The sequence below is a fragment of the Modestobacter sp. SYSU DS0290 genome (genome assembly GCF_054050955.1).
Genome location: NZ_JBJHAI010000007.1, coordinates 110209 through 166159 on the forward strand (window position 1 = coordinate 110209; position 55951 = coordinate 166159).

Genomic DNA, 55951 nt, shown 5'->3' on the forward strand with positions numbered 1-55951 from the left:
CGCGTAGAGCTGCTGCACGAACCGCACCCGGCCGACGGCGTCCTCGGGGTACCGGCGCTGCCCGCTCGGGCTGCGCTCGGCGGTCAGGAGCCCCTGCTCCTCGTAGTAGCGCAACGCCCGCACGCTCACGCCGGCCGCTGCGGCGACCTCACCGATCCGCACCCTGCCTCCCGTGGCTCAGGTCACTCTTGCCTCTGACGTCAACGTCAGGTCCTACCGTCCTCGGCAGCCCACCAGAACGCAAGGAGATCCACCATGGACATCACCGGATCGGTCGCCCTCGTCACCGGCGCGAACCGCGGCCTCGGCCGCCAGTTCGCCCAGCAGCTCGTCGAGCGCGGCGCCGCCAAGGTCTACGCCACCTCCCGCCGTCCCGAGCTGGTCGACGTCCCGGGCGTCGAGGTGCTCCGGGTCGACATCACCGACCCGGAGTCGGTCGCGGCGGCAGCTGCGGCTGCCGGCGACGTGACCCTGCTGGTCAACAACGCCGGCATCACCACCCGCTCGAACCTGGTCACCGGCGACCTGGCCGAGGTCCGGCGGGAGATGGACACGCACTTCTTCGGCACGCTCGGCGTCGTCCGGGCGTTCGCTCCGGTGCTGGCCCGCAACGGCGGCGGCGGGATCGTCAACGTGCTCTCGGCGCTGTCCTGGTTCTCCACCGACGGCGCGAACGCCTACGCCGCGGCCAAGGCGGCGGCGTGGAGCCTGACCAACGGCGTCCGGATCGAGCTCACCGGCCAGGGCACGCAGGTGACCGGCGTGGTGCTAGGCGCGGCCGACACCGACATGATGGCCGGCTACACCGGCCCGATGAGCGACCCGGCCGACGTCGTCCGGACCGCGCTCGACGGCGTCCAGGCCGGCGACTGGGAGGTGCTGGTCGACGACTGGAGCCGGGGCGTCAAGGCCTCGCTGGCGCGCGACCCGCGCGAGTTCTACGGCCAGCCCGTGGCCTGACGAAGGACCCCACTGCCCCCACCGCCCACGTCCGGGCGGCCCCGTTGCAGGGGCCCGCCGCGAGCTTGCGAGCGGTGGGGGGCAACGGGGCCCTCGTTCAGCGGACGCCGACGAGGTCGACGACGAAGACCAGGGTGGCGCCGGGCTTGATGACGCCCCCGGCGCCCCGCTCGCCGTAGGCCTTGTGCGGCGGGATGGTCAGCCGGCGCCGACCGCCGACCTTCATCCCCTGGATGCCCTCGTCCCAGCCCTGGATCACCATGCCGACGCCCAGCCGGAACTCCAGCGGGTCGCCGCGGTCCCAGGAGGCGTCGAACTGCTCGCCGCCGTCGTGGGTGACGCCGACGTAGTGGGCGCTCACCAGGCTGCCGGCGGTGGCCTCCGGGCCGTCGCCGACGACGAGGTCCTCCATCACCAGGTCGTCGGGGGCCGGACCGGTGGGCGGCTCGACGTCGGGGCGGGTCAGCTCTGCCACGGGGTCTCCTCGGGGTTCGGCGCCGGGACCTCCCGGCGCGGGCACTGCCCCCATCCAACCCGCCACCCACCCGGTCCCGCAGGCCGGGCCGCCCGCCTGGATGGCACATCACCGCCCGGCGGGAGGTAGGTTGCCCACGGTGGCCGGGTGTGCACAGCCGGCTGCGGTCCTGGGGCGCGCGTCACCCCCGTCGTCGTGCCGGCATCGGTCGGGAGGTGTGCAGGTGGCCCCTGGTCCCTCGTCGGACGCCGCGGGCGACCTGTTCTCCGGCGGCGGTGAGACGGGCCGGCTGATGGCCGCCCTGGACTGGTCGGCCACCCCGGTCGGCGCCGTCGCCTCCTGGTCGGCGGGCCTGCGCTACGCGGTGCGCACCGTCCTCGCCTCCCGCTACCCCATGGTGCTGACCTGGGGGCCGGAGTACACGCAGTTCTACAACGACGCGTACGCACCGTTCATCGGCGCCAAGCACCCGGCGATCGGCGAGGACATCCGGGTCACCCTCGCCGAGGGCTGGGCCGCGCTCGCCGGTCCGGTCGACCACGCGATCGCCACCCGGGAGGCGTCCTGGCTGCCCCGGCTGCCACTGCTGCTCGAGCGCGCCGGCTACCGCGAGGAGACCTACTTCACGGTCTCGCACGCTCCGGCGTTCGAGGACGACGGATCGGTCGGCGGCATGCTCGGGGTCTGCACCGAGGTCACCGGCGAGGTGCTCGGGGAACGCCGGCAGCGCCTGCTGCACGACCTGTCCAGCGCCGGCGCCTCCCTCGCCGACGAGGAGCAGCTCCTCGCCGCGCTGGGCACCGTCCTGGGCAGCGACCCGCTGGACCTGCCGTTCGCCGCGGTCTACCGGTACGGCGACGGGACCCTGCGGCGCGCCACGGTGACCGGCTGCCCGCCGGAGCAGCTGCCCGCGGAGGTGCCCGACCCGGGCGCGCTCCCCGGGCCGGTCGCCGGGCTCGGCCTGCGCGGCGGCGCCTGGTCCGACCCGGTCACCACCGCGGTGGTGCTGCCGCTGACCGCGCCGGGCGGTGAGCTCGTCGGCGAGCTGGTCGCCGGGGTGAGCCCCAACCTCGCCCTGGACGGGGAGTACCGCACCTTCCTGGAGCTGACCGCCGGCCAGGTCGCCACCGCGCTGGGCAACGCCCGGGCCTTCGAGGCCGAGCGGCAGCGGGCCGCGGCGCTGGCCGAGCTGGACCGGGCCAAGACCGCCTTCTTCTCCGACGTCAGCCACGAGTTCCGCACCCCGCTGACCCTGCTGCTGGGCCCGATCAGCGACGTCCTGGCCGACCCGGACGCAGCGCTGCCGGAGACCGCCCGCGAGCAGCTGACCCTGGCGCTGCGCAACGGGCAGCGGCTCCAGCGCCTGGTCAACGACCTGATGGACGTCGCGGCCATCGAGGCCGGCCGCGCCGCCGCCGTCCGGGTGGAGACCGACGTCGCCGCGTTCACCGCCGAGCTCGCCGGGGTGCTGCGCGCCGCCGCGGAACGGGCCGGCCTGGAGCTCACCGTCGACTGCCCGCCGCTGCCGCGCCCGGCCTTCGTCGACCCGCGGATGTGGGAGAAGGTGGTGCTCAACCTGCTGTCCAACGCGGTGAAGTACACCTTCGTCGGCAGCATCGCGCTCACCCTGCGCGCGGAGGGGGAGCAGCTGGTGCTCACCGTCCGCGACACCGGCATCGGCATCCCTGCCGCGGAGCTGCCGCTGGTCTTCGACCGCTTCCACCGGGTGCGGGGCTCCGCGGCCCGCACCCGGGAGGGCACCGGCATCGGGCTGGCGCTGGTCCGCGAGCTGGTCGCGCTGCACGACGGCACCGTCACGGTGGCCAGCGAGCCGGGGGTCGGGAGCACCTTCACCGTCTCCGTGCCGTTCGGCTCCCCCGACGCCGTCGCCGACGACGCCCCGCCGGCGCCCTCCGTGGCCGCGCACGGCACCGCGGCCAGCTGGGAGCAGGACGTCGCGGTGCTGCCGGACCCGGTCGCGCCGGCGGGCGCGACGGCGACGGTGCTGGTCGTCGACGACAACGCCGACATGCGCAGCTACCTGGTCCGCCTGCTCTCCCCGATCTGGGCGGTGCGCACCAGCCCCGACGGCGAGGACGCGCTGCGCAGCATCGCCGAGCACCGCCCCGACGTGGTGCTCACCGACGTGATGATGCCGCGGATCGACGGGTTCGAGCTGCTGCGCCGGCTGAAGGCCGACCCCGGCACCCGGTCGATCCCGGTGATCATGCTGACCGCCCGGGCCGGCCAGGAGGCCGCGGTCGAGGGCCTCGCCGCCGGCGCCGACGACCACCTGGCCAAGCCCTTCCAGGCCGCCGAGCTGGTCCACCGGGTCCGGGTCGCGGTGGAGCGCGCGGGGCAGGCCCGGCCGGTTCCCCCACCGCCGCCCACGGCGGCCGTCGGGCCTGCGCCGGACGTGCGCTCGCTGGTCCCGGCCAGCCGCCGGCCGGCCGTGCACGTCCCCACCCCTCCGCCGCCCCCGACCGCCGACGGGGTCTCCCGGGAGCGGTGGCGGTTCGCCTCCGTCCCGCAGTCGATCGCCGGGCTGCGCCGGGCGCTGCGGCGGTTCCTCGCCGCGGCGGAGCTCGACGAGGACCAGGCCTACGACCTGACGTTGGCCGCCTGCGAGGCGGCGACCAACGCGATCGAGCACGCCCAGGACCCCAGCGAGCCCTTCTTCGACGTCACCGCCGAGGCCGGCGCCGACGCGGTGGTCATCACCGTGCGCGACTACGGGCAGTGGCGCGAGCGGGTCCCGAGCATGGACCGTGGCCGCGGCGGGATGCTGATGAGCGCCTTCGCCGACGTCACCGCGACGCCCGGCCCCGAGGGCACCACCGTGACCATCCGCGCCGCCCGCAGCTGAGCGGCCCGCCCACCCGCGCTGGTCAGACCCGGACGACGACCCCGCGGCGGAGCAGCAGCACGCACAGCGCCCAGATGACCGCGACCGACGCGGCAGCGTAGAGCCAGGCCGCCGGCGTCGCGCCCACCAGGCCGGTGAGCCGGCCGTCGACGGCCGGCTGCACCGCGTCGCCCAGGGCAGCGCGGAAGACCAGCTCGGAGAAGACGAAGGCCACGATCGCGTTGGCGCCCAGCACCTCGGCCGGCCGCAGGGAGCGGCGCACGCCCCGCTGGTCGGCCAGCCAGTGCAGCGCCGCCAGCGCGAGCACCGCGATCCCGCCGGTGACCAGCACGAACGACGGCGACCACAGGCGCTTGTTCAGCGCGGTCAGCGGGGTCAGCGCCAGCCCGGTGACCAGCAGCGCCGTCCCCCCGCCGGCCAGCCGGACGAGCACGGTCCGCCCGGTGGCGGATTGCAGCGCCCGGCCCGCCAGCACGCCGATGAAGACGGTGACCGCGCTGCCGAGGTAGGAGTGGGGGGCCTCCGCGGAGAAGGGCAGCCCGAGGGCCCCGTCGACGGCCTGCCCCCAGGACCGCGCAGGGGCGGCCCCGGCCAGCTGCGTCGCCACGGTCAGCCCCGCGAGGACGGCGACCGCCGAGGCCGGCTGCACCGCCCGGGGGAGCCTGAGCAGGAGCCAGCACAGCAGGTAGGCGCCGGCGACGTGGCCGAGCACGCCGGCACCGGTGGCGCCCGGCCCGTACTTCGCGGTGACCACCAGCCAGCCCAGCAGGCCGAGCTTCAGCACCCGGCCCAGCACGTCGCGCGGCCGGGCGGCCCGGCGGGAGAACGGCATCGAGACGCCGACCACCACCAGGAAGACGGGGAAGACCACGTCGGCCAGGTGGAGCCCGTCCCACTCGGCGTGCTGCAGCTGGCGGGTGATGCTGTCGTTCCCGCGGTTGTCCACGGCGAGCATCCCGACGACGGCCAGCCCGCGCAGGGCGTCGACGCCACGCAGCCGCGGGGGCGCTCCCGCCGGGGGGCGCGCCGCCTCGACCGAGCTCGGTGGTGCCACCAGCCGGCTGGTCACGCGCTCACGCTAGGGCGGGCGGGCCCACCGCGCCTGCCGAGCCGGGCTGCGCGCTGCGCCCCTCCCCCGTCGGGGCGACACGCCCGGCCGGTGCACCGGCCGGGCCGCGCCGCCTGGGTTAGCGTCCGCCGACCGACCAGCCGCGCGCCTGCACCCGGCCGGGATCCGGGCCGGGAGCGAGCAGAGGAGCGACGGATGGCGGGGGCCACGAGCCGACGGCGGTTCCTGCTGGGCGCCGGCGCGACGGGGGTGGCCCTGGGGCTGGGCTCGGCCGCCACGGCCGATGCCGTCTCCGGCACGCTCGCCGCGGACCTCGTCCCGGCGCCCCGTCCGCCCGCCGACGGCACGTCCGGGCAGGGGGTCGGCGCCGCCTTCCCGGAGGTCTGGGAGGAGCCCGGCCGCTGGGGCGCGCCGCGGGTCGTCTGGTCGCTGCCCGTCCAGCAACCAGTGGCCGCCCTGACGTTCGACGACGGCCCGACCCCGGACTACACCCCGCGCGTGCTCGCCGCGCTGGCCGCGGCCGGGGTCACCGCCACCTTCCTCGTGATGGGGCACAACGCGGTCACCCACCCCCACCTGCTGCGCGAGATCGTCGCCGCCGGGCACGAGGTCGGCAACCACACCTGGAGCCACCTGGACCAGACCTCGAGCTCACCGGCGCAGGTCCGCGAGGAGATCGTCCGCTGCAAGGACGAGGTCGAGGCGCTCGTCCAGCAGCCGCTGACCGCCTTCCGCCCCGCCCGGGGCAAGCTGACCGGCTACGGGCTCCGGGTGTGCGCGGAGCTGGGCTCGGAGGTCTGGATCTGGTCCTGCAGCCGGGGCCCCGACGGCGTCGGCACCCCGGGGGTGGTCGCCGAGCACGTCGCCGGCACGGTCCGGGCCGGGGACGTGGTCTGCCTGCACGACGGGCTGGGCCGGGGGACCTTCCAGCCCGGCACCGCCTTCACCCGGGGCCTGGCCGCCCGCCGCGAGGTGGAGGTCCGGGCGTTGCCGGAGGTGCTGCGACGGGTGGCCGACCGTGGGATCACACTGACCAGCGCGGGGCGGCTGCTCGCCGCCGCGGACCGGGAAGCCGCCGTCCGCACCCTGGCGGCCACCGGCGAGGTGGCCGGCGCCTGAGCCGGGGACCGGCGACCGCGAGCCGGGTCAGTCGGCCCGGCAGGGCGGGCGTTCGGCGTGCCAGCTGGTCCGCTGCTGGTACCAGGCGCCGGCGTCCAGCAGCAGGTCCTCGCCACCGACCGCGGCGGTGAGCTGGGCGCCGACCGGCAGGCCGGAGACCGGGTGCCGGCCGACCGGCAGGGCCAGCGTGGGGCCGGCGTGCAGCGACCACGGCGCGGTGAGCTGGCCGAGCCGCCGGGTCAGGGTGAGCACGTCGTCGGCGGCGACCGCCGGGGGGACGTCGGCCGCGAGCGTGGGCGTGAGCAGCACGTCGACCTCGCCGAACACCTCCTCCAGCCCGCGCTGGTACTCCGCGCGGACCTGCAGCGCCTCGGCCCGGTCACCCTCGGAGACGCCCTCGCCCACCCGCAGCCGGGCGAGCGTGTCGGGCTGGAAGAGCTCCGGGGTGGCCAGCCGCTCGCGGTGCAGGTCGGCGATCCCGGAGTAGACGATCGTGTAGAGCACGTCCTGCGCGACGCTGATCGCGGGCACCGTCACCGGCACCAGCTCCGCGCCACCCTCGGCGAACACCCGGCCGGCGGCCGTGACCACCTCGGCGACGCCGGGGTCCAGGTCGTCGAACCACGGCTCGGGGAGCCCGATCCGCCGGGGCACGGCCGGCCGCAGGGCGCGCGGCTCCCGGCCGGCGAGCACGCCGAAGGCACGGGCCACGAGCTCCACGGTGCGGGCCAGCGGCCCCACGGTGTCGACCAGCTCGCACACCGGGAAGGTCCCGGCGTCCGGCACGACGGAGATGCCCGGCCGCAGCCCGGTGACCCCGCACGCCGCGGCGGGCAGCCGCACCGAGCCACCGGTGTCGGTGCCCAGCGCGAGGTCGACCAGGCCGGCGGCGACCGCCGCGCCGGAGCCGCCGCTGGAGCCACCGGGCAGCCGGTCCAGCGCCCAGGGGTTGCGGACCGGGCCGGCCACGGAGTTCTGGCTGGTCAGCCCGACGGCGAACTCCGACAGGTTCAGCTTGGCGACCATCTGCGCGCCCGCCTCGGCCAGCCGGGCGACGACGACGGCGTCGGCGTCGGGGACCCGGTCGGCGAAGAACGCCGAGGCGCAGGTGGTGGGCACCCCGGCGGTGTCGATGTTGTCCTTCAGCCCCACCCGGACCCCGGCGAGCGGGCCGTCGGGGGCGTGCGGCAGCGGCGGGTCGATCCAGCGCAGCACGGCGTTGGTGGCCGCGCGCACGTCCTCGTCCCGCCGAGCGCGCTCGGCGGCGTCCGGTGCCGTCACCGTCAGTGCCCGCCCCGCGGAGTGGTCAACGGCGGCGGGACGGCGGTCACGGGCGGTGAGCCTGCCACCTCACGGGCCGTCCGTCAGCACGCACCGTCACGGCGATCCGCCCTCGGCCGGGCGCGGGTCGTCGATGGAGTGCTCGTCGACGAACAGCGGCGGGAGGAAGCGGAGCATCAGCACCGACCAGGTGAGGTGGGTGAGCACCGGCGCCTGGATCCCCCCGCTGGCCCGGCGCTGCAGGGCGAAGAGCAGGCCCATCGGCACCGAGGCGAGCACCAGCGCGGGGTTGCGCGTGGCCACGGTGGCCAGCGAGTAGACGGCGGAGGACTTGAGCACCGGGTGCTCCACGCCGACCGCGGCGTACAGCGCGCCGCGGAAGAACACCTCCTCGGCGACGCCGTTGGCCAGCGTCGTCACCGTCACCATGCCCGGGTTGCCCTGCTGGGCGTAGCGCAGCACCCGGGTGATCGAGGCGTCCAGCGGCGGGATGCGCTTGGCCACCCGGGCGGCGCCGTAGAACAGCCCGAAGGCCCCGGCCCCGGCGAGCACCGGGGTGAGCAGCGGGCGGCGCAGCGTGGCCCGGGGCGTCTGCACCCAGCCCAGGTGCAGCGGGCCGGACGCCACCCCGCCGGCCACCCAGGTGGCGGCGACGCCGAGGGTCAGCCCGTAGAAGGACGGCGAGTTGGGCCGTCGGGACAGCGAGACGCCCAGCAGCCCGGCCCCGAACACCGAGACCGCGCCGGTGACCCGGCGTCGGCGCCGGAAGGCGGCGTCGGACTCCCGGTGGTCGCGGGGCACCTTGTCCACCAGCCAGGACGGCGCCCGGGCCAGCAGCCGGGCGCGGGTCACCGGCTCCGCCCCGCGCGGGCCGCCCGGCGCGCCCGGGCGCGTTCCCCCAGGGCGGTGAGCACCGCCTGGTCGTAGTCCATCGGCTCGAACGGCACGACCCGGCGGATCGAGTCGTCCCGGACGACCACCTCGTTGGTCATGGAGTCGATCAGCGACCGCCCGGTCTGCAGATCGACGTCGGTGACCAGCGACAGCCACCGGGACGACAGCTGCGGGCTCAGCAGCGGCACCGGCACGATCAGCAGCCGCCGCCCCTGGAGCTCCGCGACCCGGGTGAGCATCTCCAGGTACTCGAGCACCTCGGGTCCGCCGACCTCGTAGACCTGCCCCTCGGCCTCCGGCGCCTCCAGCACCCCGACCAGGTACCGGACGACGTCGGCGATGGCGATCGGCTGGGTGCGGGTGTGCACCCAGCGGGGGGTGACCATGGCCGGCAGGTGCGCGACCAGCTGGCGGGTCATCTCCCAGGAGACCCCGCCGTGGCCGACCACGATGCCGGCCCGCAGCACGGTGACCGGCACGCTGCCCTCGGCCAGCAGCCGCTCGACCTGGCGACGGCTGCGCAGGTGCGCGGAGAGGTCGTCGGCGTCGTTGCCCAGCCCGCCCAGGTAGACGATCCGGCCGAGCCCGGCATCCGCGGCCGCGCGGGCGAAGGCGCGGGCAGCTGCGGCGTCCTTCTCCTGGAAGTCCGCCGAGTCCAGCGAGTGCACCAGGTAGTAGGCGGCCGAGCAGCCGGCCAGCGCGGCACGCAGCGAGGCCTCGTCGCCGACGTCCCCGGCCACCGGGGCACCTGCCCCGGTGTAGGTGTCCGGGTGCCGGGTCATCGCCCGGACCTCGTGCCCGGCCTCCTCCAGGGCGACGCACAGCCTGCCGCCCACGAACCCCGACGCCCCGCTGACCAGTACCCGCACGGCCCCAGCCTCCCGGTGCGCCCGGTCCCGCGCGACTCAGGAGCGCACGGCCCACCCGGCGCTCCGGCTCCGGCGGCGCGATGATCGGCCCATGAGCGCCCCCGGCGAGGACCGCAACGTGCTGGGCGGTCCGTTGGAGCCGTGCGGCACCGACCCGATGACCGGCTTCACCCGGGACGGCTCGTGCCGCACCGGGCCGGCCGACCTGGGCAGCCACACGGTCTGCGCCGTGGTCTCCGCCGAGTTCCTGGAGATGCAGCGCCGGCTGGGCAACGACCTGGCCACCCCGCGCCCCGAGTACGGCTTCCCCGGGCTGCGCCCCGGCGACCGCTGGTGCGTCGTCGCCGTCCGCTGGTACCAGGCCCTGCAGGCGGGCGCCCCGGCCGGGGTCGTGTTGGCCGCGACCAACGCCCGCGCCCTCGAGGTGGTGCCGCTGGAGGTGCTGCGGTCCCAGGCCGTCGACGTCCCGGACGACCCGTCCTCGCTCTGACCGGTGTCAGCTGGGCACGGTCTCCGGCAGCGGCGCGGGCTCCGCCGTCCGGGCGGTCTGGGCCAGCACGATCCCGGCCAGGACGACGGCGCCGCCGGCGATCTGCCACCCGGTGAGCACCTGCTCGACCCAGAGCCAGGCGACGATCGAGGCCAGCACCGGCTCGGCGGTGGCCAGGATCCCGGCGGTGGTCGGCGGCAGGTGGCGCAGCGCGGCCAGCGAGAGCCAGAAGGGCAGGGCGGCCCCCAGCACGGCGATCCAGCCGACCAGCACCCACGCCGGCACCTCGACGTCGCCGAGGGAGACCGGCACCCGCTCGGCCAGGACCCCGGCGTCGAACCGCCACCACGGGGCGGCGACCGCCCAGAACACGGCGGCGGCACCGAAGCTCCAGGCCGTCAGCGCCACCGGGTCGCGGTCGACGGTGCCGCGCTCGCCCACCAGGTAGTACGTGGCCAGGCAGACCGCGGCGCTCAGGGCGACCGCCACGCCGACCGGGTCCAGCGAGCCGCCGCCCGCCCAGACCTCGGCCACCAGCACCAGGCCACCGAGGGACAGGCCGAGCGCCAGCCACATCCGGCGGCGCACCTGCTCGCGGCGGACCAGCCACACGTACAGCGCGATGAACACCGGCGCGGTCATCTCGAAGACCAGGGCGATGCCCACCGGCAGCCGGCCGTCGATGGCGACGTAGAAGAGGAACTGGGTCAGGGCGATGCCCACCACGCCGAGCACGGCGACGAAGGGGACCTCCCGCCGGCGCAGCCGCAGCCGCCCCGGGGCGAGGACCGCCAGGCCCGCGATCAGGGCGATCGCCGCCCCGGTGCAGCGCAGCGCGGTCAGGTTCGTCGGCGGGATCCCGGCCCGCAGCGCCAGCGTGGAGACCGTGCCGTTGATCGCGAAGACCCCGGCGGCGGCCAGGGTGAGCAGGGAGCCGACAGCGGGGCGGCGGGTGGGCACGACAGGCAATGTAGCGGGCGAACAGCCCGTTGCCGCCTACCCATCCGCCGGTGGTCAGCCCTCGAGAGCGGCCGGGTCCATCCAGGTCATCTCCCAGACGTTGCCGTCGGGGTCGGCGAAGCTGGTGCCGTACATGGAGCCGTGGTCCTGGGCCGGCTGCCAGGGCCTGCCCCCGGCGGCCAGCGCCCGGGCCAACAGGTCGTCGCACTCCGCCCGGTCGGCCGCCGAGAGGGCGTTGATCACCGACGTCACCTGCGCCGGGTCGCCGACCTGGCCGGGCACGAAGCCGGCGAACTTCTCCCGGGTCAGCAGCATGACCACGATGTTCTCCTCGACCACCATCGCGGCCGCCGTCTCGTCGGTGAACCGGGCGTCGTTCCGGAAGCCCAGGGCCGCGTAGAAGGCCGTGGCCCGCTCCAGGTCGGTGACCGGCAGGTTGACGAAGATCATGCGCACGGGGACTCCTCGGTTCGTGGGACCGCCGTCCGGTCCCGTCGCGAGCAGGGACCGGACGGCGCCGCAGAACTCATCGGCGGGCGGTCGCGGCGAGCACGAGGTCGACGGTCTCCGCGGGCACGTCCCACATCGGGAAGTGGCCGGAGCCGTCGAACCAGTGCAGCTCGGCGTCGGGGAAGGCCTCGACCGCCCGCGCCGCCTGGCGGGCGAGCGTGACCCGGTCCCGCCGTCCCCAGCCGATGGTCAGCCGGCCGGGCAGCGACCCGGCCGGGGCGCCCTGCTGGCGGGGCCCACGGGCCAGGTCGGTGAGGACCGCGCCGAAGGACGGCGACTGCGCATACCCGGTGAGCTCCCGGGTGACCACGCCGGCGTCCAGCGCCCACGGGTGGGCGGAGAACTGGGCCAGCAGCGCCGTCCGCCCGGCCGGGTTGCCCAGCACCGCGGGCAGGGCCGGCCGGATCCGGCGGACCAGCGCGATGGAGGCGCGCAGGCTGGCGAGGAAGACCGCGGCCTCCCGGTCGGTCCAGAACCCGCCCGGGTCGAGGGCCACGGCGTCCCCGCCGACCCCCCGCCGGGACAGCTCCAGCACCATCCGGGCGCCGAGCGAGCTGCCGACCAGCGGGGCGTCGGACAGCCCCTCGGCCCGCAGCCAGTCGGCCACCGCGTCGGTCAGCGAACCGAAGGTGGGGTCCGCCAGCGGCGGGGTGTCGCCGGCGAACCCGGGCAGGTCCACCGCCACCACCTCGCGCGCTGCGGCCAGGCCGGGGAGCACCGGGTCCCAGGAGCGCCAGGAGCCACCCAGCCCGTGCACGAGGACGAGGGGGTCGCCGGAGCCGGTCCGGTGCGCTGCGAGGTCCATGCCCGCGACTACCCACCTCGCCGCCGCTCATCCCGGGCCGCCGGTCAGGCGGTGGCGTCGGCCGCCGTCCCGTTGCTCGTGCTGCCGTCCGTGCTGCCGTCCGTGCTGCCGTCCGTGCTGCCGTCGGGGGCCTGGCCACCGAACCCGCCGGCGCCGCCCGGTGGCATGCCCCGGCCCCCCACTCCGCCGCCGGGCAGGGTGCCGTCCGGCGCGGTGCCGTAGCCCGGCGCGCCGTCGGGCACGGTCCGGCTGGTCGACGACCCGGTGTCGGCGGTCGCCGTCCCGGCGGTGGCCTGGCCGACCACGACGCCGACCACCACGCCCACGCCCAGCAGGCCCGCGCCGACCAGGCCGGTCAGCACCGCGCCCCTCCGGGGCCGTCGTCGGGTGGGCACCGGCCGGGCGCCGGCCGGCTCGGCTGCCGCGGCGAACTCCCGGGTCTCCTGCCGCGCGGGGTCGGACGCCGGCGGCTCGGCCCCACCGGGGCGCACGGGCTCGGTCATCGGTTCTCCTCCTGCTCGGGGGTGTACAGAGGAGACGGTCGGTGGCTCGGCTGTGCACGGCACCTCCCGCTCCTGGGGCGGGGCTGTGAGGATGTGCCGCAGGGCGGGTTCCGCGGGCCGGGTGTGTGGGCCGGGCCGCCGTCCGACAGCATGTGCGGGTCCGGCAGAGCGCGGCAGGAGGAGTGCAGACGGTGAGCACGTCGAGGAGCAACCGGGTGCGTGCGGCCATCGGCACCGTCAGCCTGACCGGCGCGGCCATGGGCTTCCTGTCCGCGTGCGGGACCGGCGGCTACGCCTCCGGCGAGGACGACGCGGAGGCCGAGCGGGTCTACTGCGTGGACGAGCAGGACCAGGTCGTCGACGACGAGCTCTGCGAGGAGGCCGAGACCAACGGTGGCTACGTCGGCGGTTTCCCCTACTTCTTCCTGCTCGGCGGGTTCGGCGGCAACCGGTACGCGGTGGGTCAGACGATCCCGCAGCAGTACACCGGGGCCGCCACCCGGGTGAACCCCTCCGACACCTCCGCCCGGACCCGCGCCGGCCTGCCCGGCTCCGGCCGGGTCAGCTCCGGCACCCGGGTCTCCGGCGGGATCGGCTCGGGCCGGGTCGGCAGCGGCAGCGTCGGTTCGTGAGGCGGCTGTACGGCAAGGCCCGGCTCGGCTGGGAGGCCGAGATCGAGAGCCAGGGCCTGGTCTACAACAAGACCACCGTGCCCGGTGAGGACCCGCGCTCGTACTGGCGGGAGGACGTCTTCTACGACTTCACCGAGGCCGAGGTCGACACCCTCGCCGACGTCACCGACCAGCTCTTCGCGGCCTGCGTCGAGGCCGGCGACGTGGCGCTGGCCGACGAGCGGCTGCTGGACCGGATGCGCATCCCGCGGGACGCCCGGGACGTCGTCCGGGCCACCTGGGAGGAGGAGCCGCCCAGCGTGTACGGCCGGTTCGACCTCTGGTGGGACGGGCAGGGCACGCCGCGGCTGCTGGAGTTCAACGCCGACACCCCGACCTCGCTGGTCGAGGCGGCGGTCGTGCAGTGGGCCTGGCACCTGGAGACCGGGCAGGGCCGCGACCAGTGGAACCAGCTCGACGACAAGCTGGTGGCCGCGTGGCAGCGCAACCTCTCCCGCTGGGAGGGCCAGCACCACCGCAAGCCGACCGTGCACCTGGCCTGGACCTCCGGTGACCGCAGCGGCGAGGACTGGATGACGGTGGCCTACCTGGCCGACACCGTGCAGCGGGCCGGCTACGAGGCCGTGGTGCTCACCACCGAGGAGATCGGTCTGGACACCGGCGATGCCCGGTTCTACGACCCCAAGGGCAACCGGATCGACGTCGTCTTCAAGCTCTACCCCTGGGAGTGGCTGCTCGAGGACGCCTACGGCCCCTCGGTGATCGCCGACCTCCGCGATCCGGGCGGGACGACGTGGGTCGAGCCGATCTGGAAGATGCTCTGGTCCAACAAGGGGCTGCTGCCGGTGCTGTGGCAGCGCTACGAGCACGACCCGGTGCTCTCCCGGTACCTGCTGCCGGCGTTCTTCGCCGACGACCCGCGCGCCCGCGAGCTGGAGGCGACCGGGTTCGCGCGCAAGCCGCTGTTCGGCCGGGAGGGCAACAACGTCGAGCTGGTCGCCCCCGGCGGCGAGGTGCTCGCCGCGCAGGGCGGGCAGTACGGCGCCGAGGGGTGGGTCGTGCAGCAGCTGTGCGCGCTGCCGGACTTCCCCGGCCCGGACGGCCCGCACCACCCGGTGCTGGGCGCCTGGGTGGTCGACGGCGAGGCCGCCGGGCTGGGCATCCGGGAGTCCGACGGGCTGATCACCGACGACCTGTCGTTCTTCGTCCCGCACACCATCGGCTACCAGCGCCCCCCGAACACCACCTGGTCGGCCTGACCCCGCCCGTCCCGTTCGCCGCCTCCCCTGCCGAGAACTGTGGGAGCAGGGAACTCGACGACGAGGAGCGGCACAGGTGACGACGGCGGCGACGACGGCCCGGGCCCAGCAGCGGGCGGTGCGCCCCACCGGGCAGGAACGCCTTCTGGAGCCCGATGACCTGATCGTCTCCAAGACCGACCCGCGCGGGGTGATCACCTACGCGAACGAGTCGTTCCTGCGCGTCTCGCGGTACGAGGAGGACGAGGTCCTCGGCCAGCCGCACAACCTGATCCGGCACCCCGACATGCCCAAAGCCGTGTTCAAGCTGCTGTGGGACACCGTCGCCGCCGGCCAGGAGGTGTTCGCCTACGTGAACAACCTGGCCGCCGACGGCGCGTACTACTGGGTGCTGGCGAACGTGACCCCCAGCTACGACGCCCGCGGCACGATCGTCGGCTACCACTCCAGCCGCCGCGCCCCCACCCGCCCCGCCATCGCCGCGGTGAGCGGGGTGTACGAGCAGCTGCGGGCGGCCGAGCGCGCCCAGCCCAACGGTCGCGCGGCGGTCGAGGCCTCCACGGCGCTGCTCGGCACGCTGCTGGCCGACCGCGGGCAGTCCTACGACGAGTTCGTGTGGTCGCTGATCTCCGAAGGGGGGTTCTGATGGGCCTCCGTCCCTCGAAGAGCACGGCGGAACAAGAGCTCGCGGTGTACCGCGCCTTCGTCCAGGAGCTGAGCCGGGTGTGCCGCGCCGCGGCCACCGGTGACCTGGAGGCGCGCAGCCGGGCGGTGGCCGGGTCCCGCGACGTTCCCGAGCTGCGTGAGCTGCAGGACGGCGTCAACCAGCTGCTGGACGTCTCCGACACCTTCGTGCGCGAGGCGGGCGCCGCGCTGACCTCCGCCGCCGACGGGCGGTTCCACCGCCGGGTGCTCGAACGCGGGCTGCCCGGGGCCTACCGGCGCAGCGCCGGGATCCTCAACCAGGCCGGCGAGGCGATGCGCGGCTCGGCCACCCGGGTCACCGAGGCGGCGGCTGCCCGGCTGGCGCTCGCCGACGAGTTCGAGTCGGTGGTGCTGGCGATGTCCGAGCAGGTGGCCACGGCGGCGACCGAGCTGAGCGCCTCGGCCGCCGGGCTGACCGGGGCGGCCGCGTCGGCCGGCACCGAGGTCGGCCGCGCCGAGGACAGCGTCGTCTCCCTCGACCGGTCCTCCACCGAGATCAAGGAGGTCATCGCGCTGATCGACTCGGTGGCCGCGCAGACCCGGCTGCTGGCGCTCAACGCGACGATCGAGGCCGCCCGGGCCGGGGAGGCCGGCAAGGGGTTCGCCGTCGTCGCCTCCGAGGTCAAGGACCTCGCCGACCAGACCGCCGGCGCCACGGAGCGCGTCACCGCCCAGGTGGCGTCCGTGCGCGCCGCCTGCGGTGACGTCTCCGAGGTGATGACCAACGTGGGGACGACGGTCGCGGACATGACCGGCCTGGTCGACGGCATCACCACCGCCGTCGACGGCTCGGCGTCCGACCCGCTGGGGACGACGTCGCCGGGGCTCTCCCAGCTGGCGGAGAAGCTGCGCGCGGAGATGACTGGCTTCCTGGCCCACATGCGGAGCTGACCTCGGGCCGCCGCCGTCCGCCTGTTGGGCTCGGCGGCTCAGGCCAGCGCTGCCGCGGCGGGGAGCCAGTCGATGCGGCCGCCGTGCGGGTCGGTGTACGCCAGCGGCTCGCCGTCCAGCGCCAGCAGGAACCGGCGCTCGTCCGCGGCCGGCGCCTCGGGCAGCCGCGCCGCCACGGCGGGCAGCACCCCGACGCCCTCCTGGGCGACCCACCGCACCGGCAGCCGGCCCACCAGCTCGGTGAACTCCTCCCTGGCCGCCGCGGGCAGGTAGGCGAGCACCGCGGTGTGGAACACGACGACGGTGGCGTCGGCGGGCATGCGGGCCACCAGCCCGGGCAGCTGCTCGACCAGGTCACCGCGGACCAGCTCGGCCGGCTCCCGGGCGGCGATGGCGGTCGCGGCGGTCAGCCGGTCGCGGCGGGCGTCCATGCCGGGCCAGACCAGCGCCTGCAGCCAGGCGACGTCGTCGGGGTCGGCCGGGTCGAGCGGGTTGAGGTCGATCCCGGCCCGCCGCACCACCTGGGGCACGTCCCGCGGCACCGGCCCCGCGCCGGTGGTGGCGCACGACAGGCGGATGGCGCTGGGCGGACCCACGGGCACGCCGTCGTACTCGTAGCCGTACCGGTCGGGGTACAGGCACAGCCCGGCCGAGGCGCCCACCTCGACCAGCGCCAGCGGCCCGGGCAGGCCGGCCAGCAGCGGCAGCAGGGCGGCGCACCGGGCGGCCTCGTTGGTCTGGGTGGCCCGGGCGAGCATGGTCGCCCGCAGCCGCTCGGCGTCGCCCAGCACCCGCTCGTGCAGCTGCGCGGCGTCGGCCGGCGGCCCGCCGTGCAGGTGCTGCAGCGCCGCCAGCAGCAGGTTGGCCTGCCGCTTCGCCGTCGGCAGGGTGCCGAGGAAGGCGAGCACGTCGGCGTCCCCGGCGACCGCGGCGGCCAGCTCGGCGTACCGCGGGGAGACCGGCGCGGCCTCCACCTCGGCGAACCACCGGTAGTGGTCGGCCAGGTCGGTGAGCTCCTCGTCGAGGGACCGCACGCCGGCTCCTCAGGTGGTGGTCAGGTCGCGCGCGGTGCCGGCGAACCGGGCCAGGTCGTCCCGGGTCGGTTCGACCAGCACCCGGCCGTCGGGGGTGAGCACCACCGGGGAGGTGGTCCCCTCCGCACCGGCCTCGGCGAGCAGCCGGCGCGCGGCGTCGTCGTCGGCCGGGTCGAGCCACTGGTGCGGCACCCCGTCCTCGGCCAGCTGCTCGCGCAGCGCGACGCTCGCCGGCCAGCGCCGGTCACCGACCACCCGCAGCCCGGTCGCCTGCCCGATCAGCATCGCCCGGCGCAGCAGGAACGACCGCGTGACGACGTCGGCCAGGCCGCGGTCGCGGGCGAACACGGCGCGCAGCTGCTCCAGCGTGAGCACGAGCACCTCGCCGTCCTCGGCGGCCACCAGCGACCGCACCGGCCGCTGTCCGGCGAGCATGTTCAGCCCGCCCAGGAACCGGCCCGGGCCGTGGACGGCCACGACCCGCTTGCCGCCGTCCGCGCCGTGCTCCAGCGACCCCTCGATGACCGCGACCGCGCCGGAGAGGACGACGAAGAAGTCGAACTCCGCCTGGCCCGAGCGCAGCAGCACCTGGCCCCGCACCGTCCTCATCCGCCGCCCCACCCGGCGGAACACGGCGATGTGCTCGTCGGAGAGACGCGGGGAGGAGCCGTCGTCCGGCGTCTCGGTGAACGGGCCGCCGGGCAGCACGTCGATCGCGGGCATCTGCGCGGGCGGGGAGAAGATCCGCAACGACGGCACCGGCGACACCGGCTCGGCCGCCGGCAGGAGCCCGCCGTGGCCGGGGCCCCGCGGGTCGGAGGCGACCAGCGCGGCGGCGAGGGACTCGGTGGTGGTCGGGCCCTCGTGCCGGACGCCGTTGACGAAGAAGGTCGGGGTGCCCTGCACGCCGCTGACCTCGGCGCCCACGACGTCGGCACGGACGCGCGCGGCGTGCACGCCGGACCCCAGCTCCTCGGCGAACCGGCCCAGGTCCAGCCCGAGGGCGGCGGCGTGGTCGAGCAGCTGGTCGGCCTCGAGCTGGTCCTGGTGGGCGTAGAGCCGGTCGTGCATCGCCCAGAACGCCCCCTGGGCGCCGGCGGCCTCGGTGGCCTCGGCGGCGAGCTCGGCGTGCGGGTGCACGTCGGGCAGCGGCAGGTGCCGGAACACGTAGCGCAGGTCGTCACCGAACCGGCGGCGCAGCTCCTCGACCACCCCGGTGGCGCGGCCGCAGAACGGGCACTCGACGTCGCCGTACTCCACCAGGGTCAGCGGCGCGTCGGCCCGGCCGCGCAGGTGGTCGACCTCCGGGTCGACCGGCGGGTCGAGCTCGCGGGGCCCCGGTTCGGTGACCCGCGGTGCACGGCGCCCCAGCACCCAGAACCAGGCCGCGCCCAGGACCGCGGCGACCACCCCGGCGGCGAGCACGCCGATCATCGCCTCCTCGCGGAGCACCGGGTCGTCGAAGGCCAGGTCGGCGACGAACAGCGAGACGGTGAACCCCAGCCCGGAGAAGGCGGCGCCACCCCAGACGCTGGGCAGGTTCACGCTGGGCGGCAGCGAGCCCATGCCGAACTTCACCGCCAGCGTGGAGACCAGCCCGATGCCGACGAACTTGCCGACCACCAGGCCGAGGAAGACACCGATCGTCACCGGCGAGGTGAGCGCCCGGTCCAGCACCTCGCCGCTGAACTGCACCCCGGCGTTGGCCAGGGCGAAGACCGGGACGACGACGTACCCGCTCCACGGCACCAGCAGCGCGCCGATCCGCTCGTTGGGCGAGATGGCCCGTTCCACCGAGAGCTTCGCCCGCCGGGCCAGGGCGACGTCCGGGGCCTGCCGGAAGGCGCGGGCCAGCGTGCCGGCGGACTCCACCTCGGCGCGGCGCGGGGTGTAGGCGCTGACCAGCAGGCCCAGCACCACCCCGCCGATGGTCGCGTGCACCCCGGAGGCGTGCATCGCCAGCCACATGACCACGCCGACGGCGAAGTAGGCCGGGCCGCGCCACACCTGCAGCCTGGTGAGCCACACGAAGGCGAGGACGCACAGCGCCGCGACGCCCAGGGCCAGCAGGTCGATGTCCTCGGAGTAGAAGACCGCGATCACCGTGAGCGCGCCGATGTCGTCGACGACGGACAGGGAGAGCAGGAAGACCCGCAGCTGCGTGGGGGCGCGGGAGCCGACCAGCGCGAGCGCGCCGAGCACGAAGGCGGTGTCGGTGGCCATCGGGATGCCCCAGCCGTGCGCGCCCGGACCGCCGGCGTTGATCGCCAGGTAGATGCCGGCGGGCACCACCAGGCCGGCGATCGCGCCGAGGGCGGGCACCGAGAGCCGGCTGCGCTGGGTCAGCTCGCCCATCGACAGCTCCCGGCGCACCTCCATGCCGATGAGGAAGAAGAAGAACACCATCAGGCCGTCGTTGACCCAGTGCCGCAGGTCCATGGCGACCTCGGTCGAGCCCAGCTGCACGGCGAACTCGGTGTGCCACACCCGCTCGTAGGAGTCGCCCCACGGGGAGTTGGCCCACAGCAGGGCCAGCAGCGTGCCGGCGACCAGCAGCACCGCGCTGGACGCCTCGGTGCGGAGGAACCGGCGGGCCGGGGTGGAGAGCTGGGCGAGCAGATGGCCGGTCCGGGAGGGCCGGCTCACGGTGCGGGACGGGGACGTCACCCGGACTTCCTACCGCGCCGATGTGACGGCAGGGAATCCGCCGGAGCCCCGGGTGGGCCGGACCCCGCCGTGACGGACCGGTCCACTGCGAGCAGCGGCGCCCTCTCGGGTCATGGGCGACCGGCACCGTCGGTCCCGAGAACGGGCCGCGCACCACAGGCGTGCCCCCCGACCGCTCCGGGTAGCTGGGCAACGTGACTGCCGAGCAGACAGCAGACCGGACCCGCGAGGTCGTCCTTCTCTTCGGCGCCTCCAGCGGGATCGGCCGCGCGTCGGCGGTGCAGTTCGCCGAGCGCGGCGCCGCGCTGGTGCTGGTCTCCCGCAGCCGGGCGACCCTCGAGCAGGCCGCCGCGGAGTGCCGGGCGGCCGGGGCCGCCGAGGTGCACGTCTGCCCGGCCGACGTGCTCGACACCGCCGCGGTGCAGGCCGCCGTCGACCACGCGGTGCGGACCTTCGGCCGGCTCGACGTCGTCGTCCACTCCGCCACCGTGATGGCCTACGGGTCGATCGAGGACCTCCCGCCCGAGGTGTTCGAGCGGGTGGTGGACACCGCGATCAAGGGCACCTTCCACGTCTTCCGTGCGGTGCTGCCGCAGTTCCGCAGCCAGCAGCGCGGCTCGCTGGTCGTCGTCAGCTCGCTGCTGGCGTCGGTGACCACGCCCACGATGGGCGCCTACAACACCGGCAAGTGGGGCCAGCTCGGCCTGATCCGCACCCTGCAGCAGGAGCTGCGCGACCTGCCCGACGTGCACGTCTCCGCCGTCGCCCCCGGCGGGACCACGACGCCGATCTACTCGCAGGCGGCCACCGTGCTGGGCAACACCGGCCACCCGCCGCCGCCGGTCTACACCCCCGAGCGGGTGGCCCGCGCCGTCGTCGCCCGGGTCGCGAACCCGCGCCGGCTCAAGCAGTCCGGCTTCGCGAACCCGGCGATCATCGCCGGGTTCCGGCTGCTGCCGCCGGTGTACGACGCGCTCGTCGGGCCGCTGCTGAAGGTCTTCGGCTACGCCCGGGACCAGGTGGCGGCGACCACCGGCAACGTCTTCGCCCCGGTGCCGGAGAAGGAGGCCACCCGCGGCCCGTTCACCGGCATCTGACCCACCCCGGGGAAGATGGGCCGGTGACCGACGTCCGCACCTCCTTCGCCACCGACGTCTCCGCCGCCGTTGCCCGGCTGGCCGGGGTCGCCGAGCGGACGCCGCTGCAGCGCAACGCCCGCCTCTCCGAGCTCACCGGCGCCGAGGTGTGGGTGAAGCGGGAGGACCTGCAGGTCGGCCGCTCCTACAAGGTGCGCGGCGCCTACAACACGATCAGCCAGCTGGACGACGCCGGCCGGGCCGCCGGCGCGGTCTGCGCCAGCGCCGGCAACCACGGGCAGGGCATGGCCTACGCCTGCCGGGTGCTCGGCGTCCGGGGCCGGGTGTTCGTACCGGGGACGACGCCCCGGCAGAAGCGGCAGCGGATCGCCGCGCTCGGCGGGGACATGGTCGAGCTGGTCGTCACCGGCGACACCTACGACGACGCGGCCGCCGCGGCCACCGCCTCGGCGGAGATGACCGGGGCGACCCTGGTGCCCGCCTTCGACGCGGTCTCCACCGTGGTCGGGCAGGCGACCGTGGCCGTGGAGGTGCTCGACCAGCTCGGGAGCGCCCCGGACGTCGTCGTCCTGCCGGTCGGTGGCGGTGGGCTGCTGGCCGGCTGCGGCACCTGGCTGCGCGAGCACGGCCCCGGCACCCGGCTGGTCGGCGTGGAGCCGGCCGGCGCGGCGAGCATGGCCGCGGCGCTGGCCGCCGGTGGGCCGGTGGAGCTGCCCTCGATCGACACCTTCGTCGACGGCGCCGCGGTGCGCCGGGTCGGGTCGGTCACGTACCCGCTGGTGCGCGACAGCGGTGCGGAGCTGGTCGCCGTCCCGGAGGGGCAGATCTGCACCGAGATGCTGGAGCTCTACCAGGTGGACGGCGTGATCGCCGAGCCCGCCGGGGCGCTGGCCACCGCCGCGCTGACCGGGGGTGCGGTCCGGGTCGAGCCCGGGCAGACCGTCGTCTGCCTGCTCTCCGGCGGCAACAACGACGTCAGCCGGTACGCCGAGATCGTCGAGCGTTCCCTGGTGCACCAGGGGCTCAAGCACTGGTTCCTGGTGGAGTTCCCGCAGGAGCCCGGCGCGCTGCGCCGCTTCCTCGACGAGGTGCTCGGCCCGGACGACGACATCGTGCGCTTCGAGTACGTCAAGCGCGACAACCGGGAGACCGGGGCGGCGCTGACCGGCATCGAGCTGGGCAGCCCCGAGGGCCTGGCCCCGCTGCTGGCCCGGATCGAGGCGGGCCCGCTGACGATCCAGCACCTGCAGCCGGGCACGACCGCCTACCGCTACCTGGTCAGCGGCCCCAGCTTCTAGCGCCCCCGGCGGGCCGCGGAGCGGGCGCGGGCCTGGGCGGCGAGCACCTCGCGGTCCTTGGGCGGTGCGGTGGTGACCAGGTCCGCGAGCAGGTGCTCGGTGGCGTGCGCGACCTCCTCCACCGCCCGGTCGAACGCCGCCTGGTTCGCCTGCGACGGCTTGGTCGACCCGCTGACCTTGCGCACGTACTGCAGCGCCGCCGCGCGGACCTCCTCGGAGGTGGTGGCGGGCTCCAGGTTGTGCAGGACGTGGATGTTCCGACACATGCCCGGCACCCTAGGGGCCGAAGTCGCGCCTTCGGCCCCTCCGGAACCCCGCACGAACTCCAGGCGGCTCCGAGTGACAGCTCAGCGGGCTTCCCGACGGGCGGATGCCCGCTCAGCTGTCACTCGACGACGCGGGGGGCCCGCTCAGGGGGCGACGACGGTGGTCCGGCCGGGGCCGCCGCGGGCCAGGGCCCGGCTGATCACCAGCCGCTGGATCTGGTTGGTGCCCTCGAAGATCTGCATGACCTTCGCCTCGCGCATGTACCGCTCGACCGGGAAGTCGCGCGTGTAGCCGTAGCCACCCAGCACCTGGACGGCGTCGGTGGTCACCTTCATCGCGTTGTCGGTGGCCACCAGCTTGGCGATCGAGGCCTGCCGCCCGTACGGCTGACCGGCGTCGCGCAGCCGGGCCGCAGACAGGTAGGTCGCCCGGGCGGTCTCCACCGCGGCGGCCATGTCGGCGAGCAGGAACCCCAGACCCTGGTGCTCGATGATCGGCTTGCCGAAGGTCTCCCGCTCCCTCGCGTAGGCGACGGCGTCGTCCAGCGCGCCCTGGGCCAGGCCGGTGGCGACGGCGGCGATCCCCAGCCGGCCGGCGTCCAGCCCGGCGAGGGCGATGGACAGCCCCTCGCCCTCCTCGCCCAGCCGGCGGTCGGCGTCGACCCGCACGCCGTCGAACCGCATGGTCGCCGTGGTCGAGCCGGTCAGGCCCATCTTGCGCTCGGCCGGGTCCGCGGAGAGCCCGTCGCTGTCGGCGGGCACCAGGAAGCAGGAGATGCCGCGGGCGCCGTCGTCGGAGGTGCGGGCCATCACCGTGTAGAAGTCCGCGTGCCCGCCGTGGGTGGTCCAGGCCTTCTCCCCGGTCAGCACGTACGAGTCGCCGTCCCGGACCGCCCGGGTGCGCATCGCGGCCGGATCGGAGCCGGCGTGCGGCTCGGAGAGGCAGTAGGCCCCCAGCAGCTCGCCGCCGAGCAGCTCGGGCAGCCACTGCTGCTGGGCGGGCGTGCCCCGGGTGGCCAGCCCGAAGCAGGACAGCCCGTGCACGCTCACGCCGACCCCGACGCTGGCCCAGGCGGCGGCGATCTCCTCGAGCACCTGCAGGTACACCTCGAGGGGCTGCCCCCCGCCGCCGAGCTCCTCGGGGTAGGGCAGGCCGAGCAGCCCCGCCCGGCCGAGGGTGCGGAACACCTCGCGCGGGAACTGCTCGTCGGCCTCCGCGGCGGCGGCCCGGGGCGCGAGCTCCGCGCGGGCCAGCTCCCGGGTCAGCTCGAGCAGGTCCGCGGCCTCCTGGGTGGGCACGAGACGGGCGACGGGCACGGGCCGGACCTCCGGGACGGCGGGACGTCGGTGTCCCGCTGGTAGTACTGGCGGACGGTACGCAGTACCCCTCGGCGTACTCAAGACCCTCGCCGTTGTTACTGTCCGGTACCTCGGAGGGAGGCCCCGTGACGTCGCTGGACACCCGCAGCCCCCGCGCCACCGCGCGGCGTGCGGAGCTGCTCGACGACCTGGTCGGGCTCATGCTGGCCGACGGGTTCGCGGCGGTCACCCTCGACGAGCTGGCCCGCCGGTTGCGCTGCTCCAAGAGCACGCTGTACGGCATCGCGGCCAGCAAGGAGCAGCTGGTCGTCGCCGGCGTGAAGCGGTTCTTCCAGCGCGCCACCGCTGTCGTGGATGAGCGCGCCGCCGCCCCCGCCGACCACCGCGAGCGGATCAGTGCCTACCTGCTCGCCGTCGCCGAGCAGCTGCAGCCGGCCTCCCCCGCGTTCTTCGCCGACGTCGCGGGGTTCGCACCGGCGCGGGAGATCTACCAGCACAACACCCGCAAGGCCGCCGTCCGGGTGCAGCAGCTGGTCGCCGACGGTGTCGCCGCGGGGACCATCCGGCCGGTGCACGCCTCGTTCGTGGGGACGGCGGTCGCGCAGGTGATGGCCGCGATCCACCGGGGCGACGTCCGCGCCGCCACCGGGCTGGACGACGCCGCCGCCTACCGGGAGCTCGCCGACCTGGTGACCGCCGGGATCGCCCCGCGCTGAGCCCCGGGACGGGACGACACGGGCGATGGTGCCAACGGGACCGTCGCTGGGTAAGGTGAGCCTTCCTTTCCCTGGCCGGGACGCCGGCCCGCCCCTCGTCCCCCAGGAGCAGCTCGTGGCGCAGCGCACGGCCACCGCGGCTCCGCAGACCGCGGCCGAGGAGCCCCGGCGGGGGCTGTTGCGCGGGGCGTTCACCCGGACCCTCGGCCTGTGGCTGCTGCTCGCGCTGGCGCTGGTCGCCTGCGTGCTCAGCATCACCGTCGGCACCCGCCCGATCGGGCTGGGCACCGTCTGGCAGGCGCTGACCGACGCCTCCACCCCGGGCGACGAGGCGCTCATCATCCGGGAGCTCCGGGTGCCGCGGACCCTGCTGGGCGTGCTCGCCGGGGTCGCCCTGGGCGTGTCCGGTGCGCTCATGCAGGGGCACACCCGCAACCCGCTGGGCGACCCGGGGCTGCTCGGGGTCACCGCCGGCGCCTCCTTCGCCGTCGTGCTCTCCATCTGGCTGCTGGGCATCAACAGCGCCGGCGGGTACGTCTGGTTCGCCCTCATCGGCGCGCTGCTGGGCAGCGTCGCGGTCTTCGCGATCGGCTCCGCCGGCCGCGGTGGAGCCACCCCGGTGACCCTGGCGCTCGCCGGTGCCGCGCTGACCGCGCTGCTCTACGCGCTGATCCAGGCGATCACCATCCGCGAGACCACTGCGCTGGACGCCTACCGCTTCTGGGTGGTGGGGGCCCTGGCCGGCCGGGACGCCACGGTGGCCGCGCAGGTCGCCCCCTTCATCGTCGTCGGCCTGGTGCTCGCCCTGGTCAACGCTCCGGCGCTGAACCTGCTCGGGCTCGGCGAGGACGTCGCTCGCGGGCTGGGCACCCGGATCTGGCTGGCCCGCAGCGTCGGGCTGGCGGCGATCACCCTGCTCGCCGGCGCCGCGACCGCCGCCTGCGGCCCGATCGTCTTCGTCGGGCTGGTCGTGCCGCACGTCGCCCGGGCCGTGACCGGGCCCGACCACCGCTGGCTGGTGCCGTACTCCGCCCTGCTGGGCGCGGTCTTCCTGCTCCTCGCCGACGTGCTGGGCCGGATCGTGGCCCGGCCCGGTGAACTGCAGGTGGGGATCGTGCTCGCCGTGATCGGTGCCCCCTTCTTCATCGCGCTGGTCCGCCGCCGGAGACTGGCGGCGCTGTGACGGTCGCTGCACCTCCCCGCGCCCCCGAGCGGCGCCCCGGCGCCCGGCGGGCGGTGCGGATCGGCCCGTTCTCCGCGGTCTACCGGCCCCGGCAGCTCGTCGTGCCGCTGGCGGTGCTGGCGGCGCTGGTCGTGGTCAGCGCGCTCAGCCTGGGCCGCGGCGACTACCCGATCAGCGTCCCGGAGGTGCTCGGCGCCCTGGTCGGCGCCGGGGACGACACCCAGCGGTTCATCGTGCTGGAGCTGCGTGCGCCCCGGATCGTCGTCGGCCTGCTCGTCGGGCTGGCCCTGGGGGTCTCCGGCGCGCTCTTCCAGACCTTCGCCCGCAACCCGCTGGCCAGCCCGGACATCCTGGGCGTCACCGGCGGGGCGGCGGTCGGTGCGGTCGCGGTGATCGTGCTGGGCGGCACGACCGGCGCCGGGGCGCTGCTGGGCGGCGCCGGCCTACCGGCCGCCGCGCTCGTCAGCGGACTGCTCACCGCCGTGCTGATCTTCGGCCTGGCCTGGCGCAAGGGGATCGACGGGTACCGGCTGGTGCTGGTCGGCGTCGGGCTGGCCGCCTTCGCCCAGGCGCTGATCGCCTACCTGCTCACCCGCAGCGACATCAACGACGCCGCGGCGGCGAACGTGTGGCTCACCGGCTCGCTCAACGGGCGGGGCTGGGGCCAGGCCGTGCCGCTGGCGCTGGCGCTGCTGGTGCTGCTGCCCGCCGCCCTCGCCCTGAGCCGGGCGCTGGGGGTGCTCCAGTTCGGCGACGACACCGCCCGCGCGCTCGGCGTGCGGCTCTCCGGCGCGCAGGGCGTCGTGGTGCTGGTCGCCGTGGCGCTGGCCGCCTTCGCCGTCTCCGCCGCCGGGCCGATCAACTTCGTCGCCCTGGTGGTGCCGCAGATCGCCGTCCGGCTCGCCGGTGGGTCGCGCCCCCCGGTGCTCGCCTCGGGACTGCTCGGTGCGCTGCTGCTGATCGGCAGCGACCTGGTGGCCCGCACCGTGCTGCCCGACTCGTTCCCCGTCGGGGTGGTGACCGCCGTGGTCGGCGCCCCGTACCTGCTCTGGCTCCTCGTCCGCGGAAGGCGGCGATCGACCCTGTGACTGCCTCACCCACGCTCGCCCACGACACGTCCCGCCCCGACGCGCCCCCGGTGCGGCTGGCCGCCGACGGCGTCCGGCTGGCCTACGGCGAGAAGGTCGTCGTCGACTCGCTGGACCTCGAGCTCACCGACGGCTCGTTCACCGCGATCGTCGGCCCGAACGGTTGCGGCAAGTCCACCCTGCTCAAGGCGCTGGGCCGGTTGCTGCGCCCCACCGGGGGCACGGTGCTGCTCGACGGCCGGGCGATCACCTCCACCCCCACCCGCGAGGTGGCCAAGGTCCTCGGGCTGCTGCCGCAGACCCCGCTGGCCCCCGAGGGGCTCACCGTCGCCGACCTGGTGGCGCGCGGCCGGCACCCGCACCAGAGCTGGCTGCGCCAGTGGTCCTCGGACGACGAGGCCGTGGTCGCCGAGGCCCTGCGCTGGACGGACATGGCCGAGCTGGCCGACTCCCCGGTCGACGCGCTGTCGGGCGGGCAGCGGCAGCGGGCCTGGATCTCCATGGCCCTGGCCCAGGGCACCGACCTGCTGCTGCTCGACGAGCCGACCACCTACCTCGACCTCGCCCACCAGGTCGACGTGCTGGAGCTGGTCGGCCGGCTGCACGCCGAGCGCGGCCGGACCGTGGTCGTCGTGCTGCACGACCTGAACCTGGCGGCGCGCTACGCGCAGCGGCTGGTGGCGATGAAGGACGGCGTGCTGGTCACGGCCGGCACGCCGGCGGAGGTGCTCACCGAGCAGCTGCTGGCCGACGTGTTCGAGCTGGAGGCCCGGGTGGTGCCCGACCCGGTCACCGGCACCCCGATGGTGGTCCCGGTCCGCCGCCTCCGCGCGACCTGACGGCCTGGAACGGCCCCCTCGCAGGGGCCCGCGCCGAGCGGAGCGAGGCGTGGGGGGCGAGGCGTGGGGGGCGAGGGGGTCCTTCTAGTAGCTGAAGTGCGCGACCGACGCCCGGAGGTCGCCGGCCAGCCGGGACAGCTCGTCCACCGCGATCCGGGTCTGGGCCAGGGCCCGGGTCGTCTGGTCGGCCGCCTCCGAGACGCCGGTGATGTTGGCGGCGATCTCGGTCGAACCGGTCGCCCCCTCCTGCACCGACCGGGCCATCTCGGTGGTCGTCGCCGTCTGCTCCTCGACCGCACTGGCGATGGTCAGCTGGAAGTCGTTGATCCGCCCGATCACCTCGGAGATCTGCTCGATCGCCGCGACCGCCGACCCGGTGTCCACCTGGATCGCCTCCACCCGGCGGGCGATGTCCTCGGTCGCCTTCGCCGTCTCCAGCGACAGGTCCTTGACCTCGGTGGCGACCACCGCGAAGCCCTTGCCCGACTCACCGGCCCGCGCGGCCTCGATGGTCGCGTTGAGCGCCAGCAGGTTCGTCTGGTCCGCGATCGCGGTGATCACCTTGACCACCTCGCCGATCTCCCGGGAGGAGTCCCCCAGCGCGACGACGGTGGCGGTGGTGGTGGCGGCCTGGGCGACGGCGCCGGCGGCCACCCGGGCGGCCTCGTTCGCGCTCTTGGAGATCTCCAGGATCGCCGCGTTCATCTCCTCGGCGCCGGCGGCGACGGTGGCCACGCTGCGCGAGACCTCCTCGGCCGCACCGGAGACGACGCCGGCCTGCACGCTGGTCTCCTCCGCGGAGGCGGAGATCTGCCCCGCAGAGGCCGACAACTCCTCCGCGGAGGCGGCGACGGTCGACGACGAGCCGACCACGGCCGCCATCACCGACCGCAGCCGTTCCATCGCCTCGTCGATGGCAGCGCCCATCCGGCCCAGCTCGTCGCGGGTGGTCAGGCCGCTGGTGGCGGTCAGGTCACCTGCGGCCAGCGCCTCGGCGACCCGCTCCACGCGGCGGACGTCCCGGCGCAGGCTGCGCGCCACCAGCCACCCGACGACCAGCGCGATCAGCACGCCCACGACGAGCACCACGACGGAGAAGGTGCGCTGACGGGCGCTCTCCGCCTCGGCCGCAGCAGCACTGGCCTTGGCGTCGGCGCTCTCCAGCTCCTCGAGCTCGAACAGCCCCTCCAGCGCCCGCTCGAGCAGCGGCGCGACCCGGGCGCCGTGCACGTCGACCCAGGCGGCCCCGTCGCCGGTCCGGGCGAGCGGGGTGAGCATCTGGTCCTCGAGCTGCCGGGCCTGCCCGAAGCTCGCCCGGATCCGCTCCAGGACCTCCTCGGACCCCGACGGGTGCTCCAGGGCGAGGTAGGCGGCGAGGTCCGCGTCGAACGCGTCGCGGGCATCGGCGCCCTCCTGCAGCGCGTCAGCGACCTCCTCCGGGCCCCGGGCGAGCGCCGCGTCCCGCTGGGCGACGGCGACGGCCTGCACATCCGCGATCAGCGCGGCGACGCCGTCGATGCCGAGGACGTCCTGGTGGTACATGTGCTGGCTGACCTCGGCCTCCTCGGCCAGGGCCTGCAGCCCGGTCACCCCGATCACCACGGCGACCGCGGAGGCCGCGCCGACCGCGGTCAGCACCTTGGTGGCCACCGGCAGGTCACCCCACCAGGCGCGGCGGCGGCCGGTGGTCTGGGGACCGGGGCCGGTCGGTGGGGGGACGGACATCGGGCGGCTCCTGGGACGGGGTGGCGTGCTTCCCACCTGCATCGTCGCCATCGGCAGTGCCGTTGAACGATCTGACCGCCACATCCCCCGAACTGACGACGGCCCGCCGACCCTGGGGAGGGTCGGCGGGCCGTCGCGGGGTTCCACCGTCAGTCGCGGGGCCGCCCGGCGGGCAGCTCGGCCGCCGCGCCCGGGCTCGTCCCGCCGCTGCCATCGGCCGGGGCGGGTACCCCGTCGGCCGCCGGCTCGACGACGATGACGAAGTCGTCACCGTGCCGGCTGATCCCCTCGACCACGGCCTGCTCGACGGCGTCCGCGGCGTAGGCGCGGCGCAGCACCATCGGGTCCGAGCGCAGGTCCTTGGTCAGCGCGACCGCCAGCCCGATCATCACCAGCGCGAAGGGGAGCGCGGCGATGATCGTCAGGTTCCGCAGCCCCTGCAGCGCCTCATCGCCGCCGACGAGCAGCATCACGGCGGCCACCCCACCGGTCAGCAGCCCCCAGAAGACGACCATCTTCGAGGTCGGCTCACGGGTACCGCGCTCGGACAGCGACGCCATCACGATCGAGGCCGAGTCCGCGCCGGTCACGAAGAAGATCCCGACCAGCAGCATCACGATCACGCTGGTGACCGTGGTGAACGGCAGCCCCTGGAGCAGGCCGAACAGCTGACCTTCGGCCGTGGACTGGCCGGCGAGGTCCTCGCCCGACTGCTGGGCGCCGATCCCGGCTCCACCGAAGATGGCGAACCAGAACAGCGTGACGACGCTGGGCACGAGCAGCACGCCGGCGATGAACTCCCGGATCGTGCGGCCGCGGCTGATCCGGGCGAGGAAGACACCCACGAACGGCGTCCAGGAGATCCACCAGGCCCAGTAGAAGACCGTCCAGCTCGACAGCCACTCGGCCATCTCGTCGCCGCCGGAGGCGTTGGTGCGCGCGGCCATCTCGGGGAGCTGGGCGGCGTACGAGCCCAGCGCGGTCGGCACCAGGTTCAGCATCAGCACCGTGGGGCCGACGACGAAGACGAACAGCGCCAGGGTGAAGGCCAGGGCGACGTTGATGTTGGACAGCCACTGGATGCCGCGGGCGATGCCGGAGAAGGCGGAGGCGACGAAGGCCGCGGTCAGCACCGCGATGATGCCCACCGTCGCCGCGTTGCCCACCGGGCCGAGCCAGCCGAGGATCTCCAGCCCGCTGCCGATCTGCAGGGCGCCGAGCCCCAGGGAGGCGGCCGTGCCGAAGAGCGTGGCGAAGATGGCGAGGACGTCGATGACCTTGCCGGCCGGCCCCTCGGCGACCCCACGCCCGAACAGCGAGGTGAAGGCCGAGGAGAGCAGCTGGCCGCGGCCCCGGCGGTACGTGCCGTAGGCGACGGCCAGCCCGACGAGGGCGTACAGCGCCCAGGGGTGCAGCGTCCAGTGGAAGAGCGTGGTGGCCATCGCCGTGGTGACGGCCTCCTGGGTCTCGCCGGGGACGGTGCCCGGCGGCGGGGAGACGTAGTGCGACAGCGGCTCGGAGACGCCGAAGAACATCAGGCCGATGCCCATGCCGGCGCTGAACATCATGGCGATCCAGCTGATCGTCCGGAACTCCGGCCGCTCGCCGTCCCCGCCGAGCGGGATGCGGCCGTAGGCGCTGGCGGCGATCCAGAGCACGAAGAGCACCACGGCGGTGCCGAGCAGCACGAAGAACCAGCCGAGGTTCAGCTCGATCCAGCCGAGCGCGCTGCTGCTGGCGGAGCCCAGGCCGCTCGGGCTGAGGAAGCCCCAGGCCAGGAAGGCCAGCGAGATGACGGCGGCGACGCCGAAGACCGTCCGGTCCAGCTGCGGCCGGCGCTCGTGGTCCTGGGCCGGGGGCTGGGCGATCGCCGGGTGCGTCTGGCTGGGGACTCCTGGGTCGAGCACGTCGTCGATCGTCTGGTCCGGCGCCGCGGCCTGGGGGGCCCCGTCGGAGATCTCTTCCGGGGCGGCGCTGGTCGAGCCGTGCGGCGGCTGACCGGGTGGGTCGTTCGGTGGATTGGTCACGTGGCGTGGCGCCTGATCGGCGCCCCTCCCTTCGGGTCGGCGCGCAGGTCGGGCGAGTTGCCCCATGTTCCGGGCAACTCGTTGTGAGGACCACCGTCGCCGCACCCGGCCCCCAGCGCAAATCCACGGCAGCCACAGCCGTGACCGCGTCCGTCCCGGGCGCACCACCCGCCCAAGCGGCACACAGGTGGACCGGCCACACTGGATGGTGATGGACGCGCTCGTGGATGTCTGGAACTGGCTGCGGGGCGCGGGGCTCGAGGCCCTGCTGATCGTGCTGGGCGCCGTGCTGCTGGCCCGCTTCGTCAGCTGGGCCGGCGCCCGCATCACCGACCGCATCGACGCCACCGCCCGGGAGTCCGACGCCCTGGTCCGCTCCGAGGCGGCCAAGCACCGGCACTCGCTGACCCAGGTGATCACCTGGGCCGCGATCGTGCTGATCTGGTCGATCGCGGTCTTCTTCGTGCTCGAGCGGCTCGGCGTCCCGATCACCGGCCTGGTCGCCCCGGCGACCGTGCTCGGCGTGGGCCTGGGCTTCGGCGCCCAGCGCGTCGTCGGGGACGTGCTGGCCGGGTTCTTCATCATCACCGAGCGGCAGTACGGGTTCGGCGACTCCGTCAGCATCGTCACCCTCGGCGGCCAGGGCGACGCCTACGGCACCGTCGAGGACGTCACGCTGCGGATCACCCGGCTGCGCTCCCCCGACGGCGAGGTCATCAGCGTCCCGAACGGGCAGATCATCCGGGCCATCAACCACTCCCGGGACTGGGCCCGCGCCGTGGTCGACATCCCGGTGCCGACCGACACCGACGTCAGCCAGGTGCAGGAGGTGCTGCGCGAGGTGGGCCGCCGGGCCTACGCCGACCCGCGCCTGCACCGCCTGCTGCTCGACGAGCCGACGGTGATGGGCGTGGAGAGCATCACGCTGGACGAGGTGAACCTGCGGATGGTGGCCCGGACGCTGCCCGGCAAGCAGTTCGAGGTGGGCCGTGACCTGCGGGCCCGGGTGGCGCTGGCGCTGTCCCGCGAGGGCGTCTCGCTGCGGGCCACCACGACCGCCGACGTCCCCAGCGTGCAGGACGAGGCGCTGGCCGAGGACCGGGCACGTGGCGGAGGAGCAGCATGAGCAACCCGGACGACCAGCCGACCACCGTCCAGCGGCGCACCGCTGCGCAGCCCTCCGTCGCCACCGCCCCGGAGTCCGGCCGCACGCCGATCTGGGGCCGCCGGCTGCCCGCCCGGATCGGCCGGGCGCGCACCTCGACCGTCCTGCTCGGGACGCTGTTCGTGGGGCTGTTCGCGCTGTGGATCGCGATCCGGCCCGCGTACGTCGACGTCGAGCTGCCCGACGGGGGCACCGCCCGGGTGCCGTGCTCGCAGGTCAGCACCTGCGCGGACCCGACACCCAGCGACACCCCGCCCCCCAGCGAGTCCCCGACCGGTCCGGCCGAGCCCACCGGCGCGAGCACCAGCGCGCCGGCGCCCGCGCCCACCAGCCGCACTCCGCAGCCCACCGGGCAGGACGACGACGAGACGCCGGCCAGCACGCCGCGGACCAGCCGGGCGCCGGCGCCGTCGTCCACCGCCGGCACGCCGACGACCACGGCGGAGGACCCGACGACCAGCGCCGAGCAGGAGACCGAGGAGTCGCCGACCGAAGGGACCCCGACCGACTGACCGGCGTCAGCCCCGGGTGTTGCTCCGGGTGAGCCCCCAGGCCGCGGTCACCAGGAACAGCACGACGCCCACGACGAAGAGCCAGAACAGGCCCTCGACGAGGGCGCCGATCACGGTCACCACCAGCCAGGCGACCAGCAGCAGTGCGATGAGCGCCAGCATGGTGCCCTCCTCGGCTCGGGTGTCGGTACGGCCGGTACCCATCGTCGGCCCCCGGCAGGCCGGGACGCGGGCTGGTCACGAGATCGTCATCAACCGGTCGGGGCGACGACGGCGATCCCGGGCTCCCGGCCGACCGCGGCGAGCGCCGCGCCGGCGTCGGTCAGGCGGAGCTCGCGGGTGACCAGCAGCTCCGGTCGCAGCCGGCCCGCGGCGATCAGCGAGAGCATCGCGGGGTAGTCGCCGGCGGCCATGCCGTGGCTGCCCAGCACGGCCAGCTCCCGGGCGATGACCAGCTCCATCGGGACCTCCGGCCGGCCGACCGCCGGGGGCAGCAGGCCGACCTGCACGTGCCGTCCGCGCGGGCGGAGGCTGCGGATGGAGTTGGTGCAGGTGACCGCCGACCCGAGGGCGTCCAGCGAGACGTGCGCGCCGCCGCCGGTCAGCTCGGCGACCGCCGCCGGGACGTCGCCGGCGGCACCGTCGACGGTGTGCTCGGCACCCATCCGGCGAGCGAGCTGCAGCGCGCCGGGGGCGACGTCGACGGCGACCACGCGCGCGCCGGCCGCGACGGCGACCTGGACCGCCGACAGGCCCACGCCACCGCAGCCGTGCACCGCGACCCACTCCCCCGGGCGCACCCGGCCCACTCCGGTGAGCGCCCGGAAGGCGGTGGCGAACCGGCAGCCCAGGCTGGCCGCGGTGGTGGCGGAGAGCCCCTCGGGGAGGGCGACCAGGTTGACGTCGGCGGCGTCGAGGGCGACGAGCTCGGCGAGCGACCCCCAGTGCGTGAAACCGGGCTGGGTCTGGTGCAGGCAGACCTGCCCGTCGCCCTCCCGGCAGGGGGCGCAGCGGCCGCAGGCGCAGACGAACGGCACGGTCACCCGGTCGCCGACCCCCCACCGCCGCACGTCCGGGCCGACGGCGGCGACCGTGCCGGCCAGCTCGTGGCCGGGCACGTGCGGGAGCACGACGTCCGGGTCGTGCCCGCGCCAGGCGTGCCAGTCGCTGCGGCAGATGCCGCTGGCCTCCACCTGCACCACCACGCCGGCCGGCGTCGGCCGCGGGTCGGGCACCTCCCGGACCTCGAGCGGACCACCGAAGGACTCGAACACCAGCGCACGCACACCGACAGCCTGCCGGGCGCGGTGCGGCACCCGGCGGGCAGGCTGTCGGGTGTGGACGACGACCTGCGCGCACTCCGCGACGCCTGCGACCGGGCGCTGACCGGGCACGGCCCCGCCCGCGCGGCCGACCTGCTGGCCACGATCGACCCGGCGACCGCGATCGACCGGTACGGCGCGGGCGGTGTCGTCGCCGAGCTGGAGGCCGAGGTCGCCGGGCTGCTCGGCGCGGAGGCGGCGGTGTACCTGCCCAGCGGCACGATGGCCCAGCAGGCGGTGCTGCGGGTGCACGCCGACCGACGGGGGCGGCGGACCGTGCTGTGCCATCCCGAGTGCCACCTGCGGCAGCACGAGGACGAGGCGCTGGAGCGGGTGGTGGGGCTGGTCACCCGCCCCGTCGGGAACCGGCACCGGCTGCTCACCGCCGCGGACCTCCGCGCGGTGGCCGAGCCACCGGCGGCGCTGCTGCTGGAGCTGCCGCAGCGGGACCTGGGCGGGCAGCTGCCGGCCTGGGACGACCTGGTCGCGCAGGTGGCCTGGGCCCGGGAGCGGGGCGCCGCGGTGCACCTGGACGGCGCCCGGCTGTGGGAGGCGGCCGCCGGCTACGGCCGCCCGCCCGCCGAGGTGGCCGGCCTCTTCGACACCAGCTACGTCAGCTTCTACAAGGGCATCGGTGCGCTGGCCGGCTGCTGCCTGGCCGGACCGGTCGATGTCGTGGCCGAGGTCCGCGAGTGGCGGCACCGCCTGGGCGGCACGCTGTCGGGCCTGTGGCCCGGTGCAGCCTCGGCGCTGTCCTGCCTGCGCACGCGGCTGCCGCTCTTCCCGGCCTACCTGGACCGCGCCCGCGGGATCGCCGCCGCGGTGGGCGACCTCCCGGGGGTGACCGTCGTCCCCGACCCGCCGCAGACGCCGATGCTGCACCTGCTGCTGCGCACCACCCCGGAGGCGTTCGCCGCGGCGGCCCGGGAGCTGGCCGCGGACGGGCTGTGGACCTGGGAGCGGGCGGCGCCGACCGGTGATCCGGGCACCGTGCGGGTGGAGCTCCCGGTGGGCGACGCGACCCTCGCGCTGCCGGTGGCCGACGCCAGGGCGGCGATCGCCGCCCTGGCCGGCTGAGGTCAGGACCCCAGCAGCACGCCCAGCGCGCCCCGTCGTGTTCCCCGCCGACCGCGGTCCTCTTGATCAGCGCCGTCTGCAGCAGGTCCTCGGCGTGGCCGCGGTCCCCGGTGAGCAGGTAGGCCGTCCGCAGCAGCGCGGTCGACCGCTCGGCCACGAACCGCTCGCAGCTGCCGTGCCCGCCCCTCAGCTGACCCCCGTCCGTGGATGCACGCGGCCAAGACGCTCTCGACAGCCGGACCGGGATGACCGCGTCACCGGCTCGTGATCAGCCCAGCGAGACGGCGACGACCAGGACGACCACCAGCACGAACGTGAGCAGCGCGACCAGCCCGGCCCGGTGCCACCGCTGGGACCGCCGGGCGTCCAGCACGGTCGCCACCAGGTCGGAGCCGGGGCGCTCGGCCGCGGCGCCGCGCTCGGCGAGGTGCCGTCGGAGCAGGTCGGCGACCTCGTCCTCCCCCACACCCAGCCGGGTGGCGAGCCCGGCCAGCGCCGCGCGGCCCTCGTCGGGCACCGCGGCGGCCTCCCCGCCCACGGCGTCGGCGACGTCGGCGTCCGGGAGGTGTTCCCCGTGCCGCAGCACGAGGACCGCGCGCGCCCGGGCCGGCAGCTGGGCCAGCGCCTCGGCGACGGCCGTCCGGGGCCCGGCCGCGACGGCCGGTCGGGTCAGGCCGTTCAGCGCGGGGACGGCGGCCACGGTCTCGCCCACCCGGGTGCGCCGGTGCCAGGCGGCGTGCGCGGCCACCAGCGCGCGGCGCAGTGTGCGGTCATCGGTCCCGCTGCCGCGGCCGAGCACGCCGGTGAGCGCTTCGACGACCACCTCCCGGGCGTGCCGCGGGTCACCGGTCAGCAGCGTGGCCGTGCCCAGCAGCGCGGCGCCCCGGCCGGCGAGGAGGGCGGCGAGGTCCTCGTCGGTCACGGGGCCGCCGGGTCCGGCCAGTCGACCAGGTCCCGCGGCTCGGCGCCGCTCACCGGGGCACCTACCCCACGCGGCGGACGGCGCGGTGCGTGTCGAGCCGGTCGGTGTAGCTCACCGCGTTGGCCCGGATCGCCGCGACGTCGTCCGCCGTGGTCTGGCGGCGCACCTTCGCCGGCACACCGGCGACCAGGGAGTTCGGCGGCACCACGGTGCCCTGGGTCACGACGGCCCCGGCGGCGACGATCGAGCCGCTGCCGATGCGCGCGCCGTTCAGCACGGTGGCGCCCATGCCGACCAGCACGTCGTCGTCCACCCGGCAGCCGTGCAGCACCACTCCGTGGCCGACGGTGACCCGCTCGCCCAGCACCAGCGGGAAGCCCGGGTCGCTGTGCAGCGTCGAGCCGTCCTGGACGTTGGAGTCGGCGCCGATCTCGATCACCTCGGTGTCGGCGCGGGCCACCGCCCCGTACCAGATGCTCGCCCGCGGGCCGAGCGTCACCCGGCCGACGACGACCGCCGTCGGCGCGACGAAGGCCTGCTCGTCGATGGCCGGGGCGCCGTACGCCAGCTCGCCCACGAAGGCGCCGTCGCCGACGGTCACAGGTCCACCTCGGCCAGCACCCGCGGCACCTCCGGCGGCAGCTCGCGGGCCAGGAACCCGAGCCGGCCGATCCGCGCGGCCAGCCGCTCGCCGGACCGGCCGTGCAGGTGGGCGGCCCAGACGGCGGCCTGCGCCGGCTCGGCGCCCCGGGCGAGCAGCCCGGCCACGATCCCCGCCCGCACGTCGCCGGAGCCGGAGACCCCCAGCCCCGCCCCACCGCTCTCGTCCTCCCACGACCGGCCGTCCGGGGCGACGATCCAGCTGGTGGCGCCGCCGAGCCCGACGACGGCCTGCGCGTCCTGGGAGAGCCGCCGGGCGGACCCGACCGGATCGTCCTCGACCTCCCGTTGTTCCACGTGCAACGCGATGGCGAGCTCGGTCGGGTTGGGTGTGAGCACCACCTGCCCGCCGAGGTGGTGCAGGCAGCCCGGGTCGGCGGTGACCGCGGCGAGCCCCAGGGCGTCCAGCGCGACCGGGCCGTCGAGCTGCGGCAGCAGCTGCTCGACCAGCCCGCGGGTCTCCGCCTCGTCCGCCATCCCCGGGCCGATGAGCACCGCCGAGGCGCTCTGCGCGAGGTCGACCACCAGGTCCGCGGCCGAGGCCCGGATCGCGCCGGCCTCCGTGTGCGGCACACCGCGCACCAGCGCCTCCGGCAGCGAGATCGACACGTGCGGGGCGACCTTGGAGGGGACGACCACCTGCAGCTTGCCGGCGCCGGAGCGCAGCGCCGCCTCGGCGGCCAGCAGCACCGCGCCGACCGTCTCGGTGCTCCCGCCCACCACGAGGATCGAACCGCGGGCCTCCTTGCCCCCGGTCGGCTCCGGCAGCCGCCACCCGCGCAGCACCTGCGGGGTGACCAGGGTGGCCTCAGGCCGGGCTGGGGACATCGTTCTCCTCGGTGACGGGCGGCTCGGCCTGGTCGGCGTCGTCGGTCAAGTGGTGCACGGCGTTGAACTCGATCAGGCGCAGGTCGCCGGCGTCGTCGCGCCGGTACCGGGTCACCGAGGTGTTGGCGACCCGCTCCCGCCGGTCGATCTCCAGCAGGTCGGGCTCGGGGAGCTCCTCCAGCACGTAGCGGAAGACCATGATCACCGCCTGGTGGGAGAAGCAGGCCAGCCGCTCGCCATCGTGGCGGAGCGCCTCGGTGGCCAGCAGGCTGCGGATCCGCAGGGCGACGTCGGCCCAGCTCTCCCCGCCGGGCGGCCGGTACCAGAACTTGCCCAGGTGGGCGCGGCGCGCGGCCTCGTCCGGGAACTGCTCGCGGATGCCGGTCCCGGTCATGCCGTCGAAGGCGCCGAAGTCCCGCTCCCGCAGCCGCTCGTCGAGGCGCACCGGCAGGTCCAGCCCGCTGGCCTCGACGGCGCGCCGGGCGGTCGCCGCCGCGCGGGCGAAGGGTGAGCTCAGCACGGTGGTGGGCCGCTCGTCGGCGGGCAGTCCGGCCAGCCAGCGGCCCAGGGCGTCCGCCTGCTGCTCGCCGGTGTCCGACAGCGGGACGTCGGGGTCGCGGACGTCGAGCTCCAGCCGCTCGGCGCCGGTCCGGTGGGCGTGCGCGTCGGCGAGGTTGCCCACGCTCTCCCCGTGACGGACCAGCCACAGCCCTGCTGGCCCCGGTGCCCGCACCATCGCCGCTCCGTCCGCTCGGGGCGCCCGCCACCGGGTGCCGTCCAGTCAGCCGTTAGCCGACCACCTCCCCACCGAAACCGCGACCTCTGGACGCCGTCCACCGGGCTGACGACGACGACCCGGTGGCCGACGACGACTTCCCGGTGCTGCCCTTCGCCACCGCCGCGGACTTCGACGCGTGGCTGGCCGCCGAGCACGACCGGGCGCCGGGGCTGCTCCTGCGGATCGCCAGGAGGTCCTCCGGCATCCGGTCGGTCACCGCGGCGGAGGCGGTGGAGGTGGCGCTGCGCCACGGCTGGATCGACGGCCGCGCCAACCGGCGGAAGGACCCCGTTCTCCCCACCCCTCGCAAGCTCGGAGCGGTGCCCTGGACGGGGCCGAGAACGTCGCGACGGTGGCCCGGCTGATCGACGACGGGCGGTGGGACCGCGCCTACGCGGGGCCGGCCACCATCACCGTGCCCGAGGACCTGGTCGCGGCGCTGGCGCAGGTGCCGGGGGCCGCGGCGGCGTTCGAGGCGCTGTCGGGGCAGGACCGCTACGCCGTGCTGCACCGCGTGCACACCGCGACCACCCCGCAGACCCGCGCCGAGCGGATCGCCGCCGCCGTCCAGCAGCTGGCCGGCCCGCCCGGCAGTGACCAGGGGACCTGATCCAACCCGGGAAGGGGTCAGCCGGTGACGCGGCGGGCGCCGACGTAGCCGCCCTTGTCCACGCTGGTCACCGCGACCGGCTTGCCGGTGACGCTGGCGTGCACCATCTGGCCGTTGCCGATGTACATGCCCACGTGGCTGATCGGGGTGTAGAAGAAGACCAGGTCGCCGGGCTGCAGCTCGTTGCGCGACACCGGCACGCCCAGCTGCGCCTGCGCCCGGCTGGAGTGCGGCAGCGAGATGCCGGCGGCGGCGTAGGCGAAGGAGGTCAGGCCCGAGCAGTCGAAGCGGTCCGGTCCGCTGCCGCCCGGCAGGTACATGTCGCCGACCTGGGCCAGGGCGGTCTGCACCGCCTCACCGGCGGCGGCGGTCGGCGCGGGGGCGGGGGCGGCGACGACGTCGGGGCCGGCGATCACCGTCTGCACGCGCACCTGGTCGGCGGCCGAGAGCCGGGCGAAGTCCGCCTCGTAGCGGTCCAGCTCGTCCTCGAGCTCGTCGTGCCGGCGCTGCAGGTCAGCGGTGGCCTGCTGGGCGGCGGCCACCGCCGCGGTCGCCTCCTGCTGCGCCTGCTCGGCGGCGGTCCGGGCGGCAGCCACCTGGCCGACGACCGCGTCGGCGTGCGAGGCCAGCTGGTCCAGGGTGCTCATCTGCTGCACCAGGTCGTCGGCGGAGCCGCTGGTGAGGAAGGCAGCGAGCCGACCGCGCGTGGTGCCGACGTACCCCGACTGGGCGATCGCGCGCACCTGGGGCTCCAGCGCGTCCAGCTGCCGCTGCGCCTCGGCGGCGGCGGTCGCGGCGGCGTCGGCGGCGGCCTGCTGCTGCTCGGCGGTGGCGGAGGCCTGGTGCACCTCCTCGTCCAGCGCGCTGAGCTTCTGGCCGGTCTCGGTGACCGCCTGGCGGGCCTGGTCGGCGGTGGCCGGGGCGGCGGAGGCCGTCGCGGGGACGAACGTGAGCGCCGCACCGGCACTCAGCGCCAGCGCTGCGCCCCGGGTCCACCGGCGGGTGGTCGATCGGGTCACCGTGCCTCCGTCTGCGCGAGGCGGCCCGGGGAGGGGCAACGGGGTACTCGCGCGTCAGGAACGGAAAGTAGGGACGTCGGGACGGCGCGTCGGCCGCGGCGCGCCGGGGGACGATCGGTCCGCCCAGCGGGTCAGTCCCAGAGGCCCCGGGCGCCACTCCGGCCCCTCGCGACGCCACTCCTGCCCCTCGCGGCGGGCACGAGGCGATCGGCGAAGACGCCGGTGGCGAAGGAGTAGACCGCCTTGTGCGCCACGTCGACGACCTGGTCGCGGCGGCTCCACGTCCACGGCGGGGCGCCGACCCCGGTGCTGTTCTCCAGGGTCTGGTCGACGGCCAGCCGCACCGAGGTGTGCCAGGCGTTCGCCCGCCAGCCACGCAGGCCGGCCGCTGCCCAGACACCGCGCAGCGCCCCGACCGCGGCACCGGTGCCCCAGTGCATGAGGTGGTTGGGCACCGGCGGGCGCGCCGATTCGGGCAGCCGGCGCCCGGTGGTCAGCGCCGTCAGCGTGCGCGCCGGCACGTACGAGTTCGGCCGGCCGGTCAGCTGCTGCTCCAGCTTCTCCCCCGCCGTCATCACGGCGACGCCGGCGAGGCCCGCCAGGGCGCCACGGACTGCTGCTCGTCCCCACATGGGCTGGGGGCTACCCGCCCGGCGACCCGGCGCAACCGTGGAGACGACTCGAGGCCGCCCGCCGGTTCCCCCCGGCGGACGGCCTCGAGTCGATCAGGCGAGCAGTGCTCAGCCGGCCAGCGGCTCCTGGCACTCCAGTGCCTCGACGACGGCGACGTCGCGCAGGATCGCGGCGAGCTCGGCGGAGGTCCAGGCCTCGCAGCAGTCGCACGCACCGGTGTCAGTGAAGCTGCGCAGACCCAGGCGGCCGCCGGCCTGGTCCTCGGCGAGGGCGAGCTGCCCGTCGTCGGGGTTGCGGTGACAGCGGCAGGAGGCGGCACACATGCCCAGGCCCCACCCGGAGACGATCACGGACGGGCCGCTCTCGTGGACCTTGCCCAGCTGGAAGATCGAGGGCTTCTGTCGGTACGTCATGGCTGTGCTCCCCTCGCCGTCCTGCCGGAGCAGGGGGTCGTCGTCGGCGTCAGGGAAGAGTTAAACCGATTCCGTGTTTGGAGTCAGTGACTCACGGGAAGTAACCACCGATTGTGGGGAGGACGCTGCGCTCCTGTCCCACTCGTCGCGCCGGCCCCACCCGTTCCGCCGCCGGCACACCCCTCTGGTCACCGCGGCCGGCGCCGGTCCAGCCGCGCTCACCGGGGCCTGGAACGCGCGAACGGCCGCTGCCACCCCCGAGGGGGTGGCAGCGGCCGTCCGCCACCGCGGTCAGCGACCGGTGAGGTCGACCTCGGGGTAGAGCGGGTGGGCGCCGACGATCTCGGCGGCCCGGGCGCGCACGCGCTCGGCGACCGCGGGGTCGAGCCGGTACTTCACCTTGGACTCACTCTCGGGCTGGGTGTTGTCCAGGACGTCGGCGATCAGGTCGCCCACCTCGGCCAGCTCGGCCTCGCGGAGCCCGCGGGTGGTCAGCGCGGGAGTGCCCAGCCGGACGCCGGTGGTGTACCAGGGGCCGTTGGGGTCGGCCGGGACGGCGTTGCGGTTGGTGACCAGCCCGGCGTCCAGCAGCGCGGACTCCGCCTGCCGGCCGGTGAGCCCGGAGTTCCGGACGTCCATCAGGACCAGGTGGTTGTCGGTGCCGCCGGTGACCAGCCGGACGCCGCGCTTCTGCAGCCCCTCGGCCAGGGCCCGGGCGTTGTCGACGATCTGCTGGGCGTAGCCGGCGAACTCCGGACGGCGGGCCTCGGCGAAGGCGACCGCCTTGGCCGCCATCACGTGCGGCAGCGGGCCGCCGAGCACCATCGGGCAGCCGCGGTCGACCGAGGGGGCGTACTCCTCGGTGCACAGCACCATGCCGCCACGCGGGCCGCGCAGCGACTTGTGCGTGGTGGTGGTGACGACGTCGGCGTGCGGGACCGGGTCGAAGTCACCGGTGAGCACCTTGCCGGCGACCAGGCCGGCGAAGTGGGCCATGTCGACCATCAGCGTGGCGCCGACCTCGTCGGCGATCTCCCGCATGGCGGCGAAGTCCACGCGGCGCGGGTAGGCGGAGTAGCCGGCGACCAGGATCAGCGGGCGGAACTCCCGGGCCCGCTCGCGCAGCGCGGCGTAGTCGATCAGCCCGGTCTCGGGGTCGGTGCCGTAGCTGGACTGGGCGAACATCTTCCCGGAGATGTTCGGCCGGAAGCCGTGGGTGAGGTGGCCGCCGGCGTCCAGGGACATGCCCAGCATCCGCTGGTCGCCGAAGGACTGGCGCAGCCGCTCCCAGTCCTCGGGGGTCATCGCGTCGACGTTCTTCACGCCCGCCTCGGCGAGTGCCGGGGTCTCGACCCGGTGGGCGAGGATCGACCAGAACGCGACCAGGTTGGCGTCGATGCCCGAGTGCGGCTGCACGTAGGCGTGGTCGGCACCGAAGAGCTCGCGGGCGTGCTCGGCGGCCAGCCGCTCCACGGTGTCGACGTTCTGGCAGGCCGCGTAGAACCGGCGCCCGGGAGTGCCCTCGGCGTACTTGTCGCTGAACCAGTTGCCCATGGCCAGCAGCACGGCCGGGGAGGCGTAGTTCTCGCTGGCGATCAGCTTGAGGCTCTCGCGCTGGTCGGTGAGCTCCTGCCCGATGGCCGCGGCGACCCGCGGCTCGACCTGCGCGATGACATCGAGCGCGCTGGTGAACGCGGCCGTCTCGCGGGTGACGGTGCTGGTCATGGCTCTCCTCCGGGAGGACGACGGGGAGCCCAGGCGCGCGGCACGGCTTCGGAGCCGCTCCCCGGTGGTCGTCCACCTGTCTGCGCCAGTCACGGCCCGATTGCCAGGGTAGACAGCACCCAGGGTGGTGATCCAGCGCGATGTCGGTCGTAGACAGTGGACGTGGCGACCATCACCCTCCACCCGCGCTGGGCTGGGTGGTGGGCGCCGTGCTGCTGCCGCTGGTCGCCGGCATGCTGACGATGACGCCGGGCGAACGGCGGCGGCTGGTCCGCCGCGACCACAGCACCCCGGGCCGGGCACCTACCGGCGCGACGACTCCGGCCCGACCTCGTCCGGGTCGGGGGTGTGGAACGTCGTGTCGGCCGGCGAGCCGGACCCGGCATCGACCGGGCTGCCCGACCCGGCGTCCTCGGGCTGCTGCTCCGCGGTGTCCGGCTGCTCGCCGCCGATGCCGAAGCCGGCGGCCGTGTCCGGCGCACCCGCGCCGGGGTCGGCGGCGGGGATGCCGTCATCGGGCGTGGGGAGGTCGGGCTCGATCGGTGCGCTCATCGACATGCGCCCTGCCTACCCACGGACCCGCTGTTGATGTACGGGTCCTCGCGGTGTCCGCTCATCGGCTCCCGGCGCCCAGCGCAGTCGCGATCTGCTGCACCGTCTCCATCCGCCCGGTCATGATCCCGGTGACCACGGCGACCGCTTCGTCGTCGGTCAACGTCGACGCCTGACCGTTCAGCGCGAGGTAGACGAGCGTGGCGCTCAGCGCGAAGGGCCGGTTGCCCTCCACCAGCGGCGCGGTGGTGGCCAGCGAGTGCATGAGCGCCGCCGCCTTCTCCCGCACGCTGGGATAGACCTCGCGCTCGAAGGCGACGGCGTCCATCCGGGCCAGTGCGGCGGTCAGCAGCCCCAGGTCCCGGACCTGCACCTCCCCACCCAGGCAACGCCGTGCGACGTGCAGCAGGTCCTCGACGGTCAGTCCCGCCATCGGCCGAGCTCGTCGATCGCGGCACCGAACCGCACCAGCTGCTCGTCGATGACGGCGTCCAGCGGGGCCAGCGGGTCGTGCGCCTCGATGTACTCCCCGAGGGCCCGCTTGGCCACCTCCTGCATGGACCGCTTCTCGGCCCTGGCGCGCCGCCGCAGTGCCTCCGTCTCGCTCGTCGTCAACCGAAGCGTCATCGCCATCCGGACATCCCCCGTGTGCAGGTATCAGCGCGGTACCGATTCCCGTGCGGAGCCGACTCTGACCACGGAACGTGACCGGACGCGGACCACCCGTCGATCGAGTCGCCTCGACACGCCGTCATTCTGCCTTCTTTTCGTGACCGGGTGGTGATCTTCCACACCTCTTCCTAGCTTTCGCCGCATGTCCCGCGCCGAGCTGTCCGAGTGCGGCCGGAGGCCCGCTCCGGGCCGCCGGCAGTGGCGCTCACGACTGCTCGCCGCAGCCTTCCTCGGCGCGGGCGTCTATGCAGGTCTGACGGTCACCGCAGAGGTCGCGCGGGCCGACGGGACAGCCGGCGGAACCGCCAGCGAGCAGGCCGAGACGACCCCCTCGGCCCCGGACCACGCGGAGTCGACGAGCCCGGGCGCCCCGGGTGCACCCGCCGTCCCGCCCTCCGGCGTGGACGCACCGACGCCCACCGCACCCCACCCCGAGGGCGACGAGGCCCCACCGGACGAACTCGTCGAGTCGTCACCCAGCGTGGTCGACCCGGTGGTCTCGGCAACCGTCGTAGCGGTCCCGGACCCCTCGGGCGAGCAGCCCCTGACGGACGCGGGCACGCCTCCCACGGCGACGCCGTCCGCCCCGGCCGCGAGCCCGGAGGAGCCGGCCACCACCCCGAGCACCGGCGCCCCGACCCGCGCCGTCCCGGCCGCCGACGGCACGACCTCCCCCTCCACGACCTCCCCCTCCACGGCCTCCCCCTCCACGGCCTCCCCCTCCACGGCCGGCACCGTCACGGTCCCCACCGACGCACCGACGACGACGGCGCCGACCGCCGCGCACCCGACCGCCGGCGGCTCGAGCGCGGCGACCCGACCGGGCACGTCCCCGGTCGAGCTGGTCGCGGTGGGCCGGACGACCACGGGCACGGCCGCCACGCCGGCGGCGACCGGCGCCACCGCTACCACCACCCCCAGCACCGCCAGTTCCGCCAGCACCGCCAGCGCAGGCAGCACCCCGGCCACCGGGGGTACCGACGCGATCGGCGCGCTGCCCACCGGCCCTGGTCCGTGCCAGGCCCTCGCCGTCACCCGGCCGGGGCTGACCCCGACCGCCGCCACCGAGGCCGGCCGCCAGCGTGTCCGGGGCGCTACCCCGGTCGCATCCCCGAGCCCGGGCTCCCGGGTCGCGGTGATGGCCCCCGCCGGGACGGCGCTCGACCTGACCAGGTACCTCGGCGCGCCCAGCGGGGCACGGCAGTTCCCGGGGCAGCCCAGCGATGCTCCCCGGACCCCGGCCCCGCTCCCGAACCCGACGCTGATCACCACGGTCGGCACCTGCTCCGGCGTCGGGATGACCACGAGCACCAGCCACTCGTCCGGCCCCGCGGCGACGCTCGCCGCCTCGGTCCAGGCAGCCTTCTCCGCTGCCCTCCAGGCGCGCGCCTCCGCTGGCGCCGACGCCGTCGTCAGCCCGGCTGACGACCCCGGCTCACGACCCGACTGACGTCTCTCTCACGCGGCCGCACCCGTCCCCGGTGTGCCTCGGGGGGCACATCCGACCCAGCGCAGCCGCCCCAGGTCAGTCCATCCCCATCTGCGCCAACGACGGCGTTCAACAGATCGGAAGAGAGAGACATGAAGCGTTCCGTGCGCAACGGAATTGCCATCGCGACGATGTCCGGGGGCATGTGGCTCCTCGGGCAGGCGGTGGCCAGCGCCGACGAGGTCGCTCCTGCGCCCACCGCCCCCTCGGCCGACACGGCCAGCAGCGAGACCAGTTCGGGCAACGCGACGGCGGCCAGCACCACCACCTCCTCGGCCACGGCGGGTGCGTCCACCACCACCGGCGGCACCGCCACCAACGGCGCGGTGGCCGGCGGCGACGGCGGGACGGTGCACGCGTCCGGCGACACCGGCGGCAACACCAGCACGGTCAGCTCCGGCACGGTCGGCGGGAAGTCCGGTGGCGGCGCGACCGCCTCCTCGACCACCTCGACCGGCAGCGTCACCAACACCGGCACCGCCAACGGCGGCTCGGTCACCGACAGCGCGAACCCCTCGGTCGGCACCACCACCGGCGGCAGCCCCACCGCCGTCGGTGGGGACGTCACCTCCACCACCAAGGCCAGCACGGGCAACGCCACGACCACCACCAGCAACGGGGACGGCGGCGGGCACGTCAGCTACGCCGGCTCCGCGGTGGAGTCCGGCAACGCCACCGCCGGCAGCACCAACAGCTCCTCCGCGACGGCGGGCGCCTCCACCACGGCCGGCGGCGTGGCCGCCAACGGGGTCGTGGCCGGGGGGGACGGCGGCACCGTGACGGCCGGCGGGAACACCGGCGACAACGACAGCAGCGCGAGCTCCGGCAACGTCGGCCGGGGCGGCGCCGACGCCCACGCGACCACCGCCACCGGCGCGGTGACCAACACCGGCACCGCCAACGGCGGCTCGGTGACCGACAGCGCCAACCCCTCGGTCGGCGACACCACCGGCGGCAGCCCCACCGCCGTCGGTGGGAACGTCACGTCGACCACCAAGGCCAGCACCGGCAACGCCACGACCACCACCAGCAGCGGAGGCAGCGGCGATGGCGGCGGCGTCCACGTGGGCTACGCCGGCAGCGCCGTGGAGTCGGGCGCGGCCGGGGCCGCGAGCAGGAACACCTCGACCGCGAACGCCGGCACGTCCACCACGATCGGCGGCGGCGCGGCCAACGGCGCCGTCCTCGGCGGCAACGGCGGCACGGTCAACGCCGTCGGCAACACCGGCGGCAACCGCACCGACTCGACCGCCGGCACCGTGACCACCAGCGGCGGCGGGCACCCCGGCGGCGGGGGCAAGCCCGGCGGCGGGCACTCCGGCGGCGGGCACTCCGGCGGCGGGCACTCGGGCGGCGGCGCGAGCGCCGGTGGGACCACCTCCACCGGCTCGGTGACCAACACCGGCACCGCCAACGGCGGCTCGGTGACCGACAGCGCCAACCCCTCGGTCGGCGACACCACCGGCGGCAGCCCGACGGCGGCCGGCGGGGACGTCACCTCCACCACCAAGGCCAGCACCGGCAACCACACCACCACGACCAGCAGCGGCTCCGGCAGCTCCGGGGGCGGGGTGTCCGTCGGCTACGCGGGCAGCGACGTCGACTCCGGCAAGGCGACGGCCGGCAGCAGCAACTCCTCGTCGGGCACCGCGGGCGGTTCCACCACCGTGGGGGGCACCGCCGGCAACGGCATCGTGGCCGGTGGCAACGGCGGCACGGTCAACGCCATCGGCAACACCGGGGGCAACACCACCTACGTGTTCTGCTTCTCGGTGACCGGCACGCCGACGTGCACCAGCGTCATCACCACCGGCTCGGTGACGAACAACGGCAGCGCCAACGGCGGCAACGTGGTCGGCAGCGGCAACCCCGCGGTCGGCAACACCACCGGCGGCAGCCCGAACGCCTCCGGCGGGCACGTCGGCAGCGGTACCGGCGCCCACTCCGGCAACACCACCGGAACCGGCAGCGGCTCCGGCAGCGGCTCCTCGACCGGTGGGAGCACCGTCGGCTCGGGCAACGCCACGGCCGGCAACAGCAACTCCTCCTCCGGCACCGCGGGCGGTTCCACCACCGTGGGCGGCACCGCCGGCAACGGCATCGTGGCCGGCGGCAACGGCGGCACCGTCACGACCGTCGGCAACACCGGGGGCAACACGGCCTACGTGTTCTGCTTCTCGGTGACCGGGGCCGTGAACTGCTCGGCCGTCATCACCACCGGCGACGTGACCAACAACGGCAGCGCCAACGGCGGGAACGTGGTCGGCAGTGGCAACCCCACGGTCGGCAACACGACCGGTGGCAGCCCGAACGCCTCCGGTGGTGACGTCGACAGCGACACCGGCGCCGACACCGGCAACACCGGGAACACCGGCGGTGGCAAGACCGACGACGGCAAGACCGACGACGGCAAGACCGACGACGGCAAGACCGACGACGGCAAGACCGACGACGGCAAGACCGACGACGGCAAGACCGACGACGGCAAGACCGACGACGGCAAGTCCGACGACGACTGCACCGAGAACACCGCCGGTGGCACCAAGGGCGACACCGACGTCGTGGTCGTCGAGGTTCCGGTCACCGAGGTGGAGGTCGTCCACGTCCCCGCCACCGAGGTCAAGGTCGTCCACGTGGCGGCTGCCCACGCCCCGGTCGCCGCAGCTCCGGTCGCCGCAGCTCCGGTCGCCGCGGCCTCCTGGGCCCCGGTCAGCTCCTCCGGTGGCGGCCAGACCGCGTCCGGTGAGCTCGCCTACACCGGCAGTGACGTCTCGGTCCCGCTGACGGCGGGCCTGGTCGCGCTGGCTGCCGGCGCCGGTCTCTCGGTGGCTGCCCGCCGCCGGCAGACCGAGCAGGCCTGATCCCCGGCCCGCCGCCCCTGTGCTCCCGGGGCGGCGGGCCGGCACCACCGCAGGAGCGGACGCCGTCCACCGGGTCTCCCGGCGGGCGGCGTCCGCACGCCGGGCGTCAGCTGGCGGGGGACACCGAGCTCATGTTGAAGTCGGGCACCCGCAGCGTCGGCATCGCCGCGCGGGTGAACCAGTCGTTCCACTCCCGCGGCAGGGTCCGCTCGGTGACGCTGGCCTCGGTGGCCCGGGCGAGCAGGTCGACCGGCGACTCGTTGAACCGGAAGTTGTTCACCGCGCCGGTGACCTCCCCGTTCTCCACCAGGAAGACGCCGTCGCGGGTGAGGCCCGTGAGCAGCAGGGTCTGCGGGTCGACCTCCCGGATGTACCAGAGCGTGGTGAGCAGCAGCCCCCGCTCGGTGTTCGCGATCATCTCCGCCTGCGTGGCGGTGGCGTTCGGGTCGCTCAGGATCAGGTTGTCGACGGCCGCGGTCGCGGGGGCGGTCTGCTTCAGCGCCCAGGCCCGGGGCCGGATCAGGTTGGTCAGCACGCCTTCGCGGATCCAGTCCACCGCCGGCGTCGCCATGCCGTTGTCGAAGACCGACGCCGACCCCGAGGAGCCACCGACCACCTGGAAGGGCGCGGCCTCCAGGCCGGGGGCGTGCGGGTCGCTGCGCAGGGTCAGCGGGAGCCGCGCGAGCCGGTCGCCGATCCGGTTGCCCCCGCCGGCCCGGGCGTAGACGCTGCGGCCCTCGTCGGCGTCCCGCGCCTCCATCGTCCAGTAGGCGTTGATCATCAGGTCGCTGACCGCCGACGGCGGCAGCAGCGTCTCGTACCGGCCGGCCGGCAGCTCGACCCGCCGCTGCGACCAGGCCGCCTTCTGCTGCACCTCGGCGGCCAGCGCCGCGACCGAGACGTCGGTGAAGTCACGGGTGCCGACGCCGGCCCACACCGACCGGCCGAAGTCGCGGTCCTTGCCGTTGAGCTCGACCCGCCCGGTCGGCTGGTCGTGCCGCAGCCGCAGCCCGGTCGAGCTGCCCAGGTACGTCGTGGTCATCGCGTGCTCGGCGAACCCGAACAGCAGCTCGTCGCGGCCGCGGGCCTCGGCGAACGCCTGGCCCAGCGCGGGGGCGAACTCGCCGAAGACGCCGATCGAGGTCTCCGCCGGCGGGGCGTCCCAGTCGCCGGCGCCGGGCGGCGCTCCGCTGTCGCCCGGGGCGATCAGCGGCATCGCGTCCTCGGCCGGGCCGGCGTCGCGGGCGGCCTGCTCGCTCATCGCGACCAGCTCGGCGACGTCCGGGGTGCCGGTGCGGGCGACCGTGCCCACGGCCATCCCGGCGCCGCCGTCGGCGAAGCTGATCACGACGACCTGGCGGGACCGCATGGCCCCGTTGGTGGTCAGGCTGTTGGACGCCCAGCGGAGGTTGGCCTCCGAGCTCTCCACCACGTAGGTGACCTGCCCGTCGACCGTCGACGCCGCCAGCGCCTGCTCGACCAGCTGCTGCGGCGTGATCATCGGCCGGACTCCTGCGCGGTGTTGAGGATCGTGGTGTTCTCGAACAGCGCGACCGGGCAACCGTGGCTGACCGCCGCGACCTGGCCGGGCTGGGCCTTGCCGCAGTTGAGCGCGCCCCCCAGCTGATAGGTCTGCGGGCCGCCGACGACGCTCATCGAGCCCCAGAAGTCCGTCGTCGTCGCCTGGTAGGCGACGTCGCGCAGCTGTCCGGCGAGCCGGCCGTTCTCGATCGCGTAGAAGCGCTGGCCGGTGAACTGGAAGTTGTAGCGCTGCATGTCGATCGACCAGCTCTTGTCCCCGACGACGTAGATGCCCCGTTCGACGCCGGCGATGAGCTCCTCGGTGGAGGGCCCGGCCGGGTCGGGCTGCAGCGAGACGTTGGCCATCCGCTGCACCGGCACGTGCGCGGCGGAGTCGGCGAAGGCGCAGCCGTTCGAGCGGTCCATCCCGCGCAGCCGGGCCATGTTGCGGTCGACCTGGTAGCCGACCAGCACGCCGTCCCGGATGAGGTCCCACCGTTGCCCGGCGACGCCCTCGTCGTCCCAGCCGACGGTGGACAGCCCGTGCTCGGCGGTGCGGTCACCGGTGACGTTCATCAGCGGCGAGCCGTACTGCAGGGTGCCGAGCTTGTCGACGGTCGCGAAGGAGGTGCCGGCGTAGGCCGCCTCGTAGCCCAGCGCCCGGTCGAGCTCGGTGGCGTGGCCGATCGACTCGTGGATGGTCAGCCACAGGTTCGTCGGGTCGACGACCAGGTCGTAGCGCCCGGCCTGGACCGAGGGTGCCTTGGTCTTCTCCCGCAGCAGCTCGGGGATCTCCGCCAGCTCACCGCGCCAGTCCCAGTGCCCGCCGGTCAGGTACTCCCAGCCGCGGCCGACCGGCGGCGCCAGGGTGCGCATCGACTCGAACGCCCCGGTGGCCCGGTCGACGGTGAGCGCGGTGAACTCCGGCTCGATCCGCACCCGCTGCTGGCGGGTGCGGGTGCCGGCGGTGTCGGCGTAGAACTTCTGCTCCTTGACCTGCAGCACGCTGCTCTGCACGTGCTCGACGCCGTCGCCGGCCAGCAGCTGCTCGGACAGGTCGGTCATCAGCGCGGTCTTCTCCGCGTCCGGGACGGCGAACGGGTCGACCTCGTAGGCCGAGACCCACTCCCCGTCGTACGCCGGCTCCGGGGCCAGCTCGACCCGGTCGGTGTTGATCGCCGCGGAGACCTGCGCGACGGCGACGGCCTCCTCGGCCAGCCGCACCGCCTCGGCCGCGGTGAGCACCACGCCGGCGGCGAAGCCCCAGGTGCCCTCGTACACGACCCGGACGGCCAGGCCCAGGTCCTCGCCGTCGGCGAGCGACTCCAGCCGGGCGTCGCGCAGCCGGACGGACTGGGTGCGGATCCGCTCGACCCGCAGGTCGGCGTGCTCGCACCCCAGGTCGACGGCGCGGGTCAGCGCGGCGTCGGCGAGGGCGGACAGCGGGAGGGCGAGGAACGACTCGTCCACGGAACGGGGTTGTGCCACGGGTCCGTGTCTACCAGGCGGACCCGGCGGGGCACGACGGAGTTCCTGAGCACGGCTACAGACCCCGGCCGGCGCACCGTTGTGCGCTCACCGTCGGTCTGCGGCCGGGTGGACGACGACGAGCGCACAACGGTGGCGTGACCTGCGGCCGGCTCACCGCGCATCGTCGGCGCCCTCCGCGGGTAGGCGCTGGCATGGCCGCTGACCAGGCAGACCCTGTCGACGACGTCACGCTCACCTTCGGCGGCACCGCGACGACGCTGCTGCGGCTGGGTCCGTTCACCCTGCTCACCGATCCGAACTTCCTGCACCGGGGCCAGCGGGCGCACCTGGGGTACGGGCTGCGCAGCAAGCGGCTGACCGACCCCGCCCTGGTGCCCGCCCAGCTCCCGGAGCTGGACGCGATCCTGCTCAGCCACATGCACGGCGACCACTGGGACCGGATCGCCACCCGGGCGCTGCCCAAGGAGACCCCGGTGGTCACCACCCCGGAGGCGGCGCGCTGCTTGGCGGAGCGGGGGTTCGGCGCGACCTCCGACCTGCGGCCCTGGCAGACCCACGAGATCAGCTCCGGCGACGACGTCCTGCGGATCACCAGCGTCCCGGGCGTGCACGGCCCCGGCCCGCTCGCCCGGTTGCTGCCCGAGGTGATGGGGAGCGTGCTGGAGCTGGTGCGCGGCGGGCAGGTGACCTGGCGCGGCTACGTCAGCGGCGACACCCTGTACCGCCCGGCGCTCGGCGAGGTGCTGCAGCGCTGCGGTCCGCTGGACGTGCTGATCCCGCACCTGGGCGGCACCAAGGTCCTCGGGGTCACCGTCACCATGGACGCCCGGCAGGGCGCCGACCTGGTCGAGCTGTTGAAGCCCCCGGTCACGGTGCCGGTGCACTTCGACGACTACTCGTTGTTCAAGAGCCCGCTGGGCGACTTCGTCGCCGAGGTGGCCCGCCGCCGGGCCCCGGGCGAGATCCGCACCGTGGGCCGCGGCCAGACGATCTCGCTGCGCGCCTGACCGTCCGGCGGGACGAGGCGGGCCCCGCCGGTGCCTCACCCCAGGAGAGGGCGGACGTTCTCCGTCCAGACGTCCCAGCCGACCCGGCCGATCAACGCGGTGACGACGACCAGGAAGACCACCCGGATGAAGCGGCTGCCCCGGGCGGTCGCCGTCCGCGCGCCCAGGTAGGCCCCGAGCACGTTGGCCGCACCCATCAGGATCCCGAGACCCCAGAGGACCGCCCCGTAGGGCGCGAAGAAGAGCAGGGCACCCAGGTTGGTGGCGACGTTGACGATCTTGGCCTTGGCGCTGGCGTTGAGGAAGTCGTACCCCAGCAGCGACACCAGGGCGAACACGAGGAACGACCCGGTGCCCGGCCCGAGGATGCCGTCGTAGAAGCCGATGACGGCGCCCGTCGCCGCGGCGACGCCGTGGTGGCGGCGCCCGCTGTGGCGCAGCGCGGTCACCTCCCCGAGGGAGGGGCGCAGCACGGTGAACGCCGCGATCGCGATGAGCGCCACCACGATGACCGGCTTGAACACGCCGGCCGGCAACGCGGCGGCCACCGAGGCCCCCGCGAAGCTGCAGACCAGGGCGATCCCGGCCATCGGCAGGGCGGTCCGCAGATCGGGGTGCACGCGGCGGTGGTAGGTGACGGCGCTGGTCGTGGTGCCGGCGATCGAGGCCAGCTTGTTCGTCGCGAGCGCCTGGACCGGGCTCATGCCCGGGACCAGCAGCAGCGCGGGCAACTGCACGAGCCCGCCGCCACCGACGACGGCGTCGATCCACCCGGCTGCCAGCGCGGCGACCAGCACCAGCGCGAGCACCTCGGGGGTCAGCCCGTCCGGGAACGCGTCGAGCATCCCGGCCACGGCCTCCTCACCTCGGCCGGCTCGTCTCCCCGTCAGCGGAACGGAACGGCCGGCCTCTCCCGGAGAGCTTCCCCCGGCCCACCGCCGGCCGGCGCCACGACGCGTGAGAGATCGGCGACTCCGGTCGACGTGCAGGTCGGCGACCACCGCCATCTGTGGGGCGAGGAGTCGACCGCCGGGCAGGCATGACCTGGCCGGCGCCCGGGCAGGACCGGTCGATGGAACCCGTGATCCGGAACAGCGCCGACGTCGAGCTCGAGACCTGGGACGACCCAGTGCGGGGAAAGGTCTCCTTCCGGGTGCTGTTCAGCCAGGACCGGACGCCGACCGCCGCGCTGTACACCGGCCTCACCGAGCTGCCCCGCGGCGGCTGGCTGGGGCGGCACCGGCACACCGCGACCGAGGTCTACCACCTGATCGAGGGGCGCGGGATCGTCGTCCTCGACGGCGTCGAGCACCCGGTGGCCGCGGGGTCCGCGGTGTTCATCCCCGGCGACGTCGAGCACGGCATCCGCAACACCGGCGACGGTGCGCTGCGGTTCGTCTACGCCTTCCCGACCGACTCCTTCGACGACGTCCGCTACCGGTTCAGCGACGAGGAGTGACCCGGACGGGGTTCAGCGGCCGGCGAGGCGCAGCGCCCGGGTCTGCACGTCGGCGCGTAGCTCCGCCTCGTCGACCGTCGTCGACACGCCGTCGCGGACGACCTGGCGCCCGGCCACCCAGGTGTCGCGCACGTGCCGCGAGCCCACCGACCAGACCAGGTGGGTGAGCAGGTCGGTGGCCTCGCCGACCGGGACGAAGGCGATGTCGTCGGTGTCGACGTGCACCAGGTCCGCCCGCCGCCCGGCGGTCAGCTGGCCGAGGTCGTCCCGGCCGATCGCCGCCGCGGCCGCGCCGGTGGCCAGCCAGAAGGCCTCCGGGGCGGTGAGGGCGGTCGCGTCCCGCTCGCGCAGCCGCGCCAGCTGGGCGGCCAGCCGCAGGTCCTCGAACAGGTCCAGGTTGTCGTTGGACGCCGGTCCGTCGGTGCCCATGCCGACCCGGATCCCCAGGTCGAGCATGTCCCGCAGCCGGGCGGTGCCGCTGGCCAGCTTGGTGTTGCTGCCCGGGCAGTGGGCCACGGCGACGTCGTACTCGCGCCACAGCTCCAGGTCGCCGTCGTCCATGTGCACGCAGTGCGCGCCCAGCACCCGGCCGCCGAGCACGTCGTGGCTGGCGAGCAGCTGCGGCACGCTCAGGCCGTGCTGGGCCAGCAGGTCGGCGCCCTCGGTCGTGGTCTCCGCGACGTGGGTGGTGAGCAGCATGCCGTGCTCGCGCGTGACCTCGGCGGCCTGGGTGAGCACCGGCAGCGGGACCGTGTAGGCCGAGTGCGGTCCGATGCCCCACTCGACCTGGTCGTCACCGGTGCCGGCCGACGCGGCTGCCCGCGCCAGCTGCTCGTCGAAGCTGCCGAACCCGGGCAGGCCGATGAGCGGGTGGGTGATCACGCCACGCGCTCCGGTGCGCCGCACCGCCGCGGCCATCCGCTCGGGGTGGAAGTACATCTCCACGCTGGTGGTCACCCCGTGCCGCAGCATCTCCGCCGACGCCGCGGTCATCGCGACCTCGACGTCCTCCGGGGTCAGGTTCGCTTCCCGCGGCCACATCACCTCCCGCAGCCACCGGTCCAGCGGCAGCCCCTCGCCCTGCCCGCGGAACAGCACCATCGGCGCGTGCGAGTGGGTGTTCACCATGCCGGGGGTGAGGACGCCGGGCAGCGCGGTCACCTCGGCACCGGGGGCGTCCGGCGCGTCGGCAGCCGGCCCGACCCAGCGGATGAGCCCGTCCTCGACGTCCAGCACGGCGTTCGGGACGACGGTGCCGGCCCGGTCGCCGACGACGACGGCGCGGGCGGTGAAGCGCTGCAGCATGGAAGCTGAACCTAGTGCCGCCGGCGCCCGCAGGCAGGGCAACGGCACCGGGGGCGCGGATACCGTGACCCGCATGCACCCTCTCGCCGCGGCCGCCTCGAACGAGGGCGGCATCACCGGCTTCCTGCTCGACCTCATCGACAGGCTGGGGGCGGTGGGCGTCGGGCTGACCATCCTGATCGAGACGGTGGTCCCGCCGATCCCCAGCGAGGCGGTGCTGGGCGCCGCCGGGGTGCTGATCAACGACGGCCGGATGTCGATCGTCCCGGTCATCCTGTGGGCCACGGCCGGCTCGGTCGTCGGTGCGACCGTCCTGTACTGGGTCGGCCGGCTGCTCGGCCCGCGCCGGTCGCACGCCTTCCTCGACCGGTTGCCGCTGGTG

At 75.3% G+C, this 55951-nt stretch carries 57 protein-coding genes and 1 riboswitch (2 of these 58 running past the window's edge); of the genes, 24 read left to right on the forward strand and 33 right to left on the reverse strand.

The annotated features are described in order from the left end of the window. Positions 1 to 162 carry the 5' end (the start) of a MerR family transcriptional regulator gene (locus ACI795_RS08740; RefSeq protein ID WP_457075102.1) on the reverse strand. It extends 204 nt beyond the left edge of the window, so 162 of the gene's 366 nt are visible here — the first part of the coding sequence; its start codon is at positions 160 to 162; the stop codon falls past the left edge of the window. 93 nt (positions 163 to 255) lie between these two features. Here ACI795_RS08740 and ACI795_RS08745 point away from each other — a divergent pair, with 93 nt between their 5' ends. Further along, on the forward strand, positions 256 to 960 hold the full coding sequence (locus tag ACI795_RS08745) for an SDR family oxidoreductase (protein WP_457075103.1): 705 nt from the start codon (positions 256 to 258) through the stop codon (positions 958 to 960). A gap of 97 nt (positions 961 to 1057) precedes the next feature. Here the strand turns inward: ACI795_RS08745 and ACI795_RS08750 are convergent, their stop codons facing one another. Beyond that, the gene (locus ACI795_RS08750) at positions 1058 to 1435 is read right to left on the reverse strand and encodes an FKBP-type peptidyl-prolyl cis-trans isomerase (protein ID WP_457075104.1); all 378 of its coding nucleotides are present in this window, start codon (positions 1433 to 1435) and stop codon (positions 1058 to 1060) included. A gap of 223 nt (positions 1436 to 1658) precedes the next feature. Between ACI795_RS08750 and ACI795_RS08755 the strand changes: the two genes are divergently transcribed. Next, entirely contained in the window at positions 1659 to 4301 is a 2643-nt protein-coding gene (locus ACI795_RS08755) for an ATP-binding protein (RefSeq protein ID WP_457075105.1), read from the forward strand. Between the two features lie 22 nt (positions 4302 to 4323). Here ACI795_RS08755 and ACI795_RS08760 read toward each other — a convergent pair whose 3' ends face one another. Continuing rightward, positions 4324 to 5370 carry a heparan-alpha-glucosaminide N-acetyltransferase domain-containing protein gene (locus ACI795_RS08760; protein ID WP_457075106.1) on the reverse strand — a complete coding sequence of 349 codons (1047 nt, stop codon included), beginning with the start codon at positions 5368 to 5370 and terminating at the stop codon, positions 4324 to 4326. Positions 5371 to 5565: 195 nt separating this feature from the next. On the opposite strand from ACI795_RS08760, the gene ACI795_RS08765 reads away from it, so the two are divergent. Next, positions 5566 to 6489 (forward strand): polysaccharide deacetylase family protein, encoded by a 924-nt coding sequence (locus ACI795_RS08765; RefSeq protein WP_457075107.1) that lies wholly within the window; start codon positions 5566 to 5568, stop codon positions 6487 to 6489. Positions 6490 to 6516: 27 nt separating this feature from the next. On the opposite strand, the gene ACI795_RS08770 is transcribed toward ACI795_RS08765, so the two are convergent. From ACI795_RS08770 to ACI795_RS08780, 3 genes are all read right to left on the reverse strand, one after another. Beyond that, positions 6517 to 7770: an amidase gene (locus ACI795_RS08770; protein ID WP_457075108.1), complete on the reverse strand. Its 1254-nt coding sequence runs from the start codon at positions 7768 to 7770 to the stop codon at positions 6517 to 6519. A gap of 96 nt (positions 7771 to 7866) precedes the next feature. Then, complete coding sequence (locus ACI795_RS08775; protein WP_457075109.1) at positions 7867 to 8622, reverse strand: CPBP family intramembrane glutamic endopeptidase; 756 nt, start codon at positions 8620 to 8622, stop codon at positions 7867 to 7869. Beyond that, positions 8619 to 9533 (reverse strand): NAD(P)H-binding protein, encoded by a 915-nt coding sequence (locus tag ACI795_RS08780; protein WP_457075110.1) that lies wholly within the window; start codon positions 9531 to 9533, stop codon positions 8619 to 8621. Before ACI795_RS08780 ends, ACI795_RS08775 begins: the two co-directional genes overlap by 4 nt. 91 nt (positions 9534 to 9624) lie before the next feature. On the opposite strand from ACI795_RS08780, the gene ACI795_RS08785 reads away from it, so the two are divergent. After that, positions 9625 to 10023, forward strand: coding sequence for a DUF2237 family protein (locus tag ACI795_RS08785; RefSeq protein WP_457075111.1), 399 nt, complete (start codon positions 9625 to 9627; stop codon positions 10021 to 10023). A 6-nt stretch (positions 10024 to 10029) separates the two neighbouring features. Here the strand turns inward: ACI795_RS08785 and ACI795_RS08790 are convergent, their stop codons facing one another. The 4 genes from ACI795_RS08790 to ACI795_RS08805 form a co-directional block, all read right to left on the reverse strand. Continuing rightward, positions 10030 to 10983, reverse strand: a complete 954-nt coding sequence (locus ACI795_RS08790; protein ID WP_457075112.1) for an EamA family transporter — start codon at positions 10981 to 10983, stop codon at positions 10030 to 10032. Positions 10984 to 11037: 54 nt separating this feature from the next. Beyond that, complete coding sequence (locus ACI795_RS08795; RefSeq protein ID WP_457075159.1) at positions 11038 to 11433, reverse strand: VOC family protein; 396 nt, start codon at positions 11431 to 11433, stop codon at positions 11038 to 11040. A gap of 76 nt (positions 11434 to 11509) precedes the next feature. Beyond that, complete coding sequence (locus ACI795_RS08800; RefSeq protein ID WP_457075113.1) at positions 11510 to 12298, reverse strand: alpha/beta fold hydrolase; 789 nt, start codon at positions 12296 to 12298, stop codon at positions 11510 to 11512. Between the two features lie 44 nt (positions 12299 to 12342). Beyond that, a complete protein-coding gene (locus tag ACI795_RS08805; protein ID WP_457075114.1) occupies positions 12343 to 12801 on the reverse strand; it encodes a hypothetical protein in 459 nt (152 codons plus the stop codon). Between the two features lie 191 nt (positions 12802 to 12992). Here ACI795_RS08805 and ACI795_RS08810 point away from each other — a divergent pair, with 191 nt between their 5' ends. From ACI795_RS08810 to ACI795_RS08825, 4 genes are all read left to right on the forward strand, one after another. Next, entirely contained in the window at positions 12993 to 13433 is a 441-nt protein-coding gene (locus tag ACI795_RS08810) for a hypothetical protein (RefSeq protein ID WP_457075115.1), read from the forward strand. Next, entirely contained in the window at positions 13430 to 14692 is a 1263-nt protein-coding gene (locus ACI795_RS08815) for a glutathionylspermidine synthase family protein (RefSeq protein ID WP_457075116.1), read from the forward strand. Before ACI795_RS08810 ends, ACI795_RS08815 begins: the two co-directional genes overlap by 4 nt. A gap of 76 nt (positions 14693 to 14768) precedes the next feature. Further along, positions 14769 to 15338, forward strand: coding sequence for a PAS domain-containing protein (locus tag ACI795_RS08820; RefSeq protein ID WP_457075117.1), 570 nt, complete (start codon positions 14769 to 14771; stop codon positions 15336 to 15338). Continuing rightward, complete coding sequence (locus tag ACI795_RS08825; protein ID WP_457075118.1) at positions 15338 to 16288, forward strand: methyl-accepting chemotaxis protein; 951 nt, start codon at positions 15338 to 15340, stop codon at positions 16286 to 16288. Before ACI795_RS08820 ends, ACI795_RS08825 begins: the two co-directional genes overlap by 1 nt. 38 nt (positions 16289 to 16326) lie before the next feature. Here the strand turns inward: ACI795_RS08825 and ACI795_RS08830 are convergent, their stop codons facing one another. Further along, the gene (locus tag ACI795_RS08830; protein WP_457075119.1) at positions 16327 to 17322 is read right to left on the reverse strand and encodes a DUF2332 family protein; all 996 of its coding nucleotides are present in this window, start codon (positions 17320 to 17322) and stop codon (positions 16327 to 16329) included. Between the two features lie 9 nt (positions 17323 to 17331). Then, a complete protein-coding gene (nhaA, locus tag ACI795_RS08835) occupies positions 17332 to 19989 on the reverse strand; it encodes a Na+/H+ antiporter NhaA (protein WP_457075120.1) in 2658 nt (885 codons plus the stop codon). Between the two features lie 194 nt (positions 19990 to 20183). Here nhaA and ACI795_RS08840 point away from each other — a divergent pair, with 194 nt between their 5' ends. Together ACI795_RS08840 and ilvA are read left to right on the forward strand one after the other, a co-directional pair. After that, positions 20184 to 21086 (forward strand): SDR family NAD(P)-dependent oxidoreductase, encoded by a 903-nt coding sequence (locus ACI795_RS08840; RefSeq protein WP_457075121.1) that lies wholly within the window; start codon positions 20184 to 20186, stop codon positions 21084 to 21086. A 23-nt stretch (positions 21087 to 21109) separates the two neighbouring features. Next, on the forward strand, positions 21110 to 22384 hold the full coding sequence (ilvA, locus tag ACI795_RS08845; protein WP_457075122.1) for a threonine ammonia-lyase IlvA: 1275 nt from the start codon (positions 21110 to 21112) through the stop codon (positions 22382 to 22384). On the opposite strand, the gene ACI795_RS08850 is transcribed toward ilvA, so the two are convergent. Together ACI795_RS08850 and ACI795_RS08855 are read right to left on the reverse strand one after the other, a co-directional pair. Then, the gene (locus ACI795_RS08850) at positions 22381 to 22650 is read right to left on the reverse strand and encodes a DUF2277 domain-containing protein (RefSeq protein WP_457075123.1); all 270 of its coding nucleotides are present in this window, start codon (positions 22648 to 22650) and stop codon (positions 22381 to 22383) included. The genes ilvA and ACI795_RS08850 overlap by 4 nt on opposite strands. Positions 22651 to 22794: 144 nt before the next feature. Next, entirely contained in the window at positions 22795 to 23967 is a 1173-nt protein-coding gene (locus tag ACI795_RS08855) for an acyl-CoA dehydrogenase family protein (RefSeq protein WP_457075124.1), read from the reverse strand. Positions 23968 to 24095: 128 nt separating this feature from the next. On the opposite strand from ACI795_RS08855, the gene ACI795_RS08860 reads away from it, so the two are divergent. The 4 genes from ACI795_RS08860 to ACI795_RS08875 all read left to right on the forward strand — a co-directional run bounded on the left by ACI795_RS08860 (position 24096) and on the right by ACI795_RS08875 (position 27796). Further along, a complete protein-coding gene (locus ACI795_RS08860; protein WP_457075125.1) occupies positions 24096 to 24686 on the forward strand; it encodes a TetR/AcrR family transcriptional regulator in 591 nt (196 codons plus the stop codon). Positions 24687 to 24801: 115 nt separating this feature from the next. Then, positions 24802 to 25869: a FecCD family ABC transporter permease gene (locus tag ACI795_RS08865; protein WP_457075126.1), complete on the forward strand. Its 1068-nt coding sequence runs from the start codon at positions 24802 to 24804 to the stop codon at positions 25867 to 25869. Continuing rightward, on the forward strand, positions 25866 to 26957 hold the full coding sequence (locus ACI795_RS08870; RefSeq protein WP_457075127.1) for a FecCD family ABC transporter permease: 1092 nt from the start codon (positions 25866 to 25868) through the stop codon (positions 26955 to 26957). The genes ACI795_RS08865 and ACI795_RS08870 overlap by 4 nt, the downstream gene beginning before the upstream one ends. After that, positions 26954 to 27796 carry an ABC transporter ATP-binding protein gene (locus tag ACI795_RS08875; RefSeq protein WP_457075128.1) on the forward strand — a complete coding sequence of 281 codons (843 nt, stop codon included), beginning with the start codon at positions 26954 to 26956 and terminating at the stop codon, positions 27794 to 27796. Before ACI795_RS08870 ends, ACI795_RS08875 begins: the two co-directional genes overlap by 4 nt. An 84-nt stretch (positions 27797 to 27880) precedes the next feature. On the opposite strand, the gene ACI795_RS08880 is transcribed toward ACI795_RS08875, so the two are convergent. Both ACI795_RS08880 and ACI795_RS08885 read right to left on the reverse strand, forming a co-directional pair. Continuing rightward, a complete protein-coding gene (locus ACI795_RS08880) occupies positions 27881 to 29521 on the reverse strand; it encodes a methyl-accepting chemotaxis protein (RefSeq protein ID WP_457075129.1) in 1641 nt (546 codons plus the stop codon). A gap of 149 nt (positions 29522 to 29670) precedes the next feature. Further along, on the reverse strand, positions 29671 to 31548 hold the full coding sequence (locus ACI795_RS08885; RefSeq protein ID WP_457075130.1) for a BCCT family transporter: 1878 nt from the start codon (positions 31546 to 31548) through the stop codon (positions 29671 to 29673). Positions 31549 to 31759: 211 nt separating this feature from the next. Between ACI795_RS08885 and ACI795_RS08890 the strand changes: the two genes are divergently transcribed. Further along, on the forward strand, positions 31760 to 32674 hold the full coding sequence (locus ACI795_RS08890) for a mechanosensitive ion channel family protein (protein WP_457075131.1): 915 nt from the start codon (positions 31760 to 31762) through the stop codon (positions 32672 to 32674). Next, positions 32671 to 33225 carry a hypothetical protein gene (locus tag ACI795_RS08895; protein WP_457075132.1) on the forward strand — a complete coding sequence of 185 codons (555 nt, stop codon included), beginning with the start codon at positions 32671 to 32673 and terminating at the stop codon, positions 33223 to 33225. Before ACI795_RS08890 ends, ACI795_RS08895 begins: the two co-directional genes overlap by 4 nt. 6 nt (positions 33226 to 33231) lie before the next feature. Here the strand turns inward: ACI795_RS08895 and ACI795_RS08900 are convergent, their stop codons facing one another. Together ACI795_RS08900 and ACI795_RS08905 are read right to left on the reverse strand one after the other, a co-directional pair. Continuing rightward, the gene (locus tag ACI795_RS08900; protein ID WP_457075133.1) at positions 33232 to 33387 is read right to left on the reverse strand and encodes a hypothetical protein; all 156 of its coding nucleotides are present in this window, start codon (positions 33385 to 33387) and stop codon (positions 33232 to 33234) included. An 89-nt stretch (positions 33388 to 33476) separates the two neighbouring features. Continuing rightward, complete coding sequence (locus ACI795_RS08905; protein ID WP_457075134.1) at positions 33477 to 34511, reverse strand: zinc-dependent alcohol dehydrogenase family protein; 1035 nt, start codon at positions 34509 to 34511, stop codon at positions 33477 to 33479. 51 nt (positions 34512 to 34562) lie between these two features. Between ACI795_RS08905 and ACI795_RS08910 the strand changes: the two genes are divergently transcribed. Continuing rightward, a complete protein-coding gene (locus ACI795_RS08910) occupies positions 34563 to 35624 on the forward strand; it encodes a threonine aldolase family protein (protein WP_457075135.1) in 1062 nt (353 codons plus the stop codon). Between the two features lie 268 nt (positions 35625 to 35892). Here ACI795_RS08910 and ACI795_RS08915 read toward each other — a convergent pair whose 3' ends face one another. The 4 genes from ACI795_RS08915 to ACI795_RS08930 all read right to left on the reverse strand — a co-directional run bounded on the left by ACI795_RS08915 (position 35893) and on the right by ACI795_RS08930 (position 38770). Beyond that, on the reverse strand, positions 35893 to 36546 hold the full coding sequence (locus tag ACI795_RS08915; protein ID WP_457075136.1) for a hypothetical protein: 654 nt from the start codon (positions 36544 to 36546) through the stop codon (positions 35893 to 35895). Between the two features lie 61 nt (positions 36547 to 36607). Beyond that, positions 36608 to 37147 (reverse strand): gamma carbonic anhydrase family protein, encoded by a 540-nt coding sequence (locus ACI795_RS08920; RefSeq protein WP_457075137.1) that lies wholly within the window; start codon positions 37145 to 37147, stop codon positions 36608 to 36610. Then, positions 37144 to 38034: an NAD(P)H-hydrate dehydratase gene (locus ACI795_RS08925; protein ID WP_457075138.1), complete on the reverse strand. Its 891-nt coding sequence runs from the start codon at positions 38032 to 38034 to the stop codon at positions 37144 to 37146. Before ACI795_RS08925 ends, ACI795_RS08920 begins: the two co-directional genes overlap by 4 nt. Then, on the reverse strand, positions 38015 to 38770 hold the full coding sequence (locus ACI795_RS08930) for a histidine phosphatase family protein (protein ID WP_457075139.1): 756 nt from the start codon (positions 38768 to 38770) through the stop codon (positions 38015 to 38017). Before ACI795_RS08930 ends, ACI795_RS08925 begins: the two co-directional genes overlap by 20 nt. Before the next feature lie 122 nt (positions 38771 to 38892). On the opposite strand from ACI795_RS08930, the gene ACI795_RS08935 reads away from it, so the two are divergent. Continuing rightward, a complete protein-coding gene (locus ACI795_RS08935) occupies positions 38893 to 39177 on the forward strand; it encodes a hypothetical protein (RefSeq protein WP_457075140.1) in 285 nt (94 codons plus the stop codon). Then, positions 39165 to 39422, forward strand: coding sequence for a YdeI/OmpD-associated family protein (locus tag ACI795_RS08940; RefSeq protein WP_457075141.1), 258 nt, complete (start codon positions 39165 to 39167; stop codon positions 39420 to 39422). Before ACI795_RS08935 ends, ACI795_RS08940 begins: the two co-directional genes overlap by 13 nt. A 17-nt stretch (positions 39423 to 39439) precedes the next feature. Here the strand turns inward: ACI795_RS08940 and ACI795_RS08945 are convergent, their stop codons facing one another. From ACI795_RS08945 to ACI795_RS08975, 7 genes are all read right to left on the reverse strand, one after another. Then, on the reverse strand, positions 39440 to 40441 hold the full coding sequence (locus ACI795_RS08945) for a C40 family peptidase (protein ID WP_457075142.1): 1002 nt from the start codon (positions 40439 to 40441) through the stop codon (positions 39440 to 39442). Between the two features lie 131 nt (positions 40442 to 40572). Beyond that, positions 40573 to 41073 carry a hypothetical protein gene (locus ACI795_RS08950; protein ID WP_457075143.1) on the reverse strand — a complete coding sequence of 167 codons (501 nt, stop codon included), beginning with the start codon at positions 41071 to 41073 and terminating at the stop codon, positions 40573 to 40575. A 108-nt stretch (positions 41074 to 41181) separates the two neighbouring features. Next, positions 41182 to 41487 carry a hypothetical protein gene (locus ACI795_RS08955; RefSeq protein ID WP_457075144.1) on the reverse strand — a complete coding sequence of 102 codons (306 nt, stop codon included), beginning with the start codon at positions 41485 to 41487 and terminating at the stop codon, positions 41182 to 41184. 291 nt (positions 41488 to 41778) lie between these two features. Then, on the reverse strand, positions 41779 to 43212 hold the full coding sequence (locus ACI795_RS08960) for a glycine hydroxymethyltransferase (protein ID WP_457075145.1): 1434 nt from the start codon (positions 43210 to 43212) through the stop codon (positions 41779 to 41781). Between the two features lie 20 nt (positions 43213 to 43232). Then, a riboswitch (ZMP/ZTP riboswitch) is annotated at positions 43233 to 43315 on the reverse strand. Between the two features lie 200 nt (positions 43316 to 43515). Next, positions 43516 to 43764 carry a hypothetical protein gene (locus tag ACI795_RS08965; RefSeq protein WP_457075146.1) on the reverse strand — a complete coding sequence of 83 codons (249 nt, stop codon included), beginning with the start codon at positions 43762 to 43764 and terminating at the stop codon, positions 43516 to 43518. Positions 43765 to 43825: 61 nt separating this feature from the next. Beyond that, positions 43826 to 44197, reverse strand: coding sequence for a type II toxin-antitoxin system death-on-curing family toxin (locus ACI795_RS08970; protein ID WP_457075147.1), 372 nt, complete (start codon positions 44195 to 44197; stop codon positions 43826 to 43828). Next, positions 44185 to 44397: a hypothetical protein gene (locus tag ACI795_RS08975; RefSeq protein WP_457075148.1), complete on the reverse strand. Its 213-nt coding sequence runs from the start codon at positions 44395 to 44397 to the stop codon at positions 44185 to 44187. The genes ACI795_RS08970 and ACI795_RS08975 overlap by 13 nt, the downstream gene beginning before the upstream one ends. Before the next feature lie 181 nt (positions 44398 to 44578). On the opposite strand from ACI795_RS08975, the gene ACI795_RS08980 reads away from it, so the two are divergent. Together ACI795_RS08980 and ACI795_RS08985 are read left to right on the forward strand one after the other, a co-directional pair. Continuing rightward, positions 44579 to 45886, forward strand: a complete 1308-nt coding sequence (locus ACI795_RS08980; protein WP_457075149.1) for a hypothetical protein — start codon at positions 44579 to 44581, stop codon at positions 45884 to 45886. Between the two features lie 131 nt (positions 45887 to 46017). Then, complete coding sequence (locus tag ACI795_RS08985) at positions 46018 to 48786, forward strand: beta strand repeat-containing protein (protein ID WP_457075150.1); 2769 nt, start codon at positions 46018 to 46020, stop codon at positions 48784 to 48786. Between the two features lie 106 nt (positions 48787 to 48892). On the opposite strand, the gene ACI795_RS08990 is transcribed toward ACI795_RS08985, so the two are convergent. Both ACI795_RS08990 and ACI795_RS08995 read right to left on the reverse strand, forming a co-directional pair. Further along, complete coding sequence (locus ACI795_RS08990) at positions 48893 to 50287, reverse strand: metallopeptidase TldD-related protein (protein WP_457075151.1); 1395 nt, start codon at positions 50285 to 50287, stop codon at positions 48893 to 48895. Beyond that, positions 50284 to 51777 carry a TldD/PmbA family protein gene (locus ACI795_RS08995; RefSeq protein ID WP_457075152.1) on the reverse strand — a complete coding sequence of 498 codons (1494 nt, stop codon included), beginning with the start codon at positions 51775 to 51777 and terminating at the stop codon, positions 50284 to 50286. The genes ACI795_RS08990 and ACI795_RS08995 overlap by 4 nt, the downstream gene beginning before the upstream one ends. A 212-nt stretch (positions 51778 to 51989) precedes the next feature. On the opposite strand from ACI795_RS08995, the gene ACI795_RS09000 reads away from it, so the two are divergent. Next, positions 51990 to 52805, forward strand: a complete 816-nt coding sequence (locus tag ACI795_RS09000) for an MBL fold metallo-hydrolase (protein ID WP_457075153.1) — start codon at positions 51990 to 51992, stop codon at positions 52803 to 52805. A 35-nt stretch (positions 52806 to 52840) separates the two neighbouring features. On the opposite strand, the gene ACI795_RS09005 is transcribed toward ACI795_RS09000, so the two are convergent. Continuing rightward, the gene (locus ACI795_RS09005) at positions 52841 to 53650 is read right to left on the reverse strand and encodes a sulfite exporter TauE/SafE family protein (protein ID WP_457075160.1); all 810 of its coding nucleotides are present in this window, start codon (positions 53648 to 53650) and stop codon (positions 52841 to 52843) included. Between the two features lie 227 nt (positions 53651 to 53877). Here ACI795_RS09005 and ACI795_RS09010 point away from each other — a divergent pair, with 227 nt between their 5' ends. Continuing rightward, positions 53878 to 54264: a cupin domain-containing protein gene (locus ACI795_RS09010; protein ID WP_457075154.1), complete on the forward strand. Its 387-nt coding sequence runs from the start codon at positions 53878 to 53880 to the stop codon at positions 54262 to 54264. A 12-nt stretch (positions 54265 to 54276) separates the two neighbouring features. On the opposite strand, the gene ACI795_RS09015 is transcribed toward ACI795_RS09010, so the two are convergent. Then, the gene (locus ACI795_RS09015; protein WP_457075155.1) at positions 54277 to 55569 is read right to left on the reverse strand and encodes an amidohydrolase family protein; all 1293 of its coding nucleotides are present in this window, start codon (positions 55567 to 55569) and stop codon (positions 54277 to 54279) included. Between the two features lie 73 nt (positions 55570 to 55642). On the opposite strand from ACI795_RS09015, the gene ACI795_RS09020 reads away from it, so the two are divergent. Then, a protein-coding gene (locus ACI795_RS09020; protein WP_457075156.1) for a DedA family protein crosses the window boundary here: on the forward strand, positions 55643 to 55951 show its 5' portion. 369 nt of this gene lie beyond the right edge of the window; the window shows 309 of its 678 coding nt (coding positions 1-309); it begins with the start codon at positions 55643 to 55645; the stop codon falls past the right edge of the window.

Coding starts and splice junctions, on each gene's coding strand:
- ACI795_RS08900 (WP_457075133.1), bottom strand. CDS start 33,387: ATGCTGGCGCTCATCGCACTGCTGCTGGTCGCCTGGCTGGTGGTGACC.
- ACI795_RS08925 (WP_457075138.1), bottom strand. CDS start 38,034: ATGTCCCCAGCCCGGCCTGAGGCCACCCTGGTCACCCCGCAGGTGCTG.
- ACI795_RS08765 (WP_457075107.1), top strand. CDS start 5,566: ATGGCGGGGGCCACGAGCCGACGGCGGTTCCTGCTGGGCGCCGGCGCG.
- ACI795_RS08990 (WP_457075151.1), bottom strand. CDS start 50,287: ATGATCACGCCGCAGCAGCTGGTCGAGCAGGCGCTGGCGGCGTCGACG.
- ACI795_RS08785 (WP_457075111.1), top strand. CDS start 9,625: ATGAGCGCCCCCGGCGAGGACCGCAACGTGCTGGGCGGTCCGTTGGAG.
- ACI795_RS08980 (WP_457075149.1), top strand. CDS start 44,579: ATGTCCCGCGCCGAGCTGTCCGAGTGCGGCCGGAGGCCCGCTCCGGGC.
- ACI795_RS08965 (WP_457075146.1), bottom strand. CDS start 43,764: ATGAGCGCACCGATCGAGCCCGACCTCCCCACGCCCGATGACGGCATC.
- ACI795_RS08970 (WP_457075147.1), bottom strand. CDS start 44,197: ATGGCGGGACTGACCGTCGAGGACCTGCTGCACGTCGCACGGCGTTGC.
- ACI795_RS08930 (WP_457075139.1), bottom strand. CDS start 38,770: ATGGTGCGGGCACCGGGGCCAGCAGGGCTGTGGCTGGTCCGTCACGGG.
- ACI795_RS08880 (WP_457075129.1), bottom strand. CDS start 29,521: ATGTCCGTCCCCCCACCGACCGGCCCCGGTCCCCAGACCACCGGCCGC.
- ACI795_RS08975 (WP_457075148.1), bottom strand. CDS start 44,397: ATGGCGATGACGCTTCGGTTGACGACGAGCGAGACGGAGGCACTGCGG.
- ACI795_RS09015 (WP_457075155.1), bottom strand. CDS start 55,569: ATGCTGCAGCGCTTCACCGCCCGCGCCGTCGTCGTCGGCGACCGGGCC.
- ACI795_RS08745 (WP_457075103.1), top strand. CDS start 256: ATGGACATCACCGGATCGGTCGCCCTCGTCACCGGCGCGAACCGCGGC.
- ACI795_RS08890 (WP_457075131.1), top strand. CDS start 31,760: ATGGACGCGCTCGTGGATGTCTGGAACTGGCTGCGGGGCGCGGGGCTC.
- ACI795_RS08825 (WP_457075118.1), top strand. CDS start 15,338: ATGGGCCTCCGTCCCTCGAAGAGCACGGCGGAACAAGAGCTCGCGGTG.
- ACI795_RS08895 (WP_457075132.1), top strand. CDS start 32,671: ATGAGCAACCCGGACGACCAGCCGACCACCGTCCAGCGGCGCACCGCT.
- ACI795_RS08985 (WP_457075150.1), top strand. CDS start 46,018: ATGAAGCGTTCCGTGCGCAACGGAATTGCCATCGCGACGATGTCCGGG.
- ACI795_RS08850 (WP_457075123.1), bottom strand. CDS start 22,650: ATGTGTCGGAACATCCACGTCCTGCACAACCTGGAGCCCGCCACCACC.
- ACI795_RS08805 (WP_457075114.1), bottom strand. CDS start 12,801: ATGACCGAGCCCGTGCGCCCCGGTGGGGCCGAGCCGCCGGCGTCCGAC.
- ACI795_RS08795 (WP_457075159.1), bottom strand. CDS start 11,433: ATGATCTTCGTCAACCTGCCGGTCACCGACCTGGAGCGGGCCACGGCC.
- ACI795_RS09005 (WP_457075160.1), bottom strand. CDS start 53,650: ATGCTCGACGCGTTCCCGGACGGGCTGACCCCCGAGGTGCTCGCGCTG.
- ACI795_RS09010 (WP_457075154.1), top strand. CDS start 53,878: ATGGAACCCGTGATCCGGAACAGCGCCGACGTCGAGCTCGAGACCTGG.
- ACI795_RS08950 (WP_457075143.1), bottom strand. CDS start 41,073: ATGTGGGGACGAGCAGCAGTCCGTGGCGCCCTGGCGGGCCTCGCCGGC.
- ACI795_RS08960 (WP_457075145.1), bottom strand. CDS start 43,212: ATGACCAGCACCGTCACCCGCGAGACGGCCGCGTTCACCAGCGCGCTC.
- ACI795_RS09000 (WP_457075153.1), top strand. CDS start 51,990: ATGGCCGCTGACCAGGCAGACCCTGTCGACGACGTCACGCTCACCTTC.
- ACI795_RS08955 (WP_457075144.1), bottom strand. CDS start 41,487: ATGACGTACCGACAGAAGCCCTCGATCTTCCAGCTGGGCAAGGTCCAC.
- ACI795_RS08800 (WP_457075113.1), bottom strand. CDS start 12,298: ATGGACCTCGCAGCGCACCGGACCGGCTCCGGCGACCCCCTCGTCCTC.